Source organism: Coleofasciculus sp. F4-SAH-05, assembly GCF_040222985.1.
In the GTDB taxonomy this organism is placed as follows: Bacteria; Cyanobacteriota; Cyanobacteriia; order Cyanobacteriales; family Coleofasciculaceae; genus Coleofasciculus; species Coleofasciculus chthonoplastes.
On record NZ_JAVKBY010000267.1, the window covers coordinates 1 to 57,671 of the forward strand.

52 protein-coding genes, 4 pseudogenes and 1 CRISPR repeat array (1 of these 57 running past the window's edge) are annotated in these 57,671 nt (G+C 45.4%); of the genes and pseudogenes, 23 read left to right on the forward strand and 33 right to left on the reverse strand.

The window, feature by feature from the left end:
• Positions 1-328: 328 nt before the first annotated feature.
• Positions 329-1,618: a glucose-1-phosphate adenylyltransferase gene (locus RIG27_RS32640; protein ID WP_446351203.1), complete on the reverse strand. Its 1,290-nt coding sequence runs from the start codon at positions 1,616-1,618 to the stop codon at positions 329-331.
• 274 nt (positions 1,619-1,892) lie between these two features.
• Here RIG27_RS32640 and RIG27_RS32645 point away from each other — a divergent pair, with 274 nt between their 5' ends.
• Positions 1,893-2,582 carry a response regulator transcription factor gene (locus RIG27_RS32645; RefSeq protein WP_446351204.1) on the forward strand — a complete coding sequence of 230 codons (690 nt, stop codon included), beginning with the start codon at positions 1,893-1,895 and terminating at the stop codon, positions 2,580-2,582.
• A 127-nt stretch (positions 2,583-2,709) separates the two neighbouring features.
• Here RIG27_RS32645 and RIG27_RS32650 read toward each other — a convergent pair whose 3' ends face one another.
• Positions 2,710-3,219, reverse strand: coding sequence for a helix-turn-helix domain-containing protein (locus tag RIG27_RS32650; protein WP_446351205.1), 510 nt, complete (start codon positions 3,217-3,219; stop codon positions 2,710-2,712).
• Positions 3,220-3,338: 119 nt separating this feature from the next.
• Between RIG27_RS32650 and RIG27_RS32655 the strand changes: the two genes are divergently transcribed.
• Complete coding sequence (locus RIG27_RS32655; RefSeq protein ID WP_446351206.1) at positions 3,339-3,488, forward strand: hypothetical protein; 150 nt, start codon at positions 3,339-3,341, stop codon at positions 3,486-3,488.
• Between the two features lie 45 nt (positions 3,489-3,533).
• On the forward strand, positions 3,534-4,442 hold the full coding sequence (locus tag RIG27_RS32660) for a D-Ala-D-Ala carboxypeptidase family metallohydrolase (protein ID WP_446351207.1): 909 nt from the start codon (positions 3,534-3,536) through the stop codon (positions 4,440-4,442).
• A gap of 101 nt (positions 4,443-4,543) precedes the next feature.
• On the opposite strand, the gene RIG27_RS32665 is transcribed toward RIG27_RS32660, so the two are convergent.
• The 3 genes from RIG27_RS32665 to RIG27_RS32675 form a co-directional block, all read right to left on the reverse strand.
• Positions 4,544-6,403 (reverse strand): protein kinase domain-containing protein, encoded by a 1,860-nt coding sequence (locus RIG27_RS32665; protein WP_446351208.1) that lies wholly within the window; start codon positions 6,401-6,403, stop codon positions 4,544-4,546.
• A 327-nt stretch (positions 6,404-6,730) separates the two neighbouring features.
• Entirely contained in the window at positions 6,731-7,123 is a 393-nt protein-coding gene (locus RIG27_RS32670) for a GNAT family N-acetyltransferase (protein ID WP_446351209.1), read from the reverse strand.
• Between the two features lie 58 nt (positions 7,124-7,181).
• Complete coding sequence (locus RIG27_RS32675) at positions 7,182-7,475, reverse strand: hypothetical protein (protein ID WP_446351210.1); 294 nt, start codon at positions 7,473-7,475, stop codon at positions 7,182-7,184.
• Between the two features lie 151 nt (positions 7,476-7,626).
• Between RIG27_RS32675 and RIG27_RS32680 the strand changes: the two genes are divergently transcribed.
• Positions 7,627-7,785: a hypothetical protein gene (locus tag RIG27_RS32680; protein WP_446351211.1), complete on the forward strand. Its 159-nt coding sequence runs from the start codon at positions 7,627-7,629 to the stop codon at positions 7,783-7,785.
• Positions 7,786-7,879: 94 nt separating this feature from the next.
• On the opposite strand, the gene RIG27_RS32685 is transcribed toward RIG27_RS32680, so the two are convergent.
• The 3 genes from RIG27_RS32685 to rppA all read right to left on the reverse strand — a co-directional run bounded on the left by RIG27_RS32685 (position 7,880) and on the right by rppA (position 11,009).
• A complete protein-coding gene (locus RIG27_RS32685; protein ID WP_446351212.1) occupies positions 7,880-8,857 on the reverse strand; it encodes a Gfo/Idh/MocA family protein in 978 nt (325 codons plus the stop codon).
• Positions 8,858-9,075: 218 nt separating this feature from the next.
• Positions 9,076-9,804: a PEP-CTERM sorting domain-containing protein gene (locus RIG27_RS32690; RefSeq protein ID WP_446351213.1), complete on the reverse strand. Its 729-nt coding sequence runs from the start codon at positions 9,802-9,804 to the stop codon at positions 9,076-9,078.
• Positions 9,805-10,325: 521 nt separating this feature from the next.
• The gene (gene rppA, locus RIG27_RS32695) at positions 10,326-11,009 is read right to left on the reverse strand and encodes a two-component system response regulator RppA (RefSeq protein ID WP_446351214.1); all 684 of its coding nucleotides are present in this window, start codon (positions 11,007-11,009) and stop codon (positions 10,326-10,328) included.
• A 10-nt stretch (positions 11,010-11,019) separates the two neighbouring features.
• On the opposite strand from rppA, the gene RIG27_RS32700 reads away from it, so the two are divergent.
• The 6 genes and pseudogenes from RIG27_RS32700 (at position 11,020) to ggt (ending at position 18,755) form a co-directional block, all read left to right on the forward strand.
• On the forward strand, positions 11,020-11,427 hold the full coding sequence (locus RIG27_RS32700; RefSeq protein ID WP_446351215.1) for a hypothetical protein: 408 nt from the start codon (positions 11,020-11,022) through the stop codon (positions 11,425-11,427).
• Positions 11,321-13,378: an ATP-binding protein gene (locus RIG27_RS32705; RefSeq protein ID WP_446351216.1), complete on the forward strand. Its 2,058-nt coding sequence runs from the start codon at positions 11,321-11,323 to the stop codon at positions 13,376-13,378. Before RIG27_RS32700 ends, RIG27_RS32705 begins: the two co-directional genes overlap by 107 nt.
• 250 nt (positions 13,379-13,628) lie before the next feature.
• Positions 13,629-15,149, forward strand: coding sequence for an eCIS core domain-containing protein (locus tag RIG27_RS32710; protein WP_446351217.1), 1,521 nt, complete (start codon positions 13,629-13,631; stop codon positions 15,147-15,149).
• A gap of 582 nt (positions 15,150-15,731) precedes the next feature.
• Positions 15,732-16,562 carry a hypothetical protein gene (locus RIG27_RS32715; protein WP_446351218.1) on the forward strand — a complete coding sequence of 277 codons (831 nt, stop codon included), beginning with the start codon at positions 15,732-15,734 and terminating at the stop codon, positions 16,560-16,562.
• A 159-nt stretch (positions 16,563-16,721) separates the two neighbouring features.
• Entirely contained in the window at positions 16,722-16,892 is a 171-nt protein-coding gene (locus tag RIG27_RS32720) for a hypothetical protein (protein WP_446351219.1), read from the forward strand.
• 95 nt (positions 16,893-16,987) lie between these two features.
• Positions 16,988-18,755: pseudogene (gene ggt, locus RIG27_RS32725) on the forward strand (gamma-glutamyltransferase).
• Between the two features lie 271 nt (positions 18,756-19,026).
• Here ggt and RIG27_RS32730 read toward each other — a convergent pair.
• Both RIG27_RS32730 and RIG27_RS32735 read right to left on the reverse strand, forming a co-directional pair.
• Positions 19,027-19,578: a hypothetical protein gene (locus RIG27_RS32730; RefSeq protein ID WP_446351220.1), complete on the reverse strand. Its 552-nt coding sequence runs from the start codon at positions 19,576-19,578 to the stop codon at positions 19,027-19,029.
• A gap of 65 nt (positions 19,579-19,643) precedes the next feature.
• Positions 19,644-20,990, reverse strand: coding sequence for a cytochrome P450 (locus RIG27_RS32735; RefSeq protein ID WP_446351221.1), 1,347 nt, complete (start codon positions 20,988-20,990; stop codon positions 19,644-19,646).
• 352 nt (positions 20,991-21,342) lie between these two features.
• On the opposite strand from RIG27_RS32735, the gene RIG27_RS32740 reads away from it, so the two are divergent.
• From RIG27_RS32740 to RIG27_RS32755, 4 genes are all read left to right on the forward strand, one after another.
• The gene (locus RIG27_RS32740; protein ID WP_446351222.1) at positions 21,343-21,519 is read left to right on the forward strand and encodes a hypothetical protein; all 177 of its coding nucleotides are present in this window, start codon (positions 21,343-21,345) and stop codon (positions 21,517-21,519) included.
• A gap of 91 nt (positions 21,520-21,610) precedes the next feature.
• Complete coding sequence (locus RIG27_RS32745; protein ID WP_446351223.1) at positions 21,611-23,575, forward strand: lipoxygenase family protein; 1,965 nt, start codon at positions 21,611-21,613, stop codon at positions 23,573-23,575.
• A 390-nt stretch (positions 23,576-23,965) separates the two neighbouring features.
• The gene (locus RIG27_RS32750; RefSeq protein ID WP_446351224.1) at positions 23,966-24,730 is read left to right on the forward strand and encodes a hypothetical protein; all 765 of its coding nucleotides are present in this window, start codon (positions 23,966-23,968) and stop codon (positions 24,728-24,730) included.
• Positions 24,720-25,802, forward strand: a complete 1,083-nt coding sequence (locus RIG27_RS32755; RefSeq protein WP_446351225.1) for a pentapeptide repeat-containing protein — start codon at positions 24,720-24,722, stop codon at positions 25,800-25,802. The genes RIG27_RS32750 and RIG27_RS32755 overlap by 11 nt, the downstream gene beginning before the upstream one ends.
• Before the next feature lie 724 nt (positions 25,803-26,526).
• Here RIG27_RS32755 and RIG27_RS32760 read toward each other — a convergent pair.
• The 7 genes from RIG27_RS32760 to glyA form a co-directional block, all read right to left on the reverse strand.
• Entirely contained in the window at positions 26,527-29,025 is a 2,499-nt protein-coding gene (locus RIG27_RS32760) for an HD family phosphohydrolase (protein WP_446351226.1), read from the reverse strand.
• A 160-nt stretch (positions 29,026-29,185) separates the two neighbouring features.
• Positions 29,186-30,166, reverse strand: coding sequence for an ADP-ribosylglycohydrolase family protein (locus RIG27_RS32765; RefSeq protein ID WP_446351227.1), 981 nt, complete (start codon positions 30,164-30,166; stop codon positions 29,186-29,188).
• On the reverse strand, positions 30,166-30,639 hold the full coding sequence (aroQ, locus tag RIG27_RS32770) for a type II 3-dehydroquinate dehydratase (protein WP_446351228.1): 474 nt from the start codon (positions 30,637-30,639) through the stop codon (positions 30,166-30,168). The genes RIG27_RS32765 and aroQ overlap by 1 nt, the downstream gene beginning before the upstream one ends.
• Positions 30,640-30,648: 9 nt before the next feature.
• The gene (locus tag RIG27_RS32775; RefSeq protein ID WP_446351229.1) at positions 30,649-30,789 is read right to left on the reverse strand and encodes a hypothetical protein; all 141 of its coding nucleotides are present in this window, start codon (positions 30,787-30,789) and stop codon (positions 30,649-30,651) included.
• A 356-nt stretch (positions 30,790-31,145) separates the two neighbouring features.
• Entirely contained in the window at positions 31,146-32,402 is a 1,257-nt protein-coding gene (locus RIG27_RS32780; RefSeq protein ID WP_446351230.1) for a competence/damage-inducible protein A, read from the reverse strand.
• Between the two features lie 25 nt (positions 32,403-32,427).
• Positions 32,428-32,589 carry a hypothetical protein gene (locus tag RIG27_RS32785; RefSeq protein WP_446351231.1) on the reverse strand — a complete coding sequence of 54 codons (162 nt, stop codon included), beginning with the start codon at positions 32,587-32,589 and terminating at the stop codon, positions 32,428-32,430.
• Between the two features lie 2 nt (positions 32,590-32,591).
• Complete coding sequence (glyA, locus tag RIG27_RS32790; RefSeq protein ID WP_446351232.1) at positions 32,592-33,875, reverse strand: serine hydroxymethyltransferase; 1,284 nt, start codon at positions 33,873-33,875, stop codon at positions 32,592-32,594.
• Between the two features lie 331 nt (positions 33,876-34,206).
• Between glyA and RIG27_RS32795 the strand changes: the two genes are divergently transcribed.
• The 3 genes from RIG27_RS32795 (at position 34,207) to RIG27_RS32805 (ending at position 35,202) form a co-directional block, all read left to right on the forward strand.
• On the forward strand, positions 34,207-34,404 hold the full coding sequence (locus RIG27_RS32795) for a hypothetical protein (protein WP_006102198.1): 198 nt from the start codon (positions 34,207-34,209) through the stop codon (positions 34,402-34,404).
• Positions 34,405-34,573: 169 nt separating this feature from the next.
• Positions 34,574-35,050 (forward strand): Tic20 family protein, encoded by a 477-nt coding sequence (locus RIG27_RS32800; protein WP_446351233.1) that lies wholly within the window; start codon positions 34,574-34,576, stop codon positions 35,048-35,050.
• Positions 35,047-35,202, forward strand: coding sequence for a hypothetical protein (locus RIG27_RS32805; RefSeq protein WP_446351234.1), 156 nt, complete (start codon positions 35,047-35,049; stop codon positions 35,200-35,202). Before RIG27_RS32800 ends, RIG27_RS32805 begins: the two co-directional genes overlap by 4 nt.
• Here RIG27_RS32805 and RIG27_RS32810 read toward each other — a convergent pair.
• Positions 35,199-35,990, reverse strand: a complete 792-nt coding sequence (locus RIG27_RS32810; protein ID WP_446351235.1) for a fumarylacetoacetate hydrolase family protein — start codon at positions 35,988-35,990, stop codon at positions 35,199-35,201. The two genes, RIG27_RS32805 and RIG27_RS32810, sit on opposite strands and share 4 nt — an antisense overlap.
• Before the next feature lie 470 nt (positions 35,991-36,460).
• Between RIG27_RS32810 and rpsF the strand changes: the two genes are divergently transcribed.
• Both rpsF and RIG27_RS32820 read left to right on the forward strand, forming a co-directional pair.
• Complete coding sequence (rpsF, locus tag RIG27_RS32815; RefSeq protein WP_446351236.1) at positions 36,461-36,790, forward strand: 30S ribosomal protein S6; 330 nt, start codon at positions 36,461-36,463, stop codon at positions 36,788-36,790.
• Between the two features lie 220 nt (positions 36,791-37,010).
• Positions 37,011-39,113: a tetratricopeptide repeat protein gene (locus tag RIG27_RS32820; protein WP_446351237.1), complete on the forward strand. Its 2,103-nt coding sequence runs from the start codon at positions 37,011-37,013 to the stop codon at positions 39,111-39,113.
• A gap of 633 nt (positions 39,114-39,746) precedes the next feature.
• Here the strand turns inward: RIG27_RS32820 and RIG27_RS32825 are convergent.
• From RIG27_RS32825 to RIG27_RS32835, 3 genes are all read right to left on the reverse strand, one after another.
• A complete protein-coding gene (locus tag RIG27_RS32825; protein WP_446351238.1) occupies positions 39,747-40,067 on the reverse strand; it encodes a hypothetical protein in 321 nt (106 codons plus the stop codon).
• Between the two features lie 241 nt (positions 40,068-40,308).
• Positions 40,309-40,803, reverse strand: a complete 495-nt coding sequence (locus tag RIG27_RS32830) for an AAA family ATPase (protein WP_446351239.1) — start codon at positions 40,801-40,803, stop codon at positions 40,309-40,311.
• A gap of 26 nt (positions 40,804-40,829) precedes the next feature.
• Positions 40,830-41,591, reverse strand: a complete 762-nt coding sequence (locus RIG27_RS32835; protein WP_446351240.1) for a GDSL-type esterase/lipase family protein — start codon at positions 41,589-41,591, stop codon at positions 40,830-40,832.
• Positions 41,592-42,146: 555 nt separating this feature from the next.
• Between RIG27_RS32835 and RIG27_RS32840 the strand changes: the two genes are divergently transcribed.
• Positions 42,147-43,445 (forward strand): cytosine deaminase, encoded by a 1,299-nt coding sequence (locus tag RIG27_RS32840; protein WP_446351241.1) that lies wholly within the window; start codon positions 42,147-42,149, stop codon positions 43,443-43,445.
• 49 nt (positions 43,446-43,494) lie between these two features.
• On the opposite strand, the gene RIG27_RS32845 is transcribed toward RIG27_RS32840, so the two are convergent.
• The 10 genes and pseudogenes from RIG27_RS32845 to RIG27_RS32890 form a co-directional block, all read right to left on the reverse strand.
• Positions 43,495-43,689, reverse strand: a complete 195-nt coding sequence (locus RIG27_RS32845; protein WP_446351242.1) for a DUF433 domain-containing protein — start codon at positions 43,687-43,689, stop codon at positions 43,495-43,497.
• A gap of 88 nt (positions 43,690-43,777) precedes the next feature.
• Positions 43,778-44,623 carry a CRISPR-associated endoribonuclease Cas6 gene (gene cas6, locus RIG27_RS32850; protein ID WP_446351243.1) on the reverse strand — a complete coding sequence of 282 codons (846 nt, stop codon included), beginning with the start codon at positions 44,621-44,623 and terminating at the stop codon, positions 43,778-43,780.
• Between the two features lies 1 nt (position 44,624).
• Positions 44,625-45,168: a CRISPR direct-repeat array (repeat unit 37 nt; unit sequence GTTTCAATCCCTGATAGGGATTATAGAGGATTTCGAC).
• A gap of 249 nt (positions 45,169-45,417) precedes the next feature.
• Positions 45,418-45,675, reverse strand: a pseudogene (cas2, locus tag RIG27_RS32855) (CRISPR-associated endonuclease Cas2).
• Positions 45,676-46,074: 399 nt separating this feature from the next.
• A pseudogene (locus tag RIG27_RS32860) lies at positions 46,075-46,260 on the reverse strand (IS4 family transposase); the annotation flags it as partial.
• Between the two features lie 135 nt (positions 46,261-46,395).
• Positions 46,396-47,058, reverse strand: coding sequence for a retron system putative HNH endonuclease (locus RIG27_RS32865; protein ID WP_446351244.1), 663 nt, complete (start codon positions 47,056-47,058; stop codon positions 46,396-46,398).
• A 1-nt stretch (position 47,059) separates the two neighbouring features.
• A complete protein-coding gene (locus RIG27_RS32870) occupies positions 47,060-48,457 on the reverse strand; it encodes an AAA family ATPase (RefSeq protein WP_446351245.1) in 1,398 nt (465 codons plus the stop codon).
• 326 nt (positions 48,458-48,783) lie between these two features.
• Entirely contained in the window at positions 48,784-50,064 is a 1,281-nt protein-coding gene (locus tag RIG27_RS32875) for a DNA-processing protein DprA (RefSeq protein ID WP_446351246.1), read from the reverse strand.
• Positions 50,065-50,079: 15 nt separating this feature from the next.
• The gene (locus tag RIG27_RS32880; RefSeq protein ID WP_446351247.1) at positions 50,080-51,546 is read right to left on the reverse strand and encodes a RecQ family ATP-dependent DNA helicase; all 1,467 of its coding nucleotides are present in this window, start codon (positions 51,544-51,546) and stop codon (positions 50,080-50,082) included.
• Positions 51,547-51,896: 350 nt separating this feature from the next.
• Positions 51,897-52,841, reverse strand: a complete 945-nt coding sequence (locus RIG27_RS32885; protein WP_446351248.1) for a DUF1350 family protein — start codon at positions 52,839-52,841, stop codon at positions 51,897-51,899.
• 197 nt (positions 52,842-53,038) lie between these two features.
• Positions 53,039-53,809, reverse strand: coding sequence for a hypothetical protein (locus tag RIG27_RS32890; protein ID WP_446351249.1), 771 nt, complete (start codon positions 53,807-53,809; stop codon positions 53,039-53,041).
• Positions 53,810-54,032: 223 nt separating this feature from the next.
• Between RIG27_RS32890 and RIG27_RS32895 the strand changes: the two are divergent.
• Positions 54,033-54,212: pseudogene (locus RIG27_RS32895) on the forward strand (F0F1 ATP synthase subunit gamma); the annotation flags it as partial.
• 148 nt (positions 54,213-54,360) lie between these two features.
• Here the strand turns inward: RIG27_RS32895 and RIG27_RS32900 are convergent.
• Both RIG27_RS32900 and RIG27_RS32905 read right to left on the reverse strand, forming a co-directional pair.
• Positions 54,361-54,774 (reverse strand): TIGR02588 family protein, encoded by a 414-nt coding sequence (locus RIG27_RS32900; protein ID WP_446351250.1) that lies wholly within the window; start codon positions 54,772-54,774, stop codon positions 54,361-54,363.
• A 1-nt stretch (position 54,775) separates the two neighbouring features.
• On the reverse strand, positions 54,776-55,651 hold the full coding sequence (locus RIG27_RS32905) for a TIGR02587 family membrane protein (protein ID WP_446351251.1): 876 nt from the start codon (positions 55,649-55,651) through the stop codon (positions 54,776-54,778).
• Between the two features lie 116 nt (positions 55,652-55,767).
• On the opposite strand from RIG27_RS32905, the gene RIG27_RS32910 reads away from it, so the two are divergent.
• On the forward strand, positions 55,768-56,199 hold the full coding sequence (locus RIG27_RS32910) for a TrkA C-terminal domain-containing protein (protein ID WP_446351252.1): 432 nt from the start codon (positions 55,768-55,770) through the stop codon (positions 56,197-56,199).
• Positions 56,200-56,362: 163 nt separating this feature from the next.
• Positions 56,363-57,671, forward strand: the start of a protein-coding gene (locus RIG27_RS32915; protein ID WP_446351253.1) for a response regulator. Its footprint extends 3,941 nt past the window's final position; the window shows 1,309 of its 5,250 coding nt (coding positions 1-1,309); it begins with the start codon at positions 56,363-56,365; the stop codon falls past the right edge of the window.

Genomic DNA, 57,671 nt, shown 5'->3' on the forward strand with positions numbered 1-57,671 from the left:
GGCAGAAGGAAAAATTGAAGGCTATCCCTAACTGGCAAGAACGGTTCAGGGAGAATGTTTATCACCTCTACTCATCTCTACCCAAAAGTGAGCAGAAGTGAGTAGATACGATCAGAAATTAGGTTACAGTTGCTAGCCCTAACTCAGTGTGGATAGCTAATAATCCTTAGATTAGCTTAGCTTCTGGTGACTAACCAGTGTGGATTTCCCGGTATTCTGTTCCGGAAGACAAGAGAGATGAGGGAGGACACAGATCGAGATCTGAGTAAACTCAACACTCCACACTCAACACTTTCTTTTCCTCATCTCCCTAGTCATCAATCAAGACCTAAATGACTGTTCCATCGGGAATTACGGCATTTTTGAGGACAACGACAATGCCACTGCGGATCAAAAAGCCTTGTTTTTCACGTTCAGCTTCCTCGACGTGATCTTTGTTCACAACTTGCACATCGCGACCAATGCGAGCATTTTTGTCAATGATGGCACGGCGAATTGTGGTTCCTGCACCAATCCCTAAGGGTACACGTCCGGTTTCTACATCGGATTGACGTTCGGCAAAGGGTTCATAGAAGTCACATCCCATAATCAGAGTGTCTTCAATCACACAACCGGCTTCAATGCGAGAGCGAACTCCCAATACCGAGTGATGGATACGACAATCTTTAAGAATACAACCTTCTCCAATAATCGATTGCGTCACATGACTATCCAAAAGTTTAGTCGGAGGCAAATAACGGGCGCGAGTATAAATTGGTGCCTCTTTGTCGTAGAAACTAAAGGGTGGTTGGGGTTGGCGAGTTAACGCTAAATTGGCATCATAGAACGCTTCAATGGTACCAATGTCTTCCCAGTAGTCGTTGAACAAGTAGGCTTGAACGTTATGATCTCCTGATGCCCCTGGGATTATTTCTTTACCGAAATCGGTTTGTTCGGGGTTGGCTTGCAACAACTTAATCAACGCCTCTTTACTAAAGACGTAAATTCCCATCGAGGCAATATAGGGTTTTTCCTTTGCCTCATCGGGTTTCAACCCTAAAACCGTTGTATCCACCTGCATTTGCTTCAGCGCATCCCCTTTTGGCTTTTCACTGAAATCAATTACCCTGCCGGTGTGATCAATTTTCATCAAACCAAAACTGGTTGCCAGTTTTTCACCGATAGGCACCACAGAAAGGGTGATATCAGCTTTCGTTTCACGGTGGTGTTCCACGAAATGGCGATAATCCATCCGATAGAGATGGTCACCGGACAGAATGATATATTCATCAACATCCCACTCCTCTAGGAGCCACAAATATTGACGAACCGCGTCTGCTGTGCCCTGAAACCAGCTCGGATTTTCAGCCGTTTGCTGGGCAGCTAGAACTTCAACAAATCCGTCGGTAAAGCCAGCAAAGTTATAGGCACGGGCAATGTGCCGATTTAAGGACGCTGAGTTAAATTGGGTAAGAACGTAAATTTGATAGATCTCGGAGTTGATGCAGTTACTGACCGGAATATCAATCAGACGGTATTTACCCGCCAAGGGAACAGCCGGTTTAGCCCGCAACTTGGTTAATGGATAAAGGCGGGTGCCCGCGCCACCTCCGAGAATGATACCTAATACTCTTTTCACGAAACACCTCTGGAATGCCGATAGACTCTCAAGTCTTAGTGTCCGCTTGTGTGGAACTCTTTTCAAGAGGGTAAGGGAGAAAGTTGACTCTCTCTAAAGAAAGAAAAACTCAAAAAAAGGCGGGAATAGAGGCACGAAGAGAGACTTCTACCCCAACTAGAGTAATGATTTGAGCCAGGTGTCCCCCTAAACGCTGGGGTTGAACTGGTGAGTTCTACGCCGTTATTATAAATTTCCATTACATTAGGATAAAGAATGGCAAAGGAAGTGAGAGATGTCAGCACAACTGTTACTGGTCGATGACGAACCAGGGATTCGGGAATCAGTCCCCGCCTATTTAGAAGAGGTGGGTGGTTTTACCGTCGATGTTGCCAGTAATGCCAATGATGCATGGGAAATGTTGCAACGAAAAACTCCTGACCTTGTAGTCACTGATATTATGATGCCTCAAGTCGATGGGTATCAGTTTCTTCAGAAACTGCGAGAAGACCCTCGTTTCAAATCACTACCGGTGGTCTTTCTCACAGCTAGAGGCATGACCACAGACCGGATTCAAGGCTATCAGGCAGGTTGTGATGCTTACCTATCTAAACCATTTGATACAGATGAATTAGTTGCCATTGTCGAGAATTTGCTGGAACGTCGTGCTGCTACTGCTAAGGAAACGGCGGGTACGGCGGATTTAGGGAATATCGAAAAAGAGCTAACTGCGATTCGAGAAATGTTGGCTCAAAGGGGTAATATTTCCCAAACTCCCCCACCCATCCGCATTGACTTTACCCCGCGAGAGCAAAGTGTTCTGGATTTGGTTGCCCAAGGGCTGATGAATAAAGAAATTGCCCGCCGCCTGGAAACCAGTGTCCGCAATGTGGAGAAATATGTCAGTCGCTTGTTTAGCAAAACTGGAACCAATAGCCGCACCGAATTAGTCCGTTATGCTCTTGAACATGGCTTGACCCAGTAAAACCTGTTCCCTAAGAGGACTTGACGGCAAATGTTTCTGACCACCTCTGCGCCAGCAGGGGGAGCATAAGTGGTTTTAGCAGTAAGGCGTGGAACTATGGTGAGCAGAGCAGTCTACCGGACAAAACCTAACCAAACCCCAAGGACAACAGCTCTCCACTGGGGCTAAATGCCTGACCAATCACCTTGACCTGAGATAACGTCTCAATCCACACTTTCGCCCCACAACGCTTTGGGTGATCAGGACGATACACCACCCGACAAGACCCTGTAATTTCCACACCATGAGCGTAAATATTACTCGACCCGCGCTTTACTGTAATCACCGGAGCGCGATCGCCATTCTTGTGATTTTGGCGAATCTGTCTTTGATTGACATGGATAATCGTCATGCCACGAGGACTATCTTCCCCTCGCTCCCTATCTTCGTCCTCATCCTCGCTCATCACCTTCTTTTCCCAGCGAGCTCGCGGACCACGCTTACCCGAACTCACGATCGGCTTGCCGTCAAATAGAGGAATTATCCAAACTCCACTCACTTTGCCAGCCCCTTTTATCCGACCACGTTCTAATAACCACCGCACCCGCTGACCCGATACACCCAGGATCTGTGCTGCTTCTTTTGTTCCTACCAACATGTGTAAAAAACTATTGCGAATCGATAATAAAGAGATATTTAACCATAAACCGCACCAAAAAGCAAAATAGTAGTGCTAATCTAGGTGAATGTCACGGACTTAGAAGTCTGTAGTAAGCGATGCCATTAAGGTTAGGACATACTGAACGGCTGAAATGGCGAACTATTAATAGTAAACCTTCTGCCCTAGAGCATCCTGCCTTGGAGCCTTCTGCTATAAGCGATGTCAGTGTTTATGGCGAAGACAGCGCAACGACAAACCTAGCTTAAGTCTGTGACATTCCTTTTACAATTTCTCTACGTCCCTAGAAACAGATGGCAACCTTAGTTGTAACCACCGATACAGTTTTCAAAACTCAACCGATTCAATCTTCAGAACTCCCCGACTCCGAGAAGCACCCTGTATCCCAGGGAGAATTCGGACTCAAAAGTTATCAGGAGGAAAAGGGTCATTTAAAAATTACCCTCGTCAATCCCTTGCGCGATCGCACAGAATGGTATGTGTTTACAGGACACGCTGAAGTCCTTAACACCTCCACCTTAGTGGTCACCCAAGATACCATCTTCAAGACTAAACCCCTACAAGCCAAAGACCTACCCGACTCCGAGAAACTCCCCGTTTCCCAACGAGAACTTGCGGTCAAAATCTTCCAGGAAAGAGGTGTTCATCTGCTGGTGACGTTAATTAATCCAATTGAAAATGATTCTAACCGCCTGGACTGGTATGTGTACGAAGGTCACATCGATTTACTCAAAATCGCCACCTACTCCCCGCCAATGGACGAACCCGAACCCGTGAATCGGGGGATTTTGTTCCGATTACCAGGACGCGGACAAGTTGGAACAGACGACTCGATTATACCTAATGGTAATTTTACCTGGGGTGAAGCAACCAAAAATGGGACTCGTATACCCGTTAATGAATTGATTGTGAATAACATCATCGCCATGACGCGACGCATGGAAGAGGTGAGAGAACGGTTGGGAAATCGATCCACGATTATTACCAGTTGGTACCGCCCCCCCCATGTGAATCGGGCGGTTGGTGGTGCTAGTCGTTCCACTCACTTACAAGGACATGGGGTTGACTTCGTGGTCAGTGGACTAACACCGCGAGACGTGCAGCGACAACTTGATGCCTGGTGGCCCGGTGGATTGGGATATGGTCGGACTTTTACCCATCTGGATAACCGAGGGTATCGGGCGAGGTGGAATTACAATTAGTAGAGACGTGCCATGGCACGTCTCTACACAGTGGGAGGTTGAAATAAACTCGATTAAGTTAAATCACCCTCAAACCCTTACCAAGGACATAAGACAAACCCTTAAATAAATTGCCAAAGTTTAATCGTTTTATCTTGAGCCGCACTCGCCAAGGTTGAACTATCTGGACTAATTGCCACAGACATTACACCAGCGAAATGATCAGATAAGGTCTGGATCAGTTTTCCACGACCTGGATGCCAAAGTCTAACCGTTCCATCAGCACTACCACTGATCAATAAGCGACCTTTAGCGCTGATTGCAACAGAATGAACCGCATCTGTATGTCCAGCCAGCGTCAATAAAATATCACCTGTCCTCAAGTTCCAGACTTGAATCGTCGCATCCGCACTACCACTGATTAAAAGTTGACCACTAGGACTAAAGACGAGTGAATTGACGGCATCGGTATGCCCATGTAGGGTTAGTTGAATTTCACCTGTGGCTAAATTCCACAATTTAATCGTGCGATCTGCACTACCACTTGCCAGAATCTGTCCATCTGGACTAATGACAATCGTATGAATCATGCTGGAATGACCATCAAGAGTTTTCTGTATATCTTGTTTGTTTAAATTCCAAATATTAATTGTTTTATCAGCACTGCCACTGGCGAGAAGCTGTCCATCTGGACTAAACGCAACTGACTTAATCCAACCTGAATGTTGCTTCAGGGTATGCTTTAATGTTTGGGTCGTTAATTCCCAAAGTTTAATCGTGTGATCCCAACTCCCACTGACTAAAAACTGTCCATCTGGACTAAAAGCAATGGTATCAATTAAACTAGAATGCCCAGAAAATGTATAACTGGGTATACCACTATCCAGATGCCAGAGTTTAACGCTACGATCCGCACCCCCACTAGCCAGAATCTGCCCGTCTGGATGAAAGGCGATCGCATGAATCGAACTCGAATGACCCCGCAACGTTCGTACACATTGCCACGTCGGTGTTAGCGTGTTTGGTTTAACCGATGGATTTGGGGAAGCGACTGACAATGATTGGGCTAACGTCTGGGTTAGATGCAAATCCTGGAGAATCTGGGCGGCTGACTGATAGCGCAGTTTTACCGCCCCCTCCAGCATTTTATTCAAGGTTTGCTGGAGGCGATCGCTAATCGGTTCAACTAGGTAGTCTTGCCACACCCACATTCCTTCTAAACTGTTAAATAAGTCAAAGGGATGAATGCTGGTTAGTAAATGAATACACGTCACCCCTAAACTATACAAATCACTACTTGTTACCGCTTTGCCCATCAGTTGTTCTGGGGCGGCATAAGCCGCAGAACCAATAACCGTTCCGGTTCGGGCTAATGCTGTTTTCGTGGTCAATTTTGCGGCACTAAAATCAACGAGAATCAGTTTATCGGCTTCTGTCTCGATTCCTGTACTGGGACAACAGATAATATTGGCTGGATTAATATCTCGGTGAATAACCTGATGAGAATGAATATACTGTAATACAGGCAACAGTTGTGCCAAGATATGGCGAATCTGGGTTTCCTTAAATGCCCCTGCTTTCGCTAATTGTTGGGCTAAACTCTCTCCCTCCACTAAGCGTTGCACGATCGCACCCGTCGTTCCCCTTTGCGGATTAGGTTCAAAATAAGCCACCAGTTGGGGAATCTGGGGATGTTCGCCTAGAGTTTGTAATCGGGCGGCTTCTTGACGAAAGGATGCCGCTGCTTTCTCAATATTGGTTGTCCCTTGATTGGTAGGTGAAAACTGCTTAATAATACAAGTGGATAATCCCGACTCAGATTCGTCAATTGCCCGAAAGGTACGACCAATACCCCCCTGACTAATCAACTCCATCGCCCGGTAGCGATCGCCTAAAAGTAATCTTGAGCCACAAGTGGAGCAAAATCTGGCATGATCAGGGTTGTCGGGTTTGGGGCAAGTTAGGTTAAGGCAGTAACTCATTCGCGAATTTTTAGAGTCAAGAGTTGATCCTATTGTGACTTGTATCCAGCTAGTGCCGCTTCCCCAGCTTCCCTCACTTCCCCTGCTCCCTTAAGTCACGCATTGAAATTGGGTATAGGTAGTGAGCAAGATGCTCACACTACGACAAGGATTTCGCAATTATTGACATTAAGCTTTAAGTAGGTTACAGGAAATAAACCAGGAGGAAAAAGTAGTGCGAGCGTCTCGCTCGCTATTTTGTATGGGTTTTTTCTCCCCTAGCTCGCTCCCCTAACTCCCCTAGCTCGCCCAGCTTCTCCAGCTCCCTCAGCTCCCCAATCCCTTGCATCATGCTTCCTGTATCCGGCTAATAGACGGCTGGCGTATCATCAAATCCTCAGTCGTTGACACAAAACCATGTCTGCTGTACCAGTCGCGTAAATTTTCTATGCCAAAAGGACTACCCTTGTCCAATTCTAGAGTAATCGGTTTATCATTGAACATTTGGCAAAGCATCTTCAGGATTTTAGACCCATACCCTTTGCCACGATTACCAGGCATGACGTTTAAGAAATGAATAAAATAGGAGGTTTCATCCTCACAGACAGATACCACTCCGACTAAGTCATCTGCCTGAGTAAACTCATACCTCATTTCCCCTTGAGATCCAAAAGTTCTGGGAAAGACTCGTACCGATAGATTCACGGTTAACTCATCCTCTCGTCCATTCAACTTATACATCAACCTATTATCAAAGTCCGGTTAGTGCGTCGGCAGATGTAACCCCAGTTAACATTTGTCATTTGTTTGCTCCCTCTACACCTAGAATATCGGTCAATAAACCGGGTTTGTTGGGGTGAAAGGTTGATATTGCGTTGTCATCCTGACGAGAAACCCGGTTTTTAGGAATACTTGACCGACGCTCTAGAAGGGCAGGTTTAGTCATGTTATCGGACATCGACGGAACGTTAGCGGTAAAACCCGCCCCTACCGCCCCTCTGCCAAACGTGCCATGGCAACGTCTGTGCTTCCTCAGCTTCAGTAGACACCAATGGGACGTGGTAAGCGGCGCGATCGCGTCTGGGTTAAACATAGAGTACAGATAATTAAACTACAGCTTCTGAAGAAAAATCTATCTTATTAGAGATACCTCTTTGTCAATTATCGTTTCCTCTGATAGAGGTAAACCGGACTCAAGTTAAAAATAATAAAAATGTAACAAACTCTCATGGGAGAGAACGCCAATGCGATATAAAAATCTTACAGCTATAGGAATCCTAACCGCCATGTTCGGCTTAGCGAACCCTGTCTCGGCTCAATCACCAGTCACGACCAAAGCCGACGAGGTTACTCTCTCTGGTGAATCCCTCTTGATTAATGGTCATAAGTTTTTCCGAAAGTAGGGGCGGGTAATGGGCTTTCATTTTGCTAGTGATGATCAAGTTTATTCAAAACCCGTCCTGACAGAGTGGCTCTTGTCACCAACCACCGATACACCTACCTCAAAACAATCATTTGATTGGTTTCGGCAGATTGGCAAGCGGCGTCTCCAACCTGAAGCGCATATAAACTGGCTGCACTCGACACATACAAAGACTTTCCATCCACCAGATGATCCAATACCATTTGCGTATCTTGAACAAATAAACCGCGACGCCCTGCTACAGTGATGGGTTTTTCTTCCTCTCCCCGAATTAATTTACCTTGATCACCCTCAAACACCAGCGTACCTTGATCGCCGTGGACTTCAAACGTCCGCAATCTCTGAGTGAATACTTCCCCCTTGCCATAGGTGACGTGGGCAATTAAATCCTTGGCAAACTGTAATTGAGCCGTACAGAGACAGGCACGATAATAGCCACCATTTTGCCAAAACTGAGCATTACAGCTAACGGTTGCGACGTTACCAAATAAATTGGTAAATCGATGGATGTGGGGTAATGCGGCTTTAAAGGGAAAGCCAAATAAGTCCCGATGGTATGTCCAGCGCTGCGGTGCTGGCTGTTTCGGCACAATTGTGACATATCGGGCATAAACAGGAGTGCCAATCTCTGGTAGCGATTGCTGTAAGGCTTGATGTAAGCCGCCTAATAGCTCAATATGTTCCACATGTAGAAGTTTGCCTTGAGCTTGGGCAAGGGCAATTAGGGATTCGGCTTCTTTTGGATCAAGGGAAATCGGATATTCGACAACAACATGCTTCCCTGCGGTTAAAGCCTCCCTAACGATCGCACCATGATCACGATTAATCGTACAAACAAAGACTAAATCCACGTCAGGATGTGCCACCACCTGTTGCCAAGACTCGACGGCACTGGTTTGGTGACGTTGTACAAAGTCTTGCACGGTTTCCGGGGTATGCCCACTGACAACCACTAGCTGCGATCGCGCATCCGCCTGTAAGGTTTGCGCCCGTTGGTTGGCGGCATATCCAGTCCCAACAATACCAGCCCGAATAGGCAGTTTATCCATCATTTTTGATTAGTCCTCTCGTAAAAATCCCCCTATTCTAGAGTAACTAACTAGGTGAACACAGACAAACTCACCAAAGGACGGAAGGGGGATCTGATACGGGAGAATGAGAGGTCAGAATTTTATCCACCTAACTTACAAAGAGAGTGGGTAAAATCACAGCGACTTAAAGTCTTCTTTCAGCACGTTTTGCTTCATGGTAAAAAGCAATTGCGTCCTGGTTATTTTACCTTATTTTGCTTTCTGGAAGACTCTTTCTTCAACAAAGCACCAAATCCGAGAGCTAGACCTGAACCGAGGATAGTCAAGGGTTCAGGAACAGGTTTGGTGCCTACTTTGATTTGATACGCCAAGTTAGAGCGATTCGGTCGATTTCCTGTCCAATCGAAGCTGATTGTACCCGTCAGTGTAAACGGTGCTGAGATATCTTCAATCAACACATAGTCTACATCGTCACTATCGTTATCACTTGGAGCGGAAAAGGTATTCAAACTATCAATATTCAGCCGTAAATTGCTGTTGGCTGTTTCTTTGGTACGAATATATATCGTATCAATTGGTTCGGTAAACGCTGTGCTGTTTAGTAGTGTTCCACCAACGTTATAGTTGACTGTTGAGCCAGTGTACTCCAATGTGAAATCATAGACTGTACCATTCCCCCAGACAAACTGAGCGGATTGCACAGGAGTCCCAGCTTTATCATTAATCCCCAACTCACGTTCAGCCTGGTTTGGGCTGTTATTACCAATTCGCCCTTCAGCCACGAAGAGTTCGGTAAATTCCCCACTATTGATTAACCCATCGAACTGATCATCGGTAAAGTCGGGTAGTCTCGTGACTGTAGCCGCACTGGCAACACCCGAAACGATAGACATACCCACAGTGGCTAAACCAACGCCTAAAGCGACTCCAGCTGCTCTAAAGGAAAATTTTGAGTAGATGCTATTCATAGTTGCACCCTGTATATGTGCTTACCTACCAGTATAATTCTCTCTTGAGAGAATTTATGTGAAGTGTTGATAAAGTAAGATCCAAATCCTAGCGCAAAATCCATAGTTATGTTAAGGCAACAAAAATTGTCAATATTTTTTTTAAGTAGGGCAGCTTTTCCATACGAACCAATCAGGAAAAATTTGAGGATTGTCTATAGTTATTCTCAATTAGCTAGACGGATGCTAGCTGAATATCCCAAAATCAACCCAATCGGGGCTTTTGGGCAAAAAAGCATTAGGAGAGTTGATATCTAAATAGGTGCTTGCGGTTTAACTTATAGCAGTTCGCTCTCGCGTAGTTACAGTACAAATGTTCTAAGACTCACCTGATCAAGCATCCATTTCTGAATTTGTAAATATACCAGCGCGAAGCGCTATAACTCTAATGGCACTGAAAATTTGCATCTTTGGCTCGCCGAAACTTTTGATATAGCGTAGGGTGGGCATTGCCCACCAACCTTAAGTCAATACCATTCAACTCAACTCCCCTCACCAAACCGATATCCCTTCCCGTATACCGTGTGAATCAATGGGGCTTCACCAGGAGCCTCTATTTTGCGGCGTAACAAGCGCACTAAAGCCGCTAAGACATTACTACTGGGTTGTTCTTCATCCTGCCACAATTGCTGATAAATTTCCCCATGAGTCAACAGTTGACCTGAATGACGCATAAAATAATCCAAAAGCTGAGTTTCTTTTTCCGAGAGTTCAATTAATCGTCCATTACGATAGGCGAGCTGATTTTCCACATCCAGTTCTAAAGAAGCGACGCGCAACCGAACAGGCGCATTGGTTTCCGTCGCCGTTGAACGCCGCAACAGGGCGCGAACCCTAGCCAGCAACTCTCGCAGTTCAAAGGGTTTGACAAGATAATCATCAGCCCCTGCATCCAATCCCATAACTCGATCATCCAGGGTGTCTTTAGCCGTAAGGAAGAGAACCGGCGTCGTTTTCCCTTGCGATCGCAACTGTTGGCAAAGCTCTAACCCAGACTGATGCGGTAACATCCAATCTAAAATCAGCAAGTCATAGTCGCTTTGCATCGCTAACTGGTGTCCCGACTGTCCCTCATCAGCCACATCAACCTCATATCCCTCCCGTTTGAGGACTCGGCTTAAAGGATCGGTGAGTTCAACTTCATCATCAACCAACAGAATACGCATTATTTGTCATTTGTCATTTGTCATTTGTCATTCGTCATTCGTCATTTGTCATTTGTCATTTGTCATTTGTCATTTGTCATTCGTCATTTGTCATTTGTCATTCGTCATTCGTCATTCGTCATTCGTCATTCGTCATTCGTCATTCGTTGATTGGGAAATCTCTCCCTCATCTTCCCCAGCTTCCCCAGCTTCCCCAGCTTCCCCCGCTCCCCCCGCTTCCCCAGCTCCCCCTGCACCTCTGCTCTCCCAACCGAAAACTTTTGCCGCCACACGCTATATCATGGTGAATATTGCTGCGCTTAACGATGCCCATGTCTGTATCCCGGCTCAATGTAACCGAAGGCTGGCTAGAAGCCAATCAGCAGTATTTGATGGGAGAGATTGCGCGAGTGCGTCAAGCCTTGGAACGCAAGAGTGATCAAATCACTACAGGTATCTCTCTTACCTTAACCAATGGCTTCTATCCCAATGGAAATGGTTCACACCATCAATCCGACACGTCTCTTTCACCGCCTCCCTTGTTAGATCAACTTTGCCAAATGTTTGGGCTTTCATCGTTTGAGCGAGATTTGCTGTTATTATGTGCGGGGATGGAATTTGACGCCTCTTGGGGATTGCTCTGCGGCATCGCTCAAAGTAATGATGAATTCAAGTATCCCACATTTGCTCTAGCGTTGAATATATTGCCCCACGGACATTGGGGAGCGCTGACGCCAGATGCACCGTTGCGCCACTGGCGGTTAATTGACGTGGGTGAAGGATTTACGTTAACCAGTAGTTCGCTACGGATTGATGAGCGGATTTTGCATTACCTGCGCGGCGTTCAATATATTGATGAGCGCTTGGCGAGTATGGAAGAACCGATGCCTTTACCGGGTATTTTGGTATCCTCTCATCAGCAAAGTGTTCAACAAATTGCTACAACCTGGTTACAGGTGGGTGAGGGTACATTTCCGGTAGTGCAGCTCTGTGGAGAAGATGTCACCAGTAAGCGTGCGATCGCGCGAGCCGTATGCGATCATTTAGGGATTAATCTCCATGCCCTTTCCGCCGAATCTCTACCCACGAATACCAGTCAACTGAATATCGTTAAGACTCTCTATGAACGGGAATGGGCATTAAGTAGTACGGTACTCTTACTCAACTGCGATCATCTCGAAACCAATGATCCAGCCAGAGAAAGCGCGATCGCTCGTTTCATCGAAAGCCTAAACACACCCCTGATTGTAACGAGTCGCGATCGACGCCGCCAACGCCAGCGTCCCATTATCACCATAGATGTCCATCATCCTACCAGTGATGAGCAGCGTTTAATTTGGCAAAACGCTTTAGCCTATAAAGCGGCACAACTTGAGCCGGCAATCAACCTATTAGTCTCCACATTTAACCTTAGCGCCCCCAACATTCATACCGCTTGCTTAACCATCAAAGGAATGGATCTTGAGACGCCAGAAGAAGATGAACAACCGATAGACGAAGAAACTAACAACCCATCCGCCCTCCCACCCTTTACCACTAAATTGTGGGACGTTTGCTGTATTCAAGCCCGTCCCCGCATGGAAGAATTAGCCCAACGAATTGACACATCCGCCACTTGGGACGATTTAATTTTGCCAGACAGAGAACGCACTGTCTTGTCAGAAATTGTCACCCATGTGCGCCACCGGATGAAGGTGTATGAAAGTTGGGGATTTGCCGGAAAAAGCCGTCGTGGTTTGGGAATTAGCGCTCTATTTGCTGGTGCCAGTGGAACCGGGAAAACCATGGCAGCCGAGGTGATCGGCAAAGAGTTACGATTAGATGTCTATCGGATAGATCTCAGTTCTGTTATCAGTAAATATATTGGTGAAACTGAGAAGAACTTACGCCGGGTTTTTGATGCCGCAGAAGGAGGAGGATCAATCCTTTTATTTGATGAAGCCGACGCCTTATTTGGTAAACGTTCTGAGGTGAAAGACTCCCATGATCGCCATGCCAATATTGAGGTCAGTTATCTGTTGCAGCGGATGGAATCATATCGAGGATTGGCAATTTTAACCAGCAATATTAAAAGTGCCTTAGACCAAGCCTTTATGCGCCGGATTCGCTTTATTGTTCAATTTCCCTTCCCTGACGCGGAGCAACGCCAAGAAATTTGGAAACGCATATTTCCTAAACAGACACCAACTGAGAAGCTGGATTATCGGAAATTGGCAAAACTGAATGTAGCAGGGGGTAATATTCGGAGTATTGCCATGAATGCGGCGTTTATCGCGGCAGATGCTGGGGAACCCGTACAAATGAAACATATTTTGCAAGCCACTAAGAGTGAATATATCAAACTAGAGCGACCCTTAACTGATGTGGAAATTAGGGGATGGGTTAAATAAGAGGTTTAGGGATTGTAACAATTCATGTAGAGACGTGCCATGGCATATCTGCCAATTGATTTTGTGTAGGGGCGGGTTTAGCCGTTTCATTTTGGTATCTACCGATAACCTTTCAACAAAACCCGCCCTTTTTCGTCTTGGAGCCATAATTAGCTAAAGTTCCGTAACAATTTGACCAATCGCGAATTGCATAAAGGACTTGTGAAGGATAATATTAGGTATCCAATAAGTTGAGTTGGGAAGACTGGTCATGGGTAGCCGACGGCGTCTTAACAAAAAAACATCCTGGGAATCGACTTCTTTACCAGTGCGGAATCCTTTACAACCGCGCCCATTTGGGCAAGGTATCCAGGCGAGACGAGCAGAGTTACCAACAACCAATGTGTTGCAAACTCGCCCCTTCGGGACTCCCAAGCAAGCATCTACGCCTAAACAAGAGATGCCAGAGCTCCAAGCTAAACTCAAACAGGCAGAGAGCTTTGGCTATAATGCCGCTAATATTCCCACCGTACCTTCGAGTAACGCTACACCGATTCAGGCAAAGCTGACGATTGGAGAACCGAATGATAAGTATGAGCAGGAAGCGGATCAAGTAGCGTCTCAAGTCGTTAATCAAATTAATTCGCCTCAGAGTCAGCAGTCGGTTCAAGGTAAGACTGTTCAACGTCAAGAGATGCCGGAAGAGGAAGAAGAACTTCAAGCTAAACCTCTAGCTGAATCCATCCAACGTCAGGAGATGCCAGAAGAGGAAGAAGAACTTCAAGCTAAACCTCTAGCTGAGTCCATTCAACGTCAGGAGATGCCAGAAGAGGAAGAGGAACTTCAAATGAAGCCCTTACTGCAGCGCCAGTCAAGTGGGGGTGGAATGGCGGCGACTCCAGAACTGGAAGAGTCTATCCAACGGGCAAAAGGTAGCGGACAGCCTCTTTCAGAAAACATTCGGCAACCCATGGAACAGGCATTTGGAGCGGACTTCAGTGGTGTAAAAGTACACACTGATACCCAATCTGACCAACTTAATCAATCAATTCAGGCAAAGGCTTTCACGACAGGAGAAAATATTTTCTTCAAACAGGGGGAATATAATCCTGGGAGCAAGGGTGGCCAGGAGTTGCTTGCTCATGAGTTGACTCATGTGGTACAGCAAACGGGTCGAGTACAAGCTAAACATACCGTTGACCAATTGGCACAAGAGTCAGGGAGTAACAATCCCGATTCTCCTCTGGTGCAAAGAGATGGAGGAGTAACGGCGGGAGTTGGCTTAGCCCTATCAGCGGCAGGTTTTGCTACATCTACTAGATCTGCTGGTAACGATGCTTTTGGAAATACTAATGTTCAGTTCCGCTACTCTCGAGAAGAAAATGGACCTGATGAGCCTATAGAAGAAACCCATACGATTGTTGAGGTGGATTCTATCAAAGGAACTGGATCTTCCTTTGCTTTTTTGGAGTTAGTCCTTAAGCATGATGGTCACAATATTATTACTGCATATACCCAACAGAGCAAGGTAAGGGGTTATGATGGGGGAATGTTTGGTAGTGAAGCCGCTGTAAACTTTACAGCAGTCGAATGTAGTCAACCTACAGATCCGGTAACAAAAGCATATATTCTTTTCCAAGGATTTAACAACCCCTCAGGTCCTGGTTTTCAACGGTTTAGGGGTAGGATATTAGTAACAGGTGACGGACAGGTAGAGTGTCAGGAATGCGAGCTAACAGAAGGTAGTGGTTATGCACGTACAAGTCCCTGGTGTGAAGTCGGCTGGGATTAATCAGACAGAATCCAGAAGCGATTCTTAGTTAGTAGAGCGCGGCAAAAGCAAACCGTCAGTTTAGGCGACCAGTGACCGCCTAGTTTATATTAAGCCGCAAGTCCCTTAACGTCAGATTATCCACAGGCGGTGATTCGGATAGTTAGGGGTAACAAAAGTAAAACTTTGCCTGACTTTTTCTTCGTCAAGGTTTGAGGACTATTTAGGGTTTGCTGCACAAGCCTGAAACCCTTACAAATAAAGGGTTAGAGGATGATTAAAGGTGCATCAGGTGCAAGGTTTTGAAACCCATAAGCTGGAAATCCTGGTATTTTTCGAGGATGCTTAAGCAGAATCTTCCCCCATCAGGGGGTTGAAACTGTTCCCTGTTCCCTGTTAAGCAGTTCCCTCCCCTCACCACAAAACTTATTCAGCAGACCCTATTTATAAAACTTAGTCAGCATACCGTTTTTTTTCGTCCGACTACTTAAACATCTATTGCATAATGAGAAGAAATAACTTTAGCTTGGCGATAAAACTTGACATAAACACAAAACAATGCTAAATGTCAAGTATATCTCCCGTTAAATTTGGAGGGGGGCTATGGGTATCCGACGACGAATCCGCAAAAAAAGGTCTGGGGAAGACGAGTTTATCCCAGCACCAAGTTCGTTACAGACGCGCTCCTTCGGGAAGGGTATCCAAGCAAGACTTGCTCAATTACCTGTCACTAATCTCTTGCAGACGCGCCCCTTTGGTTCCCCCAAAAAGGCATCCGCTTCATCTCAGGAAACCGCAGATATCCAGACGCAACTGAAACAGGCGGAACGTTTTGGGTATAACGCAGCAAATATTCCTGTGTTTCCACCCAAAAAATCGAAAAAGAAACCGAAAAAATTAAAAGGGAAAGAATCCGATCGCGATCAGATTGTCACCCATAACCATCCCGGTGGAACGCCTCTGAATCAGGGTGACATTGTATCCGCGATCGCAAAAGACACCAAAGAGGTAAAAGCCGTGGGTCATTATGGTAAATTTAGCCTGCGGCGTCAGCAGGATACCTGGCAAATTAGTCAAGAGCAAGTTGCGAGGGCGTATGCTCAAGGGGTTGAGCAGTGGTTGCGAGAATGTCCCAAGGAATTAACGGAACATTATCCAGGGAAAAAGGATATCCCACAAGCTGGAGCAACGTTTAAACAAGATCTGTTTATGGCAAACTATTTTGCGGGCAAAATTTTGGCAGAGCAAAGTCGAGGTGCTGTGGTTTACGAACACCCTGATGAGAAGGAACTAATCCAAAAACGGGCGAACCTGTACCGCGAGAGAATTGTTGTCCCACTTAAGCCAACCTCCCCTATCAACGCTAATCCGGTGGGTACAAGTCAGGGGACAAAGCTGCAAGCCCCTAAACTGATGAGCGATCGCATGGAATAGTCGTTTGGTTGCGATCGGGTATTATTCATCCTGTTTTAGGCGCAGTGGCGTGGTGATGAATTAAAATTACATCCAGAAACCGTAGGGGCGCATGGCGTGCGCCCATAAAATCGACCAATCTAATCCATCACTTTAGCTGTGTCAGTCCAGTAGTCTATTATGTCTCTACAATCGATCAAGGGGGAGGGCGGGTTTTGTTGGTCATTTATCGGTGAGGAGGGCGGGTTTTGTTGGTCATTTATCGGTGAGGAGGGCGGGTTTTGTTGGTCATTTATCGGTGAGGAGGTCGGGTTTTGTTGGTCATTTATCGGTGAGGAGGGCGGGTTTTAGTCCCTAAACCCGCCCCTACAGTCCCATAAACCCACGCCTACAGACCCTAAACCCGCGCCTACAATTTGTAATTCCTGCCTAAATCACTCTATTCTATGCCAATTGTGAAACGTTTTCAGCAAACTATAAAAATACTCACTATCCGAGGTTATCGCTTTTCTCGCTATAAGAAACAAATCCTGATTCTCCTGGCTACAGTGAGTCTGATTTGTACCCAAGTTGTCGCTCAAGATGTCCCCATTTATAGCCCCAGGGATATCTTTCATCCAGTTATCGCCGAAAATGGCATGGTTTCCTCTCAAGAACACTATGCCACAGAAGCAGGTTTGGCTGTATTAAAAGAGGGCGGAAATGCCATTGATGCTGCTGTAACCATGGGATTTACGATGGCGGTTACATTACCCAGTGCGGGAAATATTGGCGGCGGTGGATTTATGCTCGTCCATTTAGCCGATGACAATCAAACCATTGCCATTGATTATCGGGAAAAAGCTCCCCAAGCCGCCACTCGTGATATGTTTCTGGATGAAATGGGTGACGTTGATCCTGAAAAATCTCGCCATAGTTATTTAGCTGTTGGTGTTCCTGGAACCGTTGCTGGGTTAACTTTGGCACTAGAAAAATACGGGACAATTTCTTTAGCACGGGCGTTACAACCTGCGATTGAATTAGCCGAAAATGGATTCCCTGTTTCCGAATATTTGCATCGTTCCTTAGGTGCTGTGAAAGAATATGACAATCTTTTATAAACCAGGGGGAGAACCGTATGAGATTGGCGAAACTCTGGTGCAAAGGGATTTAGCGCAGAGTTTGAGACTGATTGCTAAAGAGGGAGCAAAGGCATTTTACCAGGGTGCGATCGCAGAGGCAATTGTGGCAGAGATGGAAGCCAATGATGGCTTGATTTCTATGGCGGATTTAGCCGAGTATCAACCTGTTATCCGAGAACCGATTCGAGGGAATTATCGCGGCTATGAAATTTATTCAATGCCACCGCCGAGTTCTGGAGGAATTCATCTGGTACAATTACTGAATATTTTGGAAGCATTTCCGCTGGAGGAATTGGGACAAAATACCGCCCAAACCATTCATTTAATCACCGAAAGCATGAAACTCGCGTATGCGGATCGGTCTAAATATTTAGGGGATACTGATTTTGTGCCTGTTCCCATTTCCGGGTTAATCTCTAAATCCTATGCCGAACAGCTACGCCGTAAAATTAATTTAACTCAAGCAACGCCGAGTCAAGAAATCGCTCCGGGCAATCCTAATCCGTTTATAGAAAGCAACAATACCACTCATTATTCAGTTATAGATAATCAGGGTAATGTGGTGTCTAATACCTATACCTTAAACTTCAGTTATGGCAGTAAAATAACGGTTCCAGGAACAGGAATTCTGCTTAATAATGAAATGAATGACTTTTCCGCCAAGCCAGGAGTTCCCAATGCTTTTGGCTTGATTGGTGGAGAATTTAACGCCATTGAACCGGAAAAACGGATGCTCAGTTCCATGACACCAACGATTGTTTTAAAAGATGAGCAGCCGTTTCTGGTGACGGGAAGTCCAGGAGGAAGTCGAATTATCACGACAGTGTTACAGGTTATTTTGAATGTGATTGATCATAACATGAATATTGCTGAAGCGACGAATGCTATTCGGGTGCATCATCAATGGCTTCCGGATCAATTAATGATTGAACCAGGATTAAATGGGGACACCATTCGTCTGTTAGAGGAAAAAGGACATCAGATAACAGTTACCAATACCATGGGAAGTACCCAAAGTATTATGTTGGTTGATCAAACCTTAAAAGGTGCATCTGACCCCCGACGTCCTGGTGCTTTAACCTTGGGATATTAATAGCTTTTGTTAGGGTTCATTTTATAGCAATAGACACATCGATTAGGACGTTCGGCACCATTGTAGAGACGCGCCATGGCGCGTCTCTACATAAATGATGTGTCCTAACAGCCATGGCGGTTGCTATACTTGCTTACCTCACGGTAACTTTGGATTAATCACCCGCTATACCGTAGGGTGGGCATTGCCCACCAACCTTAATGATCGTGCGATTTAGAGTTGATTGGGCTTGCCCACCTCACGTTACAATTCGCTAAAAAGAATAGGGTTTTTATTCATTGTTGGTAATTACCAAAAACTCATTGGGAACGCTTGACTGCACGTTAGAGAACGTGGGAGTATACTGACGATTTTGATCCAAAATCTTTCTGAGTGTATATCCCCAAGCGTCGGAGAGTCCTAACAACCAAGAGTTTTTTCGCTCCCAGGTATTGCCTTGCATGTCGTCATCCAGTTGATTCATTGTGAATTCCGCAATCCACTTGGGTAAACCGAATCCGAACACAATCGGGGTGATTTGGGCATGGCGGAGGGTTTCATCGAACTGAACTTTATAGGTTAATTTGGTTAAATTAACAATATTGAGTAACCGACGCCCTTTATCGGAAACACTAAATGTCCACTGAAATGGAGAAAATACCGAGACTAATAATGTTCGACTCCTCGCGTCCCATTTACCACCTTCTAATGTCAGACAATCATCGGGAAAAGGATTCCCATCCATAAAAAAGACCCCTTTCAGAATGTCAGGTAAATCAGTTCCCCTGTCTTGTTTCATCCAAGTGCCAATATCGTTAAGTTGCCGAGTTTCAATGGTTAGCATGATTTGTTTTTAGCTTGTCGTGTTGATCGAGGTAAAACGGTATTCGCCAAGGCAATACCTACTAATTAGTTTACTCGCCGTGCAAAGCCATTCAACACTAAATTTGGCTTAAAGGGAGCAAACTTTTTCATATCCCATTCTACACCAGAAACGGAACGCCATTGATAGTGCTTGAATGCATATAAACAGAACAGTTTTACAATCGCAATCGATAGGGCTCTGCCCGGACAGTTGCGTTCCTGATTCGAGCCATTCCAGGATAAGAGATCGCTGTAATCTCGTGTAGTTTTAAATGTATCTGGCTCTTCATATTTGTCAGGATCGCGATTCGCCGTAAACAGGGAAGCGACTAGACGAGTTCCCTTTTGGAATGGACATCGCTGACCGCCAATTTCTACTTCCATCGGTTCGGTAGACATTTGATTGAGAAAGCGAACGGGTGGATAAAGACGTGCTGTTTCAAAAATTACCTTTTCGGTTAATTCGAGTTGGGATAAGGTTCGGGCGTTTGGGGGAGTTTGACCATCCCAAACGGTATCGATTTCAGCACTAACATTTGCTCTTAAGGCTTCATCTTGACATAAAACACCGAACACAGAGGCAAGGAGATCACTGGTTCCAGCACTTCCGGCAACGTGGATCATATCAAACAGATTGTTGGCGACTTGTTGTTCATTTAACTGATACGACGCCCCGAACTCTAGATAATCTTGATACTGGGGAGATTTTTTGTAAGTGTCTACTAACCCTTGGCGATGCTGAATGTGCGATCGCGTTTTATTTCTCAACAGTGTATTATGAATAAGATTGGGAACAGTCGCTAATCCTAGCCCTCCAATATAACCAACTGAGCCAGCAATTTCTTCCTCAGATAATTTGAGGTCAAGAATCAGTTCGTGTAATAGGGCGACGATCATTTTGGGTAAGTCTGTTTTAACATCGACTATTCCCTGCTTTGTCGCCGTTGTCAGTCTTGTATCGACTAGCTGTGCCAGTGTCTCTGTTGTTTCTTCGGGTTCCGGTAAGGCGTGAAAAAATAACGCTCGAATCCCTGTATGTTCATCACCATTGGTTCCTAAACATAACGGATGACCGAGAAAGTAACTGCGAGCATTGATTTTCAAGGGTCCCAAATAATTATCTCGTTGCTGAGGTGTGGTTTCAACCAGTCTTTTGGCGTCAGCGTAGGAGGTATGGATGATTCCCTGATCCAAACCCAGAAATTTATCGGAGATCTGTTGCTTCCGCACATACAGATAATCTCGCCATTGCTTGGTTAGTACCGGAAGGTCTAAAAAATAAGCCCTTAAACGAATGACTTTGCCAAGGGGATTGTTCTGACCAATTTTTGCCAAGAGGCGCGAGAACTTGAGTTGACGCTCATGGACTTCGAGTATTTTTTGATTGTCCATCCTAATTCCTATGGGTTTGGGTTGCTGGAAAGGGTTAATTTATAACTTTATCATCATACGTGTTGAACTTTATTGTGTTCGGCTCAATTTTGGCAAATAATCTCAACATTTCTTAATAAAATGAATTGAGACTAAACCGACTTGAAAGATGAATAAAAATAGTATACAGTATAAATCTGTCCCAAAATGGAGCCAGTCGAGCCAGTTTAAATGAGTTGTGAACACCAATAGGGCTGAAAATATTGCCCAGCAAGGATCGCTATTTCACAACTGATTTAGAGGGAGCATCCAAATTTGGCACGTTGGCTCTTTAAATGGGGCTGAAACCCTTGCAATTGCTTTACTTGAGGTAATGCTTTGTCCAAAACGGGATGCTCCCGATTTAGACTCATCATCAATCATTGAATTTTCTCTAGTCCATGTATTGACAAATCTATTGCTATTTGCTAAAAAAGCCGCTTGTTTGTTGGTTATTGACCAATTGCTAATGGGTCAACAACTCATCGCCCTGATCCGGCTTCAGCCTTGAGGCTATTTTATGAATAATTAGGGATTCCGGCATTATCCGAAACAAGACACCAATAAACTCGTAACCTTTCTTTTGACAAAAGGATATCAACATGACCAAGACGCAAACGATTGTTCAAGAACTCTTACAAGTTTTAAAGCTCAGGCTAATTAACACGTCTAGCGCTCAGCAAAAACTCAAGAAAAAAGCGGCAAAACAACGATCGCAGTTAAGTAAAGTTGTGGGTCAGCTTGTCTTCAGTGACACCCAAAACCCCTTACATAATATGGAAGTGGAATTGTGGGATCGAGACATTGGCACGCCCGAAGATTATCTAGGGAAAGGGATAACGGATCGCAATGGGTATTTTGAGATTTACTATGATCCAGACCAAGCGGGGTTTAAGGACACCCCAGATTTAGAATTGAGAGTCATTGAAATTCGCAGCAGCTTCGATACCAACAATGAACTGGTGCTTGCCAAGCGTCTTGCCTACACGATTAAAGGACCCGATAATGTTACGCAAAAAGAGTATGACTTCGGCACTTGCACTGTTCCCTACTGGCTTTACAACCCCACCAATCCCTTCCCCCGCATTCTGTTTACTGAGTTAGAAGGAACACCGGATGAAGATGCGATTGGTCGTAAATTGCAAGGGTATGAAGCGGCAAATCATTTAACCCCAATTAAAGCCAAGCACGTTATCAAAAATACGCTCAATCCGGATCAACCGTCTCTCCAGGAAATTCAAGCTGATTATCCACCCAATTCAACGATTGAACTAGAGCGAAAAAATCCGCGCTATACCCGAAGTGATGAATTTTTTGGACTACGGGTTCTCAATGGGATGAATCCCTGCTTACCGAAAAAAAATAAGAGTAAGCCGAATGAGTACAAGGTTACGTTTAACTGGGATACTTACGAAAAAGATCAGATTCATGACCTGCACAACGTCGATGCGACGTTTGAGGTCAAAGATGGCAAGTTATTACCCACTTCGATTACCATTCAAAGCCGATATCCTGATTCCTACGCTCCATTTTCTCCCCTGAAAGAACCGATTACCTATACTCCCAATGACGGCGATAAATGGTTGCAGGCAAAGCGAATTTTCCGCACCAACACTTTCTTCGCGGCTGAGCTGATTGAACATTATATTAAAGCTCATTTACAGATGGAGCAATATACAGTTGCGGCTTTCCGTAACTTGAGGAAAAATCCCCTCCGTCTGATGTTAATTCCTCATCTCAAGAGCTTGATTAATATCAATCGACGGGCGGATACGGTATTGGTAGACCCAAATGAGGGCTATGTTGTCACGGCTGGTCCCTTGATTCCAGAAAGTGTGGTGCAGATTTGTCATGAGAGCATGTCGCAGTTGGATTGGAAAGGGTGGCAACCGCGTCAGCCGTTATGTGAAACGCATACCTTTGCTAAGATTGCTAATCTCTATTGGCAGCTTTTGACGGAATATATTGATGTCTTTTTCCAAACGTATCAGGATGAGATTGAACGCGAATGGATTGAAATTCATCGGTTATCGGATGACTTGGTTAACCATAGTGTGGCGTATGAACCAGGAAAAGATGGTGGCGGCGACGATGGGTATGAATGGTATGATACCAATGAACTGACTCAGCCGAATAATTCCCGCCGCACCATCAATGGCAGTCTGAAAGTGGTGAGTCCGATTACGCTATCGGATAAACCTGATGCCAATGATATGGACAACTTAAAACAGTTCTGTCGGTTTGTGATTTTCCACGTAACCCTGTGGCATTCCTGGGTTAATGATTCCCAAACAGATGCTGGAGGAGAAGTCTTGTATAGTTCTCTCGGACTGCGGAATGGTAGTTTTGGGAATGAGGATGATCCGACAATTGCTCCAGATTCAGGAGAAGCGACGCAACTGCTTTATTTGGTGAATGTGTTAACGGCGATTAAGTATGGATACATCATCAAGAATGAAGATGGGGATATTCCCGCCGAATTTCGCACAATTCTGTCAAATCACAAGCAAGATTTTGCCCAACTGGATTTTGATGTGAATAACATTAGAGCGCTGATTAATGTTTGATGGATATTGTATCCAATCCGTAGGGGCGCAAGGTATTGCGCCCTTTATTTAATGGCGTCGTTGACCCTAGCCATTCAACAGATGCTCACCATGAATAAGTTGTCATGCCTTTAAATTGGGTATTAGTAGTGAGCAAGATGCTGGCACTACAATGATTTCCTCATTATTAACATTAAGGTTTTAAGCTTTAAATGCCGAATCACGGAGCGGTGGGTTACGGCGGAGAGTTCATTGAATGGTTATCGCCTCAATTAAAGTCCCGCCTAACCCACCCTACGGTTATGGCGCATTTTCAACCAGGATTTAGTTACCTAATGTTACGCGGGCAAAAAACTGAGTCCTAGGTCATGTACGGTTATAGATGAACCCCTACTCAGTTGGTGTTCGGCAATGCCTTCCTCGATTTCTCCTCTATCCCAGCCCGAACCGGAAAACAACTGTGCTGATTGTCTGTACATGACATTGGCAGGGATTCCGGTACAACCCGTAGAACATCCTGACTATCTGGAGTTTCTGCAACCGTTTCACAATCCCCAAATTGACCTGTATTTAACACTCAGGTTTAGCCAGCAGTGGGAGTCTTTACCTCAAGGGCGGATTCAATTTGGACTCAAAGGGGGAGCATTAAGACTGAGGGTAGAGGGGGGTGAGATTCCTTATGAGTCTCGGATTATGGGTTCGATGGAATTGGTTGTGCCAACGGTTGAGATGGATTCCCAAACCAATCGTCCAATTCGCGATCGCACTTCACCTGAGTTTGATATGCTAACCTTTGATTCGCAGGAGAATGGAGCAACCGAACCACAATTACAGAAGCGTCAAACCGATTATCATTCGATTTGTCACATTACCACGAAAGTCACAGAAGAAAACCCCGCCTGGATTTTTGAAGAAGAACGGGGAGAGCCCGTTTTAAATGGCTGGCTGAACCAGGTCAAACTCGGCACATTGAATGTCTCTGCCCTTCCCTGTCACCTAGACGCCACATTTGAAGTATCACGGCGAGATATTTGTTTGACCCATGTTGACCGATTGTGGAGTCCAGAGATTAGTCGCAATAAACAGGCGGTGCTAGACAGACTAATTATTCAGCAGTTGTTGGAACGTAAATGTAAGCCCTATCTCAGTCGAGTTGAGTTGCACTATGATGGATGAACGTTTTTTTAGCCAACTCCAAGCCCTAATTCAGAACGTTGTCGCGGCGGAAACTGAAAATTTAGCTCAACTGGCGGCAATGGTGGGTCTGAATTTGGCACGAGATTTCGCCGAGTCTAATCTCAGAGATACGAATCTGAGAGGTGCTAATTTGGTGAAAGCCAATCTTAGAGGTACTGATTTGCATGGCGCTAACCTGATGAAGGCGAAGCTGTGTGGGGCGGATTTGCGTGGGGCGGATTTGATTCAGGCTAATCTGTGTGGGGCGGATTTGAGACAGGCTAATCTACGGGGTGCGGTGTTGTCGAATGCGGATCTAACTCAGGCAAATTTAGAGGGGGCGAACCTCACTGATGCTAATTTAGAGGGGACAACCTTAAACTATGCCAATCTGACAATGGTTGATTTGAGAGGCGCTCATCTCTACCAAGCTCGTCTTTATGCCGCTAACTTGAGTGACGCTAAACTTAGAGGGGCAAATTTGGGGAATACTGACCTGAGAGAGGCTAACTTGAAGCAGGCTTCGATTATTCGTGCTTATTTGGGAGAGGCTAATCTGCAAGGTGCTGATCTCGACGGCGCGAATCTGAGTGAATCGGATTTGAGTCAAGCGAAACTCAATCGTGCAAAATTGCGGAATACTCAGCTACGGAATACGGATTTTAGCCTCAGCGATTTAAATCAGGCAACTCTAATTCGCGCCAATGCGAGCCATGCTCACCTAATTCGCGCCAACTTACGGGGCGCAGATTTGATTCGCACGAATCTCACTGGGGCTGACTTACAAGGAGCAGATTTGAGTTTGGCTGATCTGAGTTTGGCGAACCTTTATCTGGCGAACTTAGGCAATGCAAACTTAATTGGCGCTAATTTGAGCATTGCTGAACTCGGCGGCGCGAATCTGAGTCGAGCCAACTTGAATCAGGCAGATTTGAGAGGGGCAAATGTGGAAAATGCTGAGTTTGCTAGCAATCCGGGATTGTCTGAGGAGATGAAGCGGGTGTTAAAACGGCGCGGTGCTATCTTGCTCCAGGTGAAGCGCGATCGCGTGGCGGCGTTGGCGTCTCGGTAACTGGATGCGAGGTACTCTTTTTTCCAGGTTGTGCGATCGCGAAGTTACTGGGAAGTCCCCATTATCCCTACTGTACTAGAGGGTCTATAGGAGCGCACATTTTCCCATGGTAAAAAAATACCTTAAACAACAAAAAAAGTCAATGACTACGGGATTTAAATCATCGAAGCAATATAGTCGGGATATAATCCTATCCGGTTGAACCTTCATCGGTGGATCTGTTGTCACATAACTAAACCTTTTCGATTTATCCGTTGAGTTTTAAATTTATCAAGATAATCGGATTTAGGGCTGAAGCTGGACAGTCCTGGAAAAGCTTGACTTTACGTTGGGTTTGGTTGTAGTATCAAAAAAATGAATCCTGTATTGTGTTGTTATTGTAGCTAGTTTAAAAGTAAAACGCCTCAACGCCTTAAAAATACGTCTATTTTCCTAGCTAAAAGCGCAAATTATTAAATACTACAAACGTACTTAATGACCAAATTTAATCAACTCGCTCTGGGGTTAATTTGACAAAAAAAACGTTTTATGCGTATGAGGTAAATCAATTATAGCCATCCATGATGCAGGGGGCTAATGACAAGAGCCTGATTAATAGGTAAAATCGAAAAATCTGCCAACAACTAGTCAGTGCGATCGCGGTTAAAAATCGGGTAAGTTTTATTATCGGGTTTCCGGTTCATCTATAAATCTGATATCGGGGCAGAAAATCCGATGTAGTCGCTCAAACTGGAGAAGAGGGTTGACAACTCAGAGCCGCTTTTGGATAAGCAATCCGCTGGTGATTGCACTGTTGCCAAACTTTGACAAAGACTGCCGCCGTAGTCAATAATTCTTCTTTGGTTAACCCTGAATCAACTAACTGGTTATCTTCCCATCGGGCTTTGAGGATTTTCTTAACCGTGATTAAAGCCGTATCTGGGGTAACATCCTTAAGCGATCGCAGCGCCGCTTCACAGGCATCGGCTAACATGACAATCCCAGTTTCTCGCGACTGGGGAATCGGTCCATCATAGCGAAAGTCTGCTTCTTTGACCGAATCTTCTCCCTTTTCCTGAGCGCGTTGTTTGGCTTGAAAGTAAAAATAGGAAATCAGCAGTTTCCCTTGGTGTTCGGGAATAAAATCCCGAATCGCTTTCGGTAACTGATGTTTGCGAGCCATGACCAACCCTTCAGAGACATGCTTTTTAATAATCTCGGCACTCTTACGGGGGTTGTTAATTTGATCATGTTTATTCGGACCGCCCATTTGATTTTCAATAAATCCCAACGGATCATGCATTTTGCCAATATCGTGATACAAAGTACCTGCCCTCACCAGTTCCACATTACAGTGAAGTTCACGGGCGGCGGCTTCGGCTAACGAGGCAACAAACAAGGTATGTTGGAATGTTCCTGGCGCTTCGGTGGCTAACCGTTTGAGCAATGAACGGTTCGGATTGGACAACTCCGCTAACCGAATTGGCGTCACCAAATCAAACAAGCGTTCTAGATAAGGAGAGAGTCCCAATGCCACAATACTCCAGGCTAACCCCGATACCCCGTAGAGAGCCGCACCCGGTAGCACCGCGTACCAAATTGTGCCAGCACTGGCACTCATAATCAGATTCAGGACGAGATGAACGCTGCCCTGGGTCAATCCCACGATACCGCCTAACAACGCCAATTCCTCCCGCGATCGCATCCGTCCGGCAACTAACGCCCCCACCAAACCCCCGGTACCACCCGCGATTAAAAATTCCCAGCTCACCTCCATGCTAAACGTCACCAAGCCAGTCAACAGTGTCACCACAGTCGCACCCAAGCTTGACCCATAGAAACTCCCCACTAACAACCCAATCGCGGGCAGGCTATTATATTGCCCCCCCAATAGTGCCAAGATGGGTGTACTTAAACTCAACAGCAGCACCAAAATATGGTCGCGTCGCCGCAGGGGGGGATGAACTTGACGTTCGACCAACCAAAAAATACCAACTCCCCCAGTAACAAAACCGCCAAATCCAATCAGCCCAATCCAGTTAATTTCGCGACGACTCAAGCCATAGTAATCCAGCAGAACAAAATCCGCCTGGGTAATTTCCTCGCCCGCTTCGACAATGACTTCTCCTGCTTGAGCCGTCACCATCACCGGATCTACCGATCGAGCAGCTTGTTCTGCCCGGCGTTTGGTTTGTTCTGTATCTTCAATTAGATTGGGCTTTAAGTTAGAGGTCAGCAGTTCCAGGGCTAAGGGTTGTGCCTCAGCCGGAATCAGCGTACTCACCTGCACCGCTACCGCATTGTCTAATAGATCCGAGGGCAATCCCGGCGGAATTCCTTGGGTCAGAATGTGGCGAGTGGCATCCTGAATTCCCTGTCGAGTTTTCTGCCAAGCGGAATCCGGCAGATCGAGGACGGATGCATCGTAGGCAGGAGTTGATTCCGGGGTTACACTTGATGACAGTTGAGCCACTGCCTTTTGGTAACCCTGACGGGCTTTACTGGCTGTCTGCATCAACTCAGAGAATGCTGGGGAAGACGCTAATTGACGGTAACTTTGCAATTCGCTTACCGCTTGGATAAACTCCCGAGTCAACGGTTTTTTCTCTCGGTTCGGGATAACCACTCCAGGCTCAAAGGGGTTGACCGGAGCATTATCTTCGACGAAAGCAACAATAGCTTGCCATTCCCAGGCTTCACTATGGCGCAGATACTGCTGGGTGGCGGCGGACAAGACGGAGGTTGGCACAAACGGAAACGAACCACTCATTTCTCGCCATTGGTCTATTTTGTCCAATGATTGTTGTAGGTTTTGATCAATCTCTTGGGTCAAAGATTTGTCAAGCATTAAAACGGGGAACGAACCCGTCTGAGCCTCTTTGCGTTTTTCTTCTGTGGTTTTTGTGTCCTCAACACTGGCGTCAAAGCGAGCGCGGATGGTATAGGGGGCGTCCCTACCAACATCGAGGGTTGGTTGATTGTAAAAACGGTTTCCCATCACGCTGGTGAGAGAAACGACGGCTAAGACAAACATGACGGGTGAACGTCCTTGCCGCTTTGCTGATGGTGGTGAATTGCCTTTTCTCCCCAGGAAGGGAAGGGTTTGTTTTAACGGATGACCTGGCTTTTTTTTCTCAGGGGAAAGATGACCATCAGACCCAATGAATGGAAGGATGGTACGAAATTGCTCAGATTTTTGCCGCAGGTGGTTTAGCTGTTGCGTCAACGAGTGGAGCGTTTTCATAGCAGAAGAGTTGCCTGTTTAGGTGAGCGGTGGCGGTGAAACCGCGAGGCAGACAGGTGGGGATTTGCGGTTAGTTTATTGGGTTTGAGTTAGTCGGCTGTCATGTTTGAGTTTAGCTCTTTTTAGCTGACAAAACATGGCTTACCCACCTATCTATAACTTATAAACGACGTTGAATGATATTCGGTGCAGCAACGGCTGCTTGTTTGTACCGACCATTGATTTGTTTTTGATCGTAAACCCCTAGCCAAACCGCTAGTAATTGGTCTGTTAATTTTTGCCTCTCTTTGAAGACCGGAATTTTTAGGGCAGCAACTCGCCAGCTTACTGGAATACCGTTGATACCGTTATAAACACCCGCTAATGCCCCTGTCAAAGCCGCCGTTATTGGGTTGTGGTAACCACTACGAACGGCACGGATGACACAGAGACGAAAATCTTCGGGTGTATAGAGGAAACAATAAAAGCTTAAAGCGATCGCCATATCTGATGCATCCCCCCTATTACCTAAATTTGCTGGTAGACGGCGCACCTTCCTCGTGGTGGTTTCTAAATCTGCACCTGCTTCTATGAGGGTTTGGATCTGTTGTAATCGGTAGGCTAAGAGGGTTGGCTCTGTCCCTAAGCATCTCAGGATGTGGGGAATCAGGGTTGTTCGGTTAAGGGTTTCGGTGAGAGTCAGAGCCATGGCGGTAGCGATTGCCAACACCCCAACCGAGGCGTTGGTTTCGAGTTGCCAAATTGCTGCCGCCTGAACCAGGTGTTGCCGTAACCACTCTTGATTTTCGTGAAAAAAAAGCGCCATTGGCAGAGTTGCCACAGCTGCTTTGCTGCTTTGTGCTTTCCCTTTCAATTCTAGGAGTGAGGGTTGGGTTTGGCGACAGCGAATGAGCCAATCGTCTATATCCAGCCTGCCTGTGTCAATTAAACTCTCGATTCCACAAGTGGCGATTTGACTCCAAGGGGAGAGTTTGGGAATACAGAGGTGGGACTGACTCGGTTTGGGTTGGCTTGTGGTGAACTGAAGCGATTCTCTGCCAACTGGATTACCAAGTCCTTGATCAAGGTGATGGCTGACTAGCTCACCGATTAAGCTACCCAGTAATGCTCCTTGAAATCGGCACAGAAGAGAATGCTGCATTAATTTGCTCTTGCCCCTGTTTTCAGGGTATGGACGAGAGCTAAGAGTCCCAAGCGATAACTTTCGGCACCAAAACCGCTGATCTGACCGACAGCTATGGGGGCGATGAATGAGTGATGTCGAAATGGTTCGCGCTGATAGATATTACTCAAGTGTACTTCCACTACAGGCAGAGCTACGGCGGCTAAGGCGTCGCGTATGGCTACACTGGTATGAGTATAAGCACCAGCATTAATTAATATCCCCTGATGCTGCGTTCTCGCTGCTTGTATGGCATCAACTAAAACACCTTCATGGTTGGATTGTAACGTCACAACTTTGCAGGATAATGACTTTGCCTCCTGTTGCAGGAGTTGGTCAATTTCTGCCAAGGTTACAGACCCATAAATACCAGGCTCTCGGAGTCCTAGAAGATTCAAGTTTGGACCATGGAGGACGAGAAGACTCAAAGAACTCCGAGCTTCATTCGGCACGTTAACTAATTATCGAGAACGACGGCGTGGATTATTCACCGGAATGGGGATGAGTTCTGGTTCCGGCTGAGGTTCAGGACCCAAGAGGGTTCCAACCAGCTTGCGTGCCCATTCTTTCAGTTTTTCCAACACCTTTTCTATATAATCCATTAAACTGAATGCTCCTGTGAGACAACTTAATAGGTTTTTGACCGTCTTAACAACAGGACGAGTGCTAGAAGCCTTTTTCAGCACTACTTTGGGAACTCTTGGGCGCTTTGTTTATTAGGCGCTTTGGTGAAAACCTTGCCCCAGTTAAGACTATGACGCTGATATTAAACTGAGCGGTTTTCCTATTCCTATACACCGTCTGGATCGTTTTAACCCATCTGTTGCATTTCTTAACGTTCAGCATAACACACAACCCCACAGCCTAGCTATCCCCTAAATGGAATATGAAGTCGATCCTGCGATCGCAACGGTTTTAGCTTCCCTACTTTCAGTTATAACTCAAGTTAGATGTGAGCCTAATGATATTGCTCCAATAGTCGGCGTCGCAGTTGGTCGAGGGCATAACAGGCACTCCAATGACGAACCGAAGCCCGATCGCGATCGCGACCCAAGTTATATTTAAAACATTCAACTCTATCATCTGGCGTCGCCAGACCGATATACACCAACCCCACTGGCTTAGATTCATTCCCACCGCCGGGTCCAGCAATGCCAGTAATACTCACACCCCAATCCGTCGTCAGCCGCGATCGCACACCCAATGCCATTTGCTTGGCAACCTGTTTACTCACCGCCCCCCATTTATCCAGATCTGATGACTTAACGCCAAGTAAGGATACTTTTACGTCATTGCTATAAGAAATTATCCCACCATTAAAATAGTCAGAACTTCCGGGAACTGCTGTCAATAAACTACCCACACCCCCTCCCGTACAAGATTCGGCTACACTCACGGTTTGATGAGCCTCCCCCAATTGCTGACCAACCACCGACGCTAGGGTATCTGCGTCTGACCCAAAATAGTCTGCTCCGGCAATCTGTTTTAATTGCTTGACAACGGGGTCAATTTGGTGTATAGCCTCATCTTGAGATGACGCACGGGCGCTCACTCGTAACCGGACTTCTCCCTGAGAGGCGTAGGGGGCGACGGTGGGGTTGGTTAAGTCCAAAAACGACGCGACTTTTTCGGCTAACGCGGATTCCCCAATCCCCCAGAATCGTAAGGTTTGACTGTAGATAATTTGCTGTCCCCAGCCTTGACTTTTGAGATAGGGAACCGCCGTTTCTCGCCACATCCGCTGCATTTCACTGGGAACACCGGGAAAAGTAAGAATCGTCAAACCGGGGCGCGGTTGCCAGATTATCCCAGGTGCAGTTCCCTTAGGGTTTGGTAAAACCTTCGCCCCTTCCGGAATTAGGGCTTGCTTGCGATTACTGGGGGTCATTTGACGCCCCCGTTCAGCAAATTTGCGAGCAATATCCTCAATGATGTCAAATTGCTCAATCAGGGGAACACCGAAAAAATCCGCTAAGGTTTCCGTGGTCAAGTCATCTGGCGTCGGTCCAAGTCCACCCGTAAAAATCAGAATCGCTGAGCGATCGCACGCTATTGCCAAGACTTGCTTTAACCGAGAGGGATTATCTCCCACAACGGTTTGATAGTAGTGAGGAATACCCAGATTTGCCAGTTCGAGGGCTAAAAACTGGGCATTCGTATTCAGAATATCCCCCAGTAGTAACTCTGTACCAACACAAATGATTTCTGCGCTCATTGGTTCCTTTGTCCTTTGTCCTTGGTCATTTGTCCTTGGGCAAAATAGAGAATAGCAAACAGCCGACTTGAGGCTCCCTTATATTACAAATGACGAATGACGAATGACGAATGACAAATGACGAATGACAAATGACGAATGACAAATGACGAATGACGAATGACAAATGACGAATGACGAATGACAAATTTATACCAATGTAGGTACAGGAATATTGAGATGGGGGTATAAGGGGAAGCGATCGCACAATTGAGCCACACGACGCCGACAATCAGCGGCGATGGTTTCATCCTCTGGATTAAGTAAGCGATCGGCAATAATATCACCAATCTCGATAAATTCAGCGACTCCCATCCCGCGTGTCGTCATCGCCGGGGAACCGAGACGTAAGCCACTGGTGACAAATGGAGACTCTGGATCAAAGGGAACCGTATTTTTATTCGCGGTAATATTCACACCACTCACCAGTTGATCTGCCCGTTTCCCAGTCATGGAAATACAGCGTAAATCCACGAGCATTAAATGATTATCCGTCCCGCCAGAGACAATTTTCAGACCCCGTTTTTGCAGTTGACTGGCGAGGGCTTGGGCATTTTCAATCACATTCGCCGAATAGTCTTTGAATGAGGGTTGTAACGCTTCACCAAACGCCACAGCTTTCGCCGCGATCGCATGTTCTAATGGACCGCCCTGAGTTCCTGGGAACACCGCTTTATCCAGCTTTTTCCCTAGTTCCAGATCACGGGTGAGAATTAAACCGCCTCGGGTTCCTCGCAGGGTTTTATGGGTGGTGGTCGTAACCACATCACAATGAGGAATAGGGTTGGGATGATGACCTGTCGCCACTAACCCCGCGATGTGAGCAATATCCGCCAACAGATAAGCGCCCACTTCATCCGCAATGCTGCGGAATTTTTCAAAGTCGATAATACGCGGATAAGCTGAATAGCCACAAATCAGCATCTGGGGGCGTTCTTTGATGGCAAGTTCGCGCACCTGATCATAATCCAGTTGCTCGGTGTCAGCGTTAACGCCGTAGTGACAAACCTTAAACCACTTCCCCGACACATTCACAGGCGAACCGTGGGTGAGGTGTCCTCCATGGGATAAATCCATCCCCATAATCCTGTCTCCCGGCTTGAGCAGCGCCAGGAATACTGCAAAATTGGCTTGAGCGCCGGAATGGGGTTGGACATTGGCATGAGCTGCACCAAAGAGCCGTTTAGCCCGGTCAATGGCAAGCTGTTCTACCTTATCGATGAATTCACAACCGCCATAGTAGCGCTTTCCGGGTAAGCCTTCGGCGTACTTATTGGTTAAGACTGAGCCTTGAGCCGCCAGTACCGCAGGCGAGGTAAAGTTTTCACTAGCAATCAGTTCCAGATGGTCACGCTGACGCTGGAGTTCTTGGCTGATTCCCTCAGCGACTTCTGGGTCTGTTTGGGCGAGAAAATCTAAGTTTGTTTGAGTCACGTCCGTCAATCCCTTACGATGCTATTGCCGTGCAGTTGGGTTCATAAACGTTTTACCACATTGCCCGTTGCCGTTGCTTTGCTCAAACCCTGACCCACCTCTAACTGCTGGAATAAGTGTTGGGGTGGGGTTAGGAAGCTGGGAGAGCAATGGTACATTTTTCCTGATTCTATTGCCATGGTTGTGACGGTGTAGCGGTTGAGATGATCAGAAAACTGAGAAAGGCGATTTACGCTAGTTGAGTTAAGCTCTGTGTTGATTTAGAGCCTCTAGCTATAGACGTAAATTAAGATGGGATCAGCGCTCTAGTGGAATTGACCGGAGGCGTTCTATGTTAGTTATCCTTACCGAAGAGCAAATTTTGTCCCCGACTCAAGTTTGTCAAAGCTGTTTGCTGGCTGACAGCAAAGGTCAACCCCGTTGGCGTCGGGGTAAGCTCGGATGTGGTCATGCCATTCGTAAACTCACACCCCATCAACCGGAGCAATATGAGTGCGAAATGGGTTTCCGCATCGCTAACCTTGAATAGTTTATCATCTGGGACAATCAACTGAACTATTGTCCGAGTCGGAAATAATTCATAAATCCTGACATAAAACCCATAACAAGCGATGACCGCGTTCATCGAAACGGGTCACCTACGTTATCCTGAAAATAGCTAGATAGCGATTTGAACCACCCGAAAAGGAGAAGCAACGATGACTTGGCGCGGCTCAACAACAGTTAAAGAGCGAATTTTTGCAGCGCTGCCCTATCTGCTGCCTTTATTGTACGCACTGCCGTTTGGTATTTTTCTACTCAGACAGTTTCCTGTCCTAAATATTATTCTTGTACCGCTCTCTCCTTTAATTTTCATTCAAAGAACAATTCCATTTGCGGGACTGATTCTTTTCTTTGTCTTATTTTTAGCCGTTGTCAGGAATGAAAGAATTGCCCACTTTATTCGTTTTAATACGATGCAGGCGATTCTTTTAGATATTCTACTGGTTCTATGTAGTTTTGCCATGAGCATTCTCGGACGAGGATTGGGAGCGAACTTTTTCATCGAAACCCTATCCAATGTGATCTTTTTAGGTACGCTTGCGGCTTGCGGCTATGGGATAGTTCAGTCATTGCTGGGGCGCTACGCCGAAATTCCCACACTTTCGGAAGCGGTTTACGCCCAAGTTCGATGATTGGTCTATTCGTCATTGGTCATTGGTCATTGGTCATTGGTCATTCGTCATTGGTCATTGGTCATTGGTCATTGGTCATTCGTCATTCGTCATTCGTCATTCGTTTATGTAAGGGTTTGAGGATTATTGAAAAACCGTTTAACCCAGGTTAAAGAGTGACGGGTGCAGAACGGGGAACAACGGTGTTCTCTAAATGACCAATCCCTTCAATTTCCACACGGACGCGATCGCCGATTTCCATTGGACCAATCCCTCGTGGCGTACCGGTAAGGATTACATCTCCAGGAAGCAGGGTCATAATCTGAGAAATATAGGAAACTAAGACATCCGGGGCAAATACCATTTGATCAATGGATGCCGATTGTACCGGTTCCGGCGCATCGTTTAAAAACGTCTGCAACTTCGCCCCAGCACTCACCTCCCGCACAATCCAAGGACCTAGGGGACAAAAGGTATTAAAACCCTTTGCCCTCGTCCATTGACCGTCTTGTTTTTGTAAGTCACGAGCGGTGACATCGTTGGCGATGGTGTACCCCCAAATTTTTCCTTGGGCTTGTTCGGGCGTACAGTCTACACAGAGTTCACCAATCACCAGCGCCAACTCTCCCTCATAGTCCACCCGTTTTGACTGAGGCGGAAACTGGATGTCTCGATCCGCCGCCGTTATGGTTGTCGGTGGTTTGAGAAACAACAAGGGTTCCTGGGGAACAGGTGTTCCCATTTCAACGGCGTGATCCATATAATTTTTGCCAACGGCGACAATCTTGGATGGCGCACAGGGAGCCAACAATGTATAACTATCCGGTGTCAACTCCAGATCAGTCGGTTGACCCTGTAGCCACGGCGGTGCATCTAAAACTTGGATACTGCGGTTGAGTTGCAGCAAGCCATAGTAGGTTTGCCCTTGAGCCGTTTTAATTCGGACGTAGCGCTGCGCCATGATATTAGAGATTCCTGGGTAATTGAATGAGAGCATTCTACTGGTATGGGATTTTGATTGACCGGAAATAATGGGTCACAAGCCGCGTCCTTGTCTTGTCGGACGGCTTTTAAAATTTTTCGGATAGTCTATACTGCTGTAGTATAGGAAACAAGCAGTTAACGAAAACAAAGTGCTGCCTAAGTCGCGGGAGGGCATTCCGAGACTATAATAAGACCGTTCCGAAAAACCTATACAGAACTATGCATATTTAGGCATACAAAAAATAGTAAAATTGCAAGAGTATAATCTGGGTGGATTGTCTGCACTCAAGCCTAGAGGTAGGAAAGAACCCAGATTTGCCATAGAGTAAAGCAGTCAAATCTGCTCCTATCCTTGCTTCTTTGAGCGGGATAGCTTCTTGGTGCAAACGCTGTGGCTATCTCGAATCAGCAAAAGAAGCCCAATTGTCCATAAGGAGAAGACCATTTGTGAGCGATAGTTACGAAATGATGTACATCCTGCGTCCTGATTTGTCAGAGGAGCAGGTTAACCAAGCGGTGACCAAGTATAAAGATCTCCTGCAAGAGCAAGGCGGTGAGGAGATTGAAATCCAACATCGCGGTAAGCGTCGTTTGGCTTATCCCATCGAAAGACACCGCGAAGGCGTCTACATCCAAATGAACTATAAAGCGCCCCCGACTCATGTGGCTCAGCTTCAGCGAGCGATGCGCTATGGAGATGAGGTGATTCGTTATCTGACGCTGAAACAGGAACTTCCCCCCGAACCCCAACCCGAACCGGTTGAGGTAGAAGCTTAACCAGGTATAGCAATCGCCATAGCGGTTAGGACGCATCTTATGGTAGAGACGTTGCCAGCAACGTCTCTATGGTGATGGCATAGAACACCTTTAATCCATGAGCAGCCCAATAAGTCCTGACTTAGGCAACAATAATAGGAAGAGTCATATTAAGATTACGATCTAGTCTTCCCCCTAAATCTAGTCCTATTGTTGCCCGACGCTCCTGGACCCTGCCAGCATGACTGTAACGGATACTGTTGCCCATAAAATTTCGAGCTGGAATCGGCAAATCTATAAACGCTTGAAACTTGTTCTCAGTCTCGGACTACGGCGTCAAATTTTGGTGGCGATTTGTGATGATCTGAGTCTGCGGAATCGTCTGGCGGACAAACTTCATGGGGAGTTGGGGACAACCTCTGCGATCGCGCCTGCTAATGGTTCAGGCTCTACTAATTTAGTCAGCCTCAACATTAATGTCAATGATCCCCATCCCTTTGCCCAAGTAGCTGCCTGGTTAGCTCAAAATCGCCATTCTCCCATCACTACATCCCCTCCCAGTTTCCAACTCCTGGGTGTTGAACGCTTAACCCGTCAATCCCCAACGGTACAGCAACTGTTTCTCCGGCGTTTACAGTCCATTGAGCGCTATTTGCCCCAGTTAGACGCCAATGTGATACTCTGGCTACCCCGCCCTTGGTTCCATTCCATTGTCCAGTCTGTACCGGAATTTTGGCGGTGGCATACTGGGGTATTCGAGTTTGAAGGAGAACCCACACCACTCCCCCCGGTTGGTGCAACCCAACCCGAAGCTTCTCCCACGGCGGTGATCACTCAGGAGACAGAGGAGACAGAGGAGACAGAGGAGACAAAGGCTTCGTTCCAAGAAACCTTGCAGACGGTGCTAACCCAGGAAGTGGACGAAAATCTGGATTGGCAGTTGTTCCAGAATAGTGTGGGCAACAATGGACACTCTCGCGAGGAGGTTGAACCCCTGATTGTCCCGACTAACGGGAAGTCTGGTGCTAATCTGAATGGTAAAGGGATGCTGGGGGCGGTGGACTTTGAGATGGAAGAAACACCAGTACCGCCGCAAAATCCGCCTATATCCCAACATCCTGCGGATACATCAACGGAATCCCCAGATCTTCCCCAAGCTGCGTCGCCCGCTGAGGCGTATTTACAACTGGGGAATCATTACCGTCATGCGATTGAACAAGGAGACACCTCAGAAGAAAATTTAGCGATCGCGATTCAGGCGTATGAGCAGGCGTTGCAATGGTTAGATGATACCTCGCCTTACGTGGCGGATGTTCTTAATGATTTGGGGAATCTTTACTGGATGCTCTCCCGGTGTCCCCAGGATACAGGGATGCGTCTATCTTATCTGGAACAGGGGATTCAAGCTTATCAATTGGCATTAACCAAATTAACGGCTCAAGACGCGCCCCACACCTATGCCATGATCCAAAATAATTTAGGGGCAGCCTATGGGGATTTGGCTCGCTATAACGATGTCGCGGATAACTTAGAACTCTCGATTCGAGCCTACGAAGAAGCATTACACTATCGTAATCCAGAAAATGACCCGCTTAAATATGCCTCTACCCAAAATAACTTAGGTACGGCGTATTGGCATCTAGCACAACATCACTCTCCTGTCAATAACTTACAGGCAGCAATTGGGGCGTATGCGGAAGCCCTGTGTTATTACAATAGTCGCTCGAATGCCACGAATTGGGCGATGATTCAAAATAATTTAGGCACAGCTTATTGGAATCTGGCACAGTATGAACAACCCGAAACCTGGCTGGAGTTAGCGGTGATAGCCTATAAAGATGCGTTAACATATCGTACCCCAGAGGTGTCTGCGGCTGCTTGTGCCGCGACTCAGAATAATTTGGGTACGGCGTATTGGCATCTGGCGGATCGCTGTGTGGAAGACTCTCAGAGACGGGCAGACTATTTACGCCATTGTATCGCGGCTTACGAGGTCGCGATCGCGTTAGCCGAGAAATTGGCGCAGAATCATCCGCCGACATCGGTTAATTTTGATGTGATCGCCACTCGGAATAATTTGGGACTTGCCCATTACCAGTTTGCCACTGAACCGTCTTTGGGTGGGGTAAAAGAGGATCAATCCCACCATCTACAAACCGCCCTGCATCAGCATGTTCAAGCTTGTATGGGAGTAGCGGCGCGATCGGATGTTTACCAAACCTCTTTGGACTATATCATTAAAACCATTCGCACGTTCTACCAGGAACAAGGAATCAGTGGGCAGAATCTGGCACTTTCTCAGGTACCGGGTCAACTTTTACCGGAAATTTTGCCACGGCTGTAGAGGAGGGTGTGGGGTGTGGGGTGTGGGGTGTAGGGGTGCAGGGGTGTTTCTTGAACTGAGTCAGGGCGGGTTTTGTACAAACGTTACCATTAATAGCCAAACGAAAATTCCTAAACCCGCCCCTACAAACCCGATTCTATTTGCAAGCGTATTGGGTGAATAGTTTTTGACACTCCTCAGCCTGAAGGCGTGAGTAGCGCTTCTTTCATCGAGCGCTCTTACTATGAAACAGGGGTCCTATTTCATATTAGAGGAGCATCTCTCCAGAAGCGTTTTGCTCCATTACAGAAGCTAGTTTCGATATGCCCTATCGTAAAGCGAGAAAACAAGAAAAAATGTGTTTTGGGCGTGCTTGTTGCTTAGACTTTTTACCTGTACAAGCTTTCCTGTACAGAACCCTCTAAGCCTAGTTTTCAAGGTGCGATGCCTCTCGGCTTTGGGTTTTTATAGAGGTTTAATACCCTTTCCTCTAAGCTAATTCTAAAACAAAGTCGTCCTAAAGGACAAGGCTTTATACCCAATTTTTCGGTAAAAGTATAGTCAAATATAGATAGACTGAATTTCATTTCAGAAATTCCCTCTTGCCTGGGTATAGCATAATCTGCGTCGGCTACGATATGACCTTTGAGGCGTTTATCTTGAGAATTCAATGGCGACAATTCGACCATACGCCACCCACACGTCGGTTCCGGCTTCTAATCGATCCAATTTCCAACGGGCGACGGCAATTGTTTTGTGTTCACCATTGTCCATTTCAATTGTGGCAAAGTTAGAGACGCGGCTGACAACTTCTCCGTGTTTGGGTTGCACGGGTTCAGCTTCTGTTGTATTAGGAGTATTGGGATTGAGTGAACCTTCGCCCAGGGGACGTGCGATCGCAGAGGTTCCCGCAACAGCACAAAGTATGGCACTTAGTATTGTACCTGTTAGGAGTTTTGGTGTGAAAATTCGCATATAAACTTGTTAATTCGGCAACAGGTTAATTTTTTTCTGGAATTAAACCTACTTTTAGCTTAGTGCTTTTAGCTTAGAAGTTCAACGGTGATGGAATCATAACTCGAATGATAGACTTTTGCTCTGATGCGTAAGTGGGAGAGAAAAAAGACGGATATCTATCTTTTGGGGGTTGACTCTATCAAATAGGGTTTTGAAGCAACGGATCTGCTTCAGCATTCCCATCGACTGGATGTAATAATTAGCTGCGTTCATACCTGATGATATTGAATCGTTCTGTATCTTTTGGAGGCTGAAAGTATTTTGTTATCGCCTCAAATTCGATATCGCTGGTAAATGCGGCTCCGTCTGGTTTATCCTGGCTGCGTTTCTTGAGCTGTTGTTTACACAGATCGTTGGTTGCATCGATAAAATGAAGCTCGTGAGTAGCATTAGTTCTCTCGATAAGCTGACGGAACCACTGACGTTGATTTTGGGTATTGGCGGGAAAATCTAGAACAACTGAGATTCCCTTTAATAAAAGCGTACAGATGTGATCAGAAATGGCATTTTTGAGACGCCCAGAATATTTAATGTAACTGGGAATATCACTGATTTCTTCGGGATAGAGTTGGGAGAGTAGGTCATCTTCAACTAGCAGGATGGCATTATGGTCATTGGCTAGCTGTTTGGCTAAGGTTGATTTTCCGGCTGCCATTTTTCCACAAAAGAAATAGAGGATGGCTGGGTTATTCATTTAGGAGTGTCTCTCTGTTTAGGTACTTATTGGTTGACGTAAGGATTAACATTTTTAGCCCAGTTGAGGTATCCTTTGCCGTTTAAATGCACGCCGTCAATGGTGTATACGGGGTCAAGTTGTTTCTGATCGTTGGTAAAGTGTTGATGTAAATCAATGTAAGTATAGGAAAATTCGTTGGCTAGCTCTTGCAGGTGGCGGTTGACGGCAATAATATCAGAGTTTTTGACACTGATGGAATAGTGGATGGTGTTCATGGGTAATAGGCTTTGAATAAAGACTTGGGTTTCTGGGGTTTGCTGTTGAATTTGTTCCAGGATGAGGCGATAGTTTTGGGCAATTTCCCTGGGGGGTTTGTGTTCATTCCATAGGTCATTTGCGCCGATCATTATAAAGAGTTTTTGGGGGTGGGATGCGGTGATTTCATTGAGGCGATTGAGAACGCCGTCGGTGGTATCTCCAGATATGCCACGATTGCGGATATTGGCGTTTCCGAGGAGTTCTGCCCATTCACCTTGATCGGTGAGACTATCGCCGATGAAGATAATTTCGGTTTCGGAGTTGGGCATTTGCTCAAACATTTGTTTTCGGATATGGTGATAGGTTGATTGATAGGTGTTGCGACGACGGGCTATTTTTATGGTTTGTTCGACTTGTTGATGGAAGGGGAGTTTACTGATCAGGTAGGGAATGCCGCCTCTGCGAATGATTAAGATGGTGAAGAGGAGGATAAAGAGTAGATTTAGGCTGAGGGATGTCCAAAGGATTAGGGAATTTTTGGTAGTCATGGGGAATTTGTCGGGGTGGGTTGAGATAATGTCGGTGTGGGTTGAGATAATGTCGGGGCGGGTTGAGATAATGTAGGGGCGGGTTTAGGGACTAAATTTTGCTAGTTAGAACTAACGGAACAACGAAACCCGCCCTGCCTCACCGATATAGCAACCGCCACAACGGTTAGGACACTAAACGTGCATCGACGCAATAAGCGGCATTTATCTGATGTCCTAATGACTCTGCATAACCGATAATTGAACAAGGAAATATGCCTGATTTTACCAATAAATGAACAATACAATCTGCCCTTTTTCTGTAGGGATTGGTTTTATTGATCAGGTAGTGTTGATGTTTTGCTCATTGGATAGGCTGTCATGCATTTTAATTGGGTATTATTAGCGAGCAAGATGCAAAGCCTGCGGCATGGCTTCGCTTAACGCACTACAAGGATTTCGTCATTGTTGACATTAAGGTTTGAATGCCGAACAGCTTATGCTCGCATCCATTACTACAAACTACCAACTACGGACGAGGATATAATATTTTAGGTGCTTTGAGGGGGAAAGTTGATGAGTGTGATTCCATCAAAACCGCGCTATTGGCTGAAAAATGCTCGTGTGCCACTCTCAATGTTACAGGTTGAGGATAAATCGATTTGGGAGAATCGCACCTCTGAGGGGTTGTGTTTAGTGGATATTCAGGTGGCTGCGGGAAAAGTGGCGCAAATTGTGCGGGCGAATTCTCAGCCGATCGCAGATATGGTGGTGGATGTGCAGGGGGGACAGGTTTGGGCTGGGTTTGTGGATGTGCATACTCATCTGGATAAGGGGCATATTTGGGAACGCACGCCGAATCTGGATGGAACGTTTGATAGTGCGTTGGCGAGGGTGCAGCAGGATAGTTTGCAGTATTGGCAAGCGGAGGATGTGTATCGCCGCATGGCGTTTGGGTTGAGGTGTAGTTATGCCCATGGTACTCAGGCGATTCGCACTCATATTGATGCGTTTGGCGAACAGGCGGCGATTAGTTTTGGCGTGTTTCAGCAGTTACAGCAGGAGTGGGCGAATCGATTGGTGTTGCAGGCGGTGGCTTTGGTGTCGCTGGATTATTATTTGACGCCGGAAGGGGTAAAGTTGGCGGATTTGGTGGCGGAGGTGGGGGGTGTTTTAGGGGGGGTGGCGTATATGAATCCGGAGTTGGAGGCGCAGTTGAATCGGGTGTTTCGGCTGGCGCAGGAACGGGATTTGGCGCTGGATTTTCATGTGGATGAGACGGATGATCCGGAGTCGATGTGTTTGAGGAAGGTGGCGGAAGCGGCGCTACGGTGTGGGTTTGGGCGACAAATTGTTTGTGGACATTGTTGTAGTTTGGCGGTGCAGTCGCCGGAGGTGGTGGCGGAGACGTTGGCGCTGGTGAAGGAGGCGGGGATTGGGGTGGTGAGTTTACCGTTATCGAATTTGTATTTACAGGATCGGAAGTTGGGGAGAACACCGCGTTGGCGGGGGGTGACGCTGATTCAGGAGTTACAGGAGTATGGGATTGGGGTGACGTTGGCGAGTGATAATTGTCGTGATCCGTTTTTTGGGTTTGGGGATCATGATGTGTTGGAGGTGTTTAATCAAGGGGTGAGAGTTGCCCATTTGGATGGGTTGTATGGGGAGTCTCCGGCGATGGTGACGAAAACGGCGGCGGATTTGATGGGGTTGGGGAATGTGGGGCGAATTGGTGTGGGGTTGGCGGCGAATTTGGTTTGGTTTAAGGGACGGAGTTACAGTGAATTGTTATCACGTCATCAGTGCGATCGCGTGGTGATTCGCGACGGAATAGCGATTGATACGACGTTACCAGATTACCGGGAATTGGATTAGTCATTCGTCATTCGTCATTCGTCATTCGTCATTTGTTATTCGTCATTTGTCAATAAAGTAAACAAGCTTGTACATCTTCCGGTTCTAGCCAGGGATAACCAACTAGCAATGTCTCGACTGTATCACCTGCTGCCAGCATTCCTAGAACGTGTTCAACGGCTAAACGGCGTCCTCGAATAATTGGCTTTCCACTAAAAATTTTTGGATTGACTGTAATTCTTGCTAAAATTTTTTGCTCGTCCATGATTAATCGTCCTAATCCTCTAAAAAAAATAAGTAAAATACCTTTGTCATTGTAGAACAAAACCAAAGTGTCGTTTTCCGCTTGGTGATTATCTTAGCATTCCCCCTTGGGATATCCGTCGCACCATCCCCATTCCCATTGTGGTTTTCCGCCCCACGCCAGAATAGAGGGCAAAATCGGCTAAAGCGTTAATTTGCTGAATTGTCTCCGCTTCAACTTGTCCCATAATCCGAAAATTGAGTGCGCCAACACAGCCAATAAATTTACTGCGAGAATCGGCAACTAATTCGGTGTGAATCTCAAAGAAACTGGGGAAAACATGATCGACTAATGTTTTCGAGAATTCTATGCCACTGTATTGATTCCAGCGCTTAATTAAACTGTTAAAGACTAATTCCCTTGTGGGTAAGGCACAATCATATTTACTCTGACGAAATGCGGTGGGGGTAGAGAAGGCGAAATTCAGAGTGCGATCGCGCGTCGAGGCTTGGTCGTATAATTGTTGATAACTGAGAGCATTTGCCCAACATCCAGGCATCCCTTTTTGGGGTGTTCCTAGAATACTGGTAATCTGCAAGTTAGCTGGACCTAAATGCCAGGGTTGTTCCGGATTCAGGTTTAGCCACAGGTGGGTTAATTGACTGAATAAGGTATCATCAAGTAGGGAAATTCGCCACCAACAGGGAGTTCCTTGGGGAATTGGTTTATGGTGTTGCCAGTGGAGGTTTGCTGATGCTGAATCACTGCGATGCTGAATTTGTAGGGGACTCAGGGTGAAGGCTTTATCGGATTTGGCTTCGTGGAGATAATCGCCTAGGTTTCTATCGACAGAACTTACCAGGTTGAGAAATAGGGCGTGTAAGTGGCGTCCACTGAGAAACTGTGGTGGAATTGGCGATTGGGGAAGCAGGTTGAGAATTAGACTATGGGGCATAGTTTGCATCCCTGATAGGGATTATAGAGGATTTCGACTTGGAATAACGTAGTTTATAAGTGGAAAGCAGCAGTTTCAATCCCTGATAGGGATTATAGAGGATTTCGACCTTACTGGAGAGATATTGGCGAGTATCCAAGGGCTTTGTTTCAATCCCTGATAGGGATTATAGAGGATTTCGACATTAGAGTCACCTTACGTGGTATTTGATAAAAAAGGTTTCAATCCCTGATAGGGATTATAGAGGATTTCGACGTCGGGGCAAAAGGATCGGGTAATCAATTTATTGGTTTCAATCCCTGATAGGGATTATAGAGGATTTCGACTTTTATTCCAGGAAATACCTTAATTCGTTTTTTGCTCGTTTCAATCCCTGATAGGGATTATAGAGGATTTCGACGTCCCTGCGATCGCGCCACTAATCCCGGCTGATACGTTTCAATCCCTGATAGGGATTATAGAGGATTTCGACAACTAGGAGCAGCATAAACACAGGGCGTAGGTACTTGTTTCAATCCCTGATAGGGATTATAGAGGATTTCGACTGCCGACCTCTGAAACGCTTGCTGTATTTAGTTTTCAAGGTTCGATTGCGATAACCTCCTCTAACTATAGCATTTCAGCCGTCGGTTTTGACAACCCCCGCCAACAAAAAAGTCTCAAATCCTTTCTGAATAAGCCTTTGAGCCATTGCGACAACCTCCTCATTCGCGAAAAAGGCTGTATCCCTGACAGCATAAGGAATACAGCCTCAAATTTTGACTCCCCGAAAAAAACACCTACTGGTTGTCGCATCAGACAAAGAAAATCGAATTATCCCTTATGGGTTCGCCGCCGATGCGTTCAACCTTCCCTTGACAACAGCCACAGAGGAAATAGAAGCGAATGCTATCCTGGTCTGGCTTAATCACCTTAGAAAGACGCGATCGCAATTTGGCATATTAGGTATCCGTCAAACTGCACTCAAACACACTATACTGCATCCACTGCCCATAAGACTTAAGAATACTGTGTATCTTCGTCCGACGCTTATCTTCGGGGATATCATAAATTTTTAAGTTTGTTCGTAGTGAGGACTTTAGTCCTCTTCGTTAGCGGCGCTAAAGCGCCGACTACAAGCAAGCTATCCACTTTGATAATAATTTGGTCAGATATTGCGGGCGAATTTACGATTTGACCTCTCCCCCAGCCCCTCTCCTGCAAGGAGAGGGGAGTCCGGTTCCCCCTTCCATTCAACAAAAGCGAAGCATCCTTTGACTTCCCTCCTTGTAAGCTGTTCGGCATTGTAGTGCGAGCCAGAAAGCTCGCTACTAATACCCAATTTAAATGCATGACAGCTTAGGCTATGCATTACTCACATCTTTCTTAACATAAATTCCCTTGACTTTAGCAGTAGTTTTGGGGGAAAGTAAAAGCCAAGTCTGGGCAATGTTATGGAGTCGTCGCAGACCTTACCCAATAGTTTTAACCCCTAGTTCACCATCATGAGAGCAGACTAGGAAGCACCCAAGTTGGGCAATCCAACGCACAGCATCTCTTAAAATGGGAGGAGAGTCAGGGGAGTTAGAGTGATGATGAACCGTGCAATAAAGAGCCTGCCACTGATATGCTTCTAAAACAGTGTCGGCAGACAGATCGGGATGGTAACGGGCTGCCCAGTCTCCCGATGTTCAATACACACTTCCCAGTCGTATTGTGCATTTTCCCAACCTACTTGACTCTCTTGAAAGCAGGGAACAGGAAATAAAGGCAGAAGTCTAGGATATATTATTTTACCCTTGGCTTTTGGCTTGGTTCTTCGCCACGGATAATTTTTTCTTTAAGAGAAAAACAACAAATTGACAATAAGGTCTATATTTAGCTTTTTTGTTGACATTGGCAAATTTGGCAATTTCCTTACTGAAAATGCCAACCGTCCAAGACTTAGATGGATATTTTTTACTCAACCCCTCAATCACAGCATCCATAGCCACTTTGCGATTTCTCATCAAAGTTTCTGAATTGAGGTTCAAAACCTCGTTTAATTCGTTATTAATCGTTTCATCATCAGAGTAGATTTCACCCCTACTGCTGTATTTGATTAACTTCTCACAGTTCTTACTCGAGTCAGCCGGATTAATCGTAATTTCTGTTTCACCCTTTCTCGTATCACAATGTTGTAAACGTTGAGGTTGACCTTCATTACCTTGACAAGCACCGAGCAAATTTTTGTAATTTAATTGTAAATCTGGATAAATACTCCGGGGTTGCCAATGCTCAATCTTCATAGTATCGTGAGCTATACGTTGCATACAGTAACAACAAATATATCCTTGCTCAATCAGTAATGATTGGCGTAGATCATCTTTTTGCGGATAGTTATCATAATCAGCGTAAGGCTGTGAGCGGTGTTCCAACAATGAGCGGGGCTCGTTCCCTTTGACAATATGCTTCATGCTAGTCAGTTAAAAAACTAATCAGCGTTTGACCCCGAACAACTTCCGGGTCATTTTCTCCTAGTAACTCAGCGAGTTCTTGCAGTTTAATTTTAGCATCCTCTATTTTATCTTCATCAATCAAAGCAAAACAAGCATTGATTTTATCCTGCACTTGATTGGGGCGTTCTTTCACCCCCATCAATTCATATAAAATTGAATTGCTATCTCTACCATAGGTATGAGGCGTTACTTCAATAAGTTGATAGTCTTCTAAAATAAATACATTTTCTCGTTTCACGTTACTCAGAACTTGAGGTGAGTGAGTTGTCACGATAAACTGACAATTCGGAAAGGTACGGGTTAGGCTGGGAATTACGATTCTTTGCCATTGGGGATGCAAATGTAAATCGATTTCGTCAATTAAAACAATACCTTCACCTTCCAACGCATTAACTCCCAAACCAGGATTAGCAATGGCAAATCGCCGCGCCAAGTCAGTCACCAACATTAACAGCATCTTTTCTCCATCTGAGAGTTGCTCTAACTTGAGGTTCTGATTATTTTTGGTGATTATAAAGAAAAATTGGGCAGGGCGACGAGACAACTTAAGAGTTCCCTGGGATTTTGATCTAACTACCCGCAGGTTATGAAAATAGCTATCGGTAAATCCTTCCAAAAATATTTTTATTGCTTTTCTAATTACCTCTAAATTTGGCTTCCTATATGCATTATCTTGACGAACGCGAATTTCATTTTCGTAATCTTCTTCTTGTTTGAACCATATCAAAAAATCTTGAAAGTTATTTATTCCTGGATTAAATGATCCCTGGTAAGCATTCAATTGATTAATAATATGTAGATCATTGGTATACTGCTCATTCACTAATTCAGCATTGAGGAACATACGATGAGTTCTGTAATAGACTAACAACGGTAAATTACTATATAGTAGATTAGAGTTTATTTTTTCATTTAATTTATCAATATATCTATTTAGTTCTTGTTCTTTTTGTTGTTTTCCTTTTCCAATGTTGTCAATGGTTTTATGGTAGTAAATGTTTTCTGTTATACTCCAGGATATAGAACCATGGTTTTTCGTTGAGAACAAAACCGATACATTTACAGGAAGTGCTTGTGATTGCTCATTAACCTTAATGTCATTTAAGGTAAAAATTTTTTTTACCTCTTTCTCGAAGATTCCAGGCTGACCTTCACCAAGAATACTATACTCTTCACCATATTCAATATTGATTATTTTTTCTTTTATTGAATTTAAAAGAATGGCGATGCAATCCAAAGCAGATGTTTTACCTGAACCATTAACTCCAATTAATATAGCTGTATTGTCAGGTGGAAACCTAAAATGTATCTCTTGGAAACATCTAAAATTTTGAATATGTAATTCATCAATATGCATAAATAGCCCAACCTGAAAAATTTATATAAATTATTTTACTTGAAAACCTTTGCCAATTCAAGTAAACTCAGCCATTAGCCCTCTACAGAATCTCAGTCACTTGACTAGACATCCTATAGCATCAATCTAGGAATCACAGTTAACAGCTACAAGACGTAATCAGTCAATTGTAGGGGCGGGTTTAGCCACTAATCTAGCTTGTCACAGATAACTGAGCAACAAAACCCGCCCTTATGCTTAAATCTGGATAATAGTTCTAGTCCATTTTAATGGACAATAACCCTGAGCCAGTAGTTTGAACTCCGGGCGGGCGTGTCACACTCGCGTTATCCAGAATCCTCATTTTCCAGCAAAGCCAATAAATTCAATTCTTTATTCGCTACATACCTCACCGGATTCTTCTGCTTAATCACTTTCCCCTCTTGCACCGCTCGTTTTAACCAATCCTCCATCTGTCCTTTTCGTACCTGCAACAATTCAGCTAGAGATTTCGCATCTTGAGGTTGCTCTAACTGGTTGAGGATAAAGGGTAAAACCGCTTCATAGATATCTTTGGCGGGTAAATTAATGGAAATCGTTTTATCCCCACCTAAACCATCTCCGGCTGATAATTTTTCTGACTCGATTATTCTCCCATCAGCTTGGCTTTCTTCAACCTCAGCGATAGCAGCATCTAAAAGTGTACGCAACGGTTTATTCCAAGGGGCTTCAGGAAAAATAATCCCTCCCTTTTCCAGCAATTTCTGATTACCTTCAGGAACAGTTCCCTGCATTCGCACAAAAACGGGGACATCTTTTACCTTTCTCAACACCTCAGTCGCCCCCGCCCAGGTTCCACCTTTGCCAACAGCAGAACTAATCACTAACGCATAATCAGCCAACGCATAAATATACTTATTTCGCCCCATAGCATTACCCGCGCTGAAACTCGCGTCGGGGTCATACGCAGACACTAATGTCAGTCTACCTTCTTTAATTCCCGCACGATACTTACTCGCCACAGCCACTTTCGTCAAACTATCCGCAAGTACACCCACAGCATTCCCACCTGCTGCTAATATACCTAACATTGACGCTTGATCTACCCCACGCGCCCCACCAGAAATCACATTGATTCCTTGTTCAGCGCATGTCTGAACAACTCTTTCGGTATAATTAAGTCCGTCTTGATCAACATCACGAGAACCAACGATAGCCAACCCACCTTGAGCAAGCAAATCTCTATTACCAATTCCATAGAGAATCGCGGGTGCATTATGTTTCAATCTCTGCTTCAAACATTGAGGATAGCCTGCGTCACCTCGCCCCACTATCCATAACCCCTGATTCGTCCACTTTTCCACCGCTAAACTGAGCATGACACCGCGTTCAAGTAACGCGACTAACCGCTGAGAATCAAGCTTGTCAATGGTAATTTGAGATAAGCGATTTTTCAGGGTTTGATCAAGCAAATCCTCCGGAATCATGTCATTTTCTACCAACCAACTCGCTACCGTATTATACTCGCTCAGGGTTAAAGGTTTGGGTTCAGTTTGGCGATTTTGTCCAAAGCTGGCACACAATAATAAAATGGCTTGGGTATTGGGTGACAGCAGATGGTAATCCATAATCTTCTAATTTGCCTACCTTAACGAATTAAGTGCCAATGCTAACGGAAAAACTGGACCACTTCCAGCCCGACGTAAAAGTGCAGCAATAACTGTAAATGTCCAACGTGAATCTACCATATCATCAATTAAGAATACTGCACCTTTCATCCCTTGCCAAGAATTCACTGCAAAGACACCATCGAGGTTATGGGCTTGTTGGTAACTATTTCCCATCTGTTTTTGTGGCTGAGTATGGCGAACTTTCTGCACAATTGGCTGAAAGGGTAATTGTAATTGATGGGCGAGTCGTTGGGCAAAATTTGGCACAAGTTGGGGATGATGTAAGGAAGGGACACAGGTTACCCAAGTTGGAAAAGGTTGGGGGTGCCAACGTTGAATCATCTCAAATGCACCCTGCACCAAGGCGTCGTCAAAATCATGATTATGGTATTTCCCTTGTTTGACTAATTCGCCCCAACCCGCATCCCCCCAAAGTGATAATCGTCCGACTTGTTGGTAATAATGAACCACAGAACCCGGACGCTGATAGTGGATGACAAATCCTAAATCCGGCTTATCAAACCCCATTCCTAAAGCAGTTGTCGCGACTAAAGCCTTAATTTCATTGTTAAGCAGTTGGTCTTCTAAGGTTAAACGCTGTTCATGGGTTAGCTTAGCATGGTAAGCTTGAGCATGAATCCCTTGCTGATTTAACCAATCGGCAACTCGTTCGGTATCTTTGGTAGTTAATGCGTAAATAATCCCACTTCCGGGTAAGTTGGGCAAGTGTTCAGCTAACCACGCCATACGTGCGGCGGAACTCGGTAATTTAAGGGTTTGTAATTGTAAGCTTTTTCGGGTTAGAGTACCTCTGGATATGAGCAAATTAGCACCCAGTTGCGTAATAATATCGTTAACCACTCGGTTATTTGCCGTGGCGGTTGTGGCGAGGGCGGGAATAGTTTGAGGAAGCGCTTGTAAAACCCGGACAATGCGCCGATAGTCTGGGCGAAAATCATGTCCCCAATCAGAGATACAATGGGCTTCATCGACAACAAATAAGCCAATTCGTTGGGAGATGGGTAACAGAATGGTTTGGCGAAAGTCTTCATTGGCGAGTCGTTCGGGGGAAATCAGGAGAATATCAATGATTCCCGCTTGTAATTGAGCGTTAATCTGTTCCCACTCTTCGGGATTACTGGAGTTAATCGTGGCGGCGTTAATATTAATCCGTTCAGCAGCGACAATTTGATTTCGCATCAACGCCAGGAGGGGTGAAATCAGCAGGGTGGGACCCCCATGATTATCACGCAGCAAGCGAGTGGCGAGAAAGTAGACAATGCTTTTCCCCCAGCCTGTGCGTTGTACAACCAGAAGCCGCGATCGCTCTAAAATGATGCTAGCGATGGCTTCCCATTGTCCATCCCGAAATTGAGCGGTTGGGTTTTTGAGGGCTTGGCGCAGCAGCGATAGTGCTTGGGCTTTCAGTTGGGTTGTCATATCGATACGCTGTGTTGAGTAAAGTTAAGGGTTTTCTGAAGCAATGGTATTGGTAAAACCCGCCTCGACTGTCCTTAAATTCTAGCTAGTCTAGCATCAAGCGCCAATAACTCAAGTTCTTGGCTTATAGGGTAAGTCATCTAAAGATGACTAGAATTATGTTCCAACAGTAGGCTAGATTATTTTGGTTTTTAGTTATTTAATTTTAAAGAAAACGCTGGATTAAGTCTAATAGTTTTAACGTTGATTTGCCCTAGGCAATAAAACAATAGCATATTTATATGAATTAGCTAGGTAGGGGACAACGTTTTATTGCCTCCCCACCTAAAATCGGATTATTGATACAGTTATTATCCCCGCATACTGAGTTTATCAAGAAACTGGATGACCACTCTTTCAAGCGGTCTATCTTGAATCCTTTGAATGAATTTAGTTAATGGGTTGAGTTCCACAACATAATTACCAATCTGAATTCCCAGGGGTGCTAAATGCTTACCTGATAGTTCTTGATGCAGTAAGGGAAACTTACCCTGCTTCAAATACTCGATCAGCCACAGCACATCACTATTTCTTCTCTGTTCCTCATTTTTAAATCTGTCCTGCTCACTTCCAGCAATTGTATCCCTGTCAAACGAAATAATGCCTGTCAAGTTAAACAGTGGGCTTTTGCGGATATAGCATAGAGTTTGTTTCCTGGTGGGAATTACACCTAGGTTTATTGAGTCAAGGAAACGGGCAATGAACGCCAAAGGTCGAGGGATTGCACTTTGCGTATCACTAATGTCAGGTGCGAGGAGTAAAGAGGGTTGATTTGTGATAGACTTTTCTAAGTCAGGACTATCCATAAAACCCTGTTTAATTTTGCGAATCTGACTGTCCGCGTTTGAATTGCACTGCTTTAAAAGGTCTTGCCATCTGTCGCCACTTAAAAGCTCTAAAAGGGCGATGTACTTGCATCCCAAACTGTGACCTATCCAAAAATAGTTGTCCAGATTTTGATAAACCTCAGTTGGGTAGTTGAGTCTCTTGGCAATTTGGGAAATTTCCTGGGACAGAACTTTCTGTTCTTGTAACAAACTAATTGAAACAGACCAATGGCGAAAGGTAAACCGGAAGGGAAGAGCAATAATGGTATAACCTTGATCAAATAACGCCTTTAATAAATAGCGATAAAAAACTGTGGGAAAACTGCCAAAAAAAGCACCACCGATAAATTGAATAACACCTTTTGGATTTGGGTGAATAGCCACCCAGCTAAAGGAAAGGGGCTGAAACTTAAATGTCTCGTTCATCATTAATTAATGTTGCTTTGGGATAAAGACAAAGAAAACCGCAACGTCTCTATGGCTAACCGATGCGGCTAAATCGACGCTTGAGAGGGAGAAATAATTTTTGAGTGTGATAGTAGAGATGTAGCAGGCTACGTCTCTACTATCTTTTGGTTCAAGAGTTAGGTTGACACCGACCGAATTAAGGGTTAGGCTGTGATAGCTTAACTTCTTGTCATCTGGGTTTCTAACTCATCGATCCGTTCCACCATCGTGCTTAAAACCTGTTGCAAGCTATCGGTTGTTTCGGCAATTACTCCATTGCCGAGATTCGGGGGGTTAAGAGTAAGCCGATCAGGATTTTCTCGGATAATTTCGGCTAAGCCAGGGTCAAGCTCAAGGATTTCAGAGGGGATTTGCCGTATCGGAAACGTTGGAAATTGAAACTGAGTTAGTTTGACTTGAGAACCGCCTGTAGCCGTGGGCAACGCATAAGCAAGTTGGTCAAAGTCTGCCTTATTTTCAGGAAAATTGTTGGGCAAGAATGTTCCCCGTTGCTGAGGAGTCAGCAACAAGTCAAAGGAGTTAGAACCAAAGAGATTGGCTAGGGAAAGCGTGACAAACCCACGGAGTTCAGTATTTGCCTTTTCAACAACCTCTTTTTTGGTGACATCGGGTTGTAAAAGAAATAACCCTGTATCGCGTGGACCGATGGATATCACATAGGTTTGGGTAGTTGGCGTCTGACTGATGGGATTTATTTGATTGTTGAAACCCGCGACATCAAAAAATGCCAGTAGCGGTTGGCTGTTTAGGTTGGGAGACTGAGCCGTGAAATTGACTCGCAGTCGGACAGGAGTACTGCTATTGAGATTAGAAATCGTCAAAAAGTAACCCTGAATAATAGTCCGACCTGCCCCTAATATGTCAGCACTCGGCTGTACCAGGGGTTTAACCAAAAGCTCGAACGTAGAAACAACTGTGGATACAGCCATTTGCTTGAAACTCCTTTAATAGAACATCAGAATTGAGTACCGCTGTTGAGAAATTCAAATGGCTTTGTCAGTAATGCTTGACTGATCAATTGATTTCCGCTGCGCTGTACTTAGTGATTAACCGGGTTGTCTCTCGGTTATTACTAGAAACGAGGATTAAGCAGAGACTATTCCAGATTGATACAAAACTTTACATTAGGAATTGAAGCGGCTACACAAACAAAGAGGAGGCGCGGCATCTCTGGCTAGTGAAAATGCTAGTCGCCTTTCCTCGATGCAATCCGCCCAAAAGAACATTGATGAACGACTTTCCGATTTAAATTCTCAATATCGTCGCCAGCGGCAAAGTTCAATTACGGCGGAACTCCTGGATGTGGTGGCAGGTTTTGAAGCATTAACGTAACTATAAGTAGGATGGAACTAAGGTGACTCAAATAACAGGTACGGAAGAACCCATTTTTGTAGCTGTAGCGATGAAGGTGGATGTACCTGCCGAAGCGCTTGCTTATCGATTAGTTAAAGTTATTAGAGAAAATATACAATAATAAAATTTATGGTAATTTATAACTAGCAACTCGTACCTTTAAGTCTCCCTCTTGGGGAGGATAGCTGAAAATAAAGGCTCCTTCTTTAATTTCGCCACTGGACAAAAAGTTAATAGTTTGTTCCCCTGATTCTTGAACTCCCGATGCTGTTGTGAATTCCGCAACAACCTGAACAGATTCTGCCGTTTTTCCCCCACTATTATTGACTGTGAAGGGAACATAAAATTGTCCTTTTACTTGGCGAATTTCTACTTGTTTAACAGTTACACAGAGAATAGGGGGTTGACTGTCTCTACCCAGTCCTCTAAATGTGACCAGTCCCACAATTGTGATTAAGATGAACAGGGCTATTGTAAAGCTGACCCACTCCGCCGGGGAACGATGAGAGGAGTTCGCTTGATCGGAAGACTGATCACTCATATCATATCGCTAAACGTCCAGCAGCACCGCCAATAGTGGCAGGTAGCCCTAATAACAGCGTATACCGTAACCACAAAAACCACGGATCACTCAAGCTAAGACGGTTGAAGAACCACAACATTAAAGCCGAAGCCAGCAGTGAAATCAAGTAGGAGAGAATAGTTTTCCCGATAGGCGTTGGCAAAATCCCTTGGAAGAGGCGGTGTTGGTGTTGGTTAGCAAAGCCAGCAGCAAAAACAATCCCGTAGGAAATGAATAGGGATGCGGCAATAATTATCAGTAGCCAAGGGGGTGAAGCTGAAGCCGCCAGGGTGGGAATTTCGTCAGTCGGGGCAATACTAAAGGCGACAATGATTGCACCGATTAAGGTGGCACTAATATCAGCTATCATCGTCCGTAAACCCAGTTTTTTGATCGGCGGTAAGTATTGACTGGATTCAGATTCAGCCGATTGTTCCGGCAGTAGCGATCGCGCCATGGCGACACCCAAGGAAAATGGTACACTCTCAAAAATCACTTTTCCCAATGCTTCATCAATGGGAGTTTCCCCGGTAATGCGACGCAGCAAAATTAGAATAAGTGTGGCACAAACAATGCCAATTGCCAACGCTTCTACACTTTCCATTGCCGCATACACCACCCCATCGCGGCTGCTTTTGCGAAACCCTTCGCTGCGATTAAATAAAAACACCGCCATATACGTAATGCTCAGAACCCCCAGTAATAGGATAGGCTCAATATATGAACCTATCCACCAAACCTCCATTGTATAGAGTAGAGGAATGCCAAATAAAAATCCGCCAAAAACACCTCGAATGATCTGATGAAATTCTCTTGACCAAGCCTGCGATTGCTGTCGCTCATGAATGGGTTCCATCCTACTAATTTTAAAGTATAAATTATTGATAATTGACTTTTAATATATAATAAATAAGTCAAAATTACCCGTTTTTCACTTAGCACAGTCACAAGAATGTGCAAGATTACGCCAGTTTGCTACGTCTATCTGGTGATTACACCGTAATGGAGATGGAAGTACAACCAGACGATTGGTTGGCAGATAAAGAGTTAGCTGAGTTGGGGTTGAGACAAGAAGGCGTGGTGGTGCTGGGAATCCAACGGGAGAATGGTCGCTATGTGGGCGCACCCAAAGGACACACTCACATTTGTCCGGGTGATGTCTTGATTCTGTATGGTCGATTACCCTTGCTGAATGAGTTAGACCAACGAGGTGCGGGTTGGACTGGCGAACAGTCTCACCAAAAAGCCGTTGCCCAGCAGCAGCGGAACTTGGCAAAACAAGATCGGGAAGAGGCAGAGGATAACCAAAGAGAGCGACGGTTTCAGCATACCAAAGGGCAAAGGATAAGATACGAATTGAGGAAAAGAGTCGGTAGACCGCAATGCTACAATCAGAGGGGGTAAGGGGGAAAGCTAGGTTTGATTCGCCATAAATTAAGGTCAATCCGAAATAGATTAGCTACATTAAAAAAACTATTGATGGTAAACCTTAATCGAGCGCTGTACCGAATCAGGGCAGTTAGGGAAGCAAAATACCCCACATTACTAAGCTTTGAGGGACATGGCTATGCACTCGGAACAACAACAGCGAATCATGGGCTACTTTATGGAGGAGGCACAAGACCACCTCAATACCATAGAGCAAGGTTTGCTAAATCTGCAAAGCACCATCGAAGACCCTGAGACGCTCAACGAAATGTTCCGCGCTGCTCATTCGGTCAAGGGCGGAGCAGCTATGTTGGGACTCAATAGCATTCATCAAACTGCCCATCGCCTAGAAGATTACTTCAAAGTCCTTCAAGACGTTCCACTTAAAGCAGATACTCAGTTAGAATCCCTGTTGCTGCGGGTTTTTGATACGCTCAGCGCTCTGTTAAACCAACTTCAATCTTATGGCTTGACCGACGAAACAGCTAGCCCGATTATGTCTGATGCTGAGCCTGTTTTTGAGCAACTCAATAGCTATCTAAAACAGTTAGCCCAAAACAAGCAAACGGCTGGCGATACTCCAACGGTCGCCAACTCATCTCAATCTTCTAGTAAAGGAACAAAAACCTTGCCCGCCACCTTTAAGCGAGATGTCCTGGTAGAACTGCGGGAGATGTTGCAACTGTATAAGCAGTCGGATACTTCCGAACATCGCCGCGCCCTGCAAGACCATTGCCAACGGTTAATCGAATTAGGCGACCCATTAAACTTACCGGGGTGGGGTGAACTACTAGAGATATCAAAACGTGCGATCGCGAATCTCGAAAATTCCTATCGCTTACTCGCTAGCGTCACCATTAAGGAAATTAAACAAGCTCAAGAATTAGTTCTGACTGGGCGATCCGCTGAGATTGTACCCAGTGAACAACTCAAAGCCCTTGCACCAGACGCGACAACAGTCGAATCAACGACAGCATTTAATTTTAGCACCCATTCTTCCCCTACACCAACTCCTGCAACCGAGGAATCTAACCAAAACCAAAAAGAAACCACCCATCTCCCTGATAGTCGAGATACCTATATCCAAGCCGAGGATACCTATATCCAAGACCCAAACGACATCGGCGGGTTCAGACGCGATCAACTCCAATTCTCGACGGTTCAATCCTCAAACTCTATCTCTCCCCTCTCTGATCAGGGCGAACCCGAAGTGGGTATTGCCGAACTCAATAGTTTAGCCGATATTTTTGAAACTCAAACACCTGATTTAGATCAAACTTGGCAAGAAGAAGAAGTTATCAACCTAAACAATAAATCCTTAAACTCGGATTCAGATGATTTTCTGGATTTTGAAGACTCGAATGACTTTTCTGATCTAATTGGGGAGAGTGAGGATTTAGAGAATTCAACAGCCGATGATGCGTTAATGCAAGGGTTAGGCGATGACT

Bases quoted from the DNA above. Each gene is read 5' to 3' on its own strand.
- RIG27_RS32645 (WP_446351204.1), top strand. From the start codon at position 1,893: ATGTCAGCACAACTGTTACTGGTCGATGACGAACCAGGGATTCGGGAA.
- RIG27_RS32650 (WP_446351205.1), bottom strand. From the start codon at position 3,219: ATGTTGGTAGGAACAAAAGAAGCAGCACAGATCCTGGGTGTATCGGGT.
- RIG27_RS32655 (WP_446351206.1), top strand. From the start codon at position 3,339: ATGCCATTAAGGTTAGGACATACTGAACGGCTGAAATGGCGAACTATT.
- RIG27_RS32660 (WP_446351207.1), top strand. From the start codon at position 3,534: ATGGCAACCTTAGTTGTAACCACCGATACAGTTTTCAAAACTCAACCG.
- RIG27_RS32665 (WP_446351208.1), bottom strand. From the start codon at position 6,403: ATGAGTTACTGCCTTAACCTAACTTGCCCCAAACCCGACAACCCTGAT.
- RIG27_RS32670 (WP_446351209.1), bottom strand. From the start codon at position 7,123: ATGTATAAGTTGAATGGACGAGAGGATGAGTTAACCGTGAATCTATCG.
- RIG27_RS32675 (WP_446351210.1), bottom strand. From the start codon at position 7,475: ATGTTTAACCCAGACGCGATCGCGCCGCTTACCACGTCCCATTGGTGT.
- RIG27_RS32680 (WP_446351211.1), top strand. From the start codon at position 7,627: ATGCGATATAAAAATCTTACAGCTATAGGAATCCTAACCGCCATGTTC.
- RIG27_RS32685 (WP_446351212.1), bottom strand. From the start codon at position 8,857: ATGATGGATAAACTGCCTATTCGGGCTGGTATTGTTGGGACTGGATAT.
- RIG27_RS32690 (WP_446351213.1), bottom strand. From the start codon at position 9,804: ATGAATAGCATCTACTCAAAATTTTCCTTTAGAGCAGCTGGAGTCGCT.
- rppA (WP_446351214.1), bottom strand. From the start codon at position 11,009: ATGCGTATTCTGTTGGTTGATGATGAAGTTGAACTCACCGATCCTTTA.
- RIG27_RS32705 (WP_446351216.1), top strand. From the start codon at position 11,321: ATGTCTGTATCCCGGCTCAATGTAACCGAAGGCTGGCTAGAAGCCAAT.
- RIG27_RS32710 (WP_446351217.1), top strand. From the start codon at position 13,629: ATGGGTAGCCGACGGCGTCTTAACAAAAAAACATCCTGGGAATCGACT.
- RIG27_RS32715 (WP_446351218.1), top strand. From the start codon at position 15,732: ATGGGTATCCGACGACGAATCCGCAAAAAAAGGTCTGGGGAAGACGAG.
- RIG27_RS32720 (WP_446351219.1), top strand. From the start codon at position 16,722: ATGTCTCTACAATCGATCAAGGGGGAGGGCGGGTTTTGTTGGTCATTT.
- RIG27_RS32730 (WP_446351220.1), bottom strand. From the start codon at position 19,578: ATGCTAACCATTGAAACTCGGCAACTTAACGATATTGGCACTTGGATG.
- RIG27_RS32735 (WP_446351221.1), bottom strand. From the start codon at position 20,990: ATGGACAATCAAAAAATACTCGAAGTCCATGAGCGTCAACTCAAGTTC.
- RIG27_RS32740 (WP_446351222.1), top strand. From the start codon at position 21,343: ATGCTTTGTCCAAAACGGGATGCTCCCGATTTAGACTCATCATCAATC.
- RIG27_RS32745 (WP_446351223.1), top strand. From the start codon at position 21,611: ATGACCAAGACGCAAACGATTGTTCAAGAACTCTTACAAGTTTTAAAG.
- RIG27_RS32750 (WP_446351224.1), top strand. From the start codon at position 23,966: ATGCCTTCCTCGATTTCTCCTCTATCCCAGCCCGAACCGGAAAACAAC.
- RIG27_RS32755 (WP_446351225.1), top strand. From the start codon at position 24,720: ATGATGGATGAACGTTTTTTTAGCCAACTCCAAGCCCTAATTCAGAAC.
- RIG27_RS32760 (WP_446351226.1), bottom strand. From the start codon at position 29,025: ATGAAAACGCTCCACTCGTTGACGCAACAGCTAAACCACCTGCGGCAA.
- RIG27_RS32765 (WP_446351227.1), bottom strand. From the start codon at position 30,166: ATGCAGCATTCTCTTCTGTGCCGATTTCAAGGAGCATTACTGGGTAGC.
- RIG27_RS32775 (WP_446351229.1), bottom strand. From the start codon at position 30,789: ATGGATTATATAGAAAAGGTGTTGGAAAAACTGAAAGAATGGGCACGC.
- RIG27_RS32780 (WP_446351230.1), bottom strand. From the start codon at position 32,402: ATGAGCGCAGAAATCATTTGTGTTGGTACAGAGTTACTACTGGGGGAT.
- RIG27_RS32795 (WP_006102198.1), top strand. From the start codon at position 34,207: ATGTTAGTTATCCTTACCGAAGAGCAAATTTTGTCCCCGACTCAAGTT.
- RIG27_RS32800 (WP_446351233.1), top strand. From the start codon at position 34,574: ATGACTTGGCGCGGCTCAACAACAGTTAAAGAGCGAATTTTTGCAGCG.
- RIG27_RS32805 (WP_446351234.1), top strand. From the start codon at position 35,047: ATGATTGGTCTATTCGTCATTGGTCATTGGTCATTGGTCATTGGTCAT.
- RIG27_RS32810 (WP_446351235.1), bottom strand. From the start codon at position 35,990: ATGGCGCAGCGCTACGTCCGAATTAAAACGGCTCAAGGGCAAACCTAC.
- RIG27_RS32820 (WP_446351237.1), top strand. From the start codon at position 37,011: ATGACTGTAACGGATACTGTTGCCCATAAAATTTCGAGCTGGAATCGG.
- RIG27_RS32825 (WP_446351238.1), bottom strand. From the start codon at position 40,067: ATGCGAATTTTCACACCAAAACTCCTAACAGGTACAATACTAAGTGCC.
- RIG27_RS32830 (WP_446351239.1), bottom strand. From the start codon at position 40,803: ATGAATAACCCAGCCATCCTCTATTTCTTTTGTGGAAAAATGGCAGCC.
- RIG27_RS32835 (WP_446351240.1), bottom strand. From the start codon at position 41,591: ATGACTACCAAAAATTCCCTAATCCTTTGGACATCCCTCAGCCTAAAT.
- RIG27_RS32840 (WP_446351241.1), top strand. From the start codon at position 42,147: ATGAGTGTGATTCCATCAAAACCGCGCTATTGGCTGAAAAATGCTCGT.
- RIG27_RS32845 (WP_446351242.1), bottom strand. From the start codon at position 43,689: ATGGACGAGCAAAAAATTTTAGCAAGAATTACAGTCAATCCAAAAATT.
- cas6 (WP_446351243.1), bottom strand. From the start codon at position 44,623: ATGCCCCATAGTCTAATTCTCAACCTGCTTCCCCAATCGCCAATTCCA.
- RIG27_RS32865 (WP_446351244.1), bottom strand. From the start codon at position 47,058: ATGAAGCATATTGTCAAAGGGAACGAGCCCCGCTCATTGTTGGAACAC.
- RIG27_RS32870 (WP_446351245.1), bottom strand. From the start codon at position 48,457: ATGCATATTGATGAATTACATATTCAAAATTTTAGATGTTTCCAAGAG.
- RIG27_RS32875 (WP_446351246.1), bottom strand. From the start codon at position 50,064: ATGGATTACCATCTGCTGTCACCCAATACCCAAGCCATTTTATTATTG.
- RIG27_RS32880 (WP_446351247.1), bottom strand. From the start codon at position 51,546: ATGACAACCCAACTGAAAGCCCAAGCACTATCGCTGCTGCGCCAAGCC.
- RIG27_RS32885 (WP_446351248.1), bottom strand. From the start codon at position 52,841: ATGATGAACGAGACATTTAAGTTTCAGCCCCTTTCCTTTAGCTGGGTG.
- RIG27_RS32890 (WP_446351249.1), bottom strand. From the start codon at position 53,809: ATGGCTGTATCCACAGTTGTTTCTACGTTCGAGCTTTTGGTTAAACCC.
- RIG27_RS32900 (WP_446351250.1), bottom strand. From the start codon at position 54,774: ATGAGTGATCAGTCTTCCGATCAAGCGAACTCCTCTCATCGTTCCCCG.
- RIG27_RS32905 (WP_446351251.1), bottom strand. From the start codon at position 55,651: ATGGAACCCATTCATGAGCGACAGCAATCGCAGGCTTGGTCAAGAGAA.